53 protein-coding genes and 2 pseudogenes (1 of these 55 cut by a window edge) are annotated in these 54180 nt (G+C 72.8%); 31 read left to right on the forward strand and 24 right to left on the reverse strand.

All coding sequences use genetic code 11. The features are described 5' to 3' along the window. Positions 1 to 134: 134 nt before the first annotated feature. Positions 135 to 1847, reverse strand: coding sequence for an MFS transporter (locus ACZ7HQ_RS17560; RefSeq protein WP_470990329.1), 1713 nt, complete (start codon positions 1845 to 1847; stop codon positions 135 to 137). Between the two features lie 208 nt (positions 1848 to 2055). Here ACZ7HQ_RS17560 and ACZ7HQ_RS17565 point away from each other — a divergent pair, with 208 nt between their 5' ends. After that, positions 2056 to 2868: a TetR/AcrR family transcriptional regulator gene (locus tag ACZ7HQ_RS17565; RefSeq protein ID WP_470990331.1), complete on the forward strand. Its 813-nt coding sequence runs from the start codon at positions 2056 to 2058 to the stop codon at positions 2866 to 2868. Between the two features lie 61 nt (positions 2869 to 2929). Here the strand turns inward: ACZ7HQ_RS17565 and ACZ7HQ_RS17570 are convergent, their stop codons facing one another. From ACZ7HQ_RS17570 to ACZ7HQ_RS17595, 6 genes are all read right to left on the reverse strand, one after another. Then, positions 2930 to 5434, reverse strand: a complete 2505-nt coding sequence (locus ACZ7HQ_RS17570) for an acyl-CoA reductase (protein WP_470990333.1) — start codon at positions 5432 to 5434, stop codon at positions 2930 to 2932. Continuing rightward, entirely contained in the window at positions 5431 to 6597 is a 1167-nt protein-coding gene (locus tag ACZ7HQ_RS17575; RefSeq protein ID WP_470990336.1) for a LuxE/PaaK family acyltransferase, read from the reverse strand. Before ACZ7HQ_RS17575 ends, ACZ7HQ_RS17570 begins: the two co-directional genes overlap by 4 nt. Beyond that, positions 6594 to 7730, reverse strand: a complete 1137-nt coding sequence (locus tag ACZ7HQ_RS17580; RefSeq protein WP_470990338.1) for a GNAT family N-acetyltransferase — start codon at positions 7728 to 7730, stop codon at positions 6594 to 6596. Before ACZ7HQ_RS17580 ends, ACZ7HQ_RS17575 begins: the two co-directional genes overlap by 4 nt. Continuing rightward, positions 7727 to 9010 carry an MFS transporter gene (locus ACZ7HQ_RS17585; protein ID WP_470990340.1) on the reverse strand — a complete coding sequence of 428 codons (1284 nt, stop codon included), beginning with the start codon at positions 9008 to 9010 and terminating at the stop codon, positions 7727 to 7729. Before ACZ7HQ_RS17585 ends, ACZ7HQ_RS17580 begins: the two co-directional genes overlap by 4 nt. Continuing rightward, positions 9007 to 10269 (reverse strand): phenylacetate--CoA ligase family protein, encoded by a 1263-nt coding sequence (locus ACZ7HQ_RS17590; RefSeq protein WP_470990342.1) that lies wholly within the window; start codon positions 10267 to 10269, stop codon positions 9007 to 9009. Before ACZ7HQ_RS17590 ends, ACZ7HQ_RS17585 begins: the two co-directional genes overlap by 4 nt. 338 nt (positions 10270 to 10607) lie before the next feature. Next, positions 10608 to 12335: a carbohydrate binding domain-containing protein gene (locus ACZ7HQ_RS17595; protein ID WP_470990344.1), complete on the reverse strand. Its 1728-nt coding sequence runs from the start codon at positions 12333 to 12335 to the stop codon at positions 10608 to 10610. 261 nt (positions 12336 to 12596) lie between these two features. Here ACZ7HQ_RS17595 and msrA point away from each other — a divergent pair, with 261 nt between their 5' ends. Both msrA and ACZ7HQ_RS17605 read left to right on the forward strand, forming a co-directional pair. Then, entirely contained in the window at positions 12597 to 13118 is a 522-nt protein-coding gene (gene msrA, locus ACZ7HQ_RS17600; RefSeq protein ID WP_470990346.1) for a peptide-methionine (S)-S-oxide reductase MsrA, read from the forward strand. 53 nt (positions 13119 to 13171) lie between these two features. Beyond that, entirely contained in the window at positions 13172 to 13846 is a 675-nt protein-coding gene (locus ACZ7HQ_RS17605; RefSeq protein WP_470990348.1) for an ankyrin repeat domain-containing protein, read from the forward strand. An 84-nt stretch (positions 13847 to 13930) separates the two neighbouring features. On the opposite strand, the gene ACZ7HQ_RS17610 is transcribed toward ACZ7HQ_RS17605, so the two are convergent. Both ACZ7HQ_RS17610 and ACZ7HQ_RS17615 read right to left on the reverse strand, forming a co-directional pair. After that, positions 13931 to 14989 (reverse strand): NAD(+)/NADH kinase, encoded by a 1059-nt coding sequence (locus ACZ7HQ_RS17610; RefSeq protein ID WP_470990350.1) that lies wholly within the window; start codon positions 14987 to 14989, stop codon positions 13931 to 13933. A 154-nt stretch (positions 14990 to 15143) separates the two neighbouring features. Next, positions 15144 to 15338, reverse strand: coding sequence for a DUF2795 domain-containing protein (locus ACZ7HQ_RS17615; protein ID WP_470990352.1), 195 nt, complete (start codon positions 15336 to 15338; stop codon positions 15144 to 15146). Between the two features lie 202 nt (positions 15339 to 15540). Between ACZ7HQ_RS17615 and ACZ7HQ_RS17620 the strand changes: the two genes are divergently transcribed. The 7 genes from ACZ7HQ_RS17620 to pqqB all read left to right on the forward strand — a co-directional run bounded on the left by ACZ7HQ_RS17620 (position 15541) and on the right by pqqB (position 21540). After that, complete coding sequence (locus ACZ7HQ_RS17620; RefSeq protein WP_470990354.1) at positions 15541 to 15864, forward strand: DUF2795 domain-containing protein; 324 nt, start codon at positions 15541 to 15543, stop codon at positions 15862 to 15864. Positions 15865 to 15994: 130 nt separating this feature from the next. Continuing rightward, positions 15995 to 17509 (forward strand): purine-cytosine permease family protein, encoded by a 1515-nt coding sequence (locus ACZ7HQ_RS17625; RefSeq protein ID WP_470990356.1) that lies wholly within the window; start codon positions 15995 to 15997, stop codon positions 17507 to 17509. Next, positions 17506 to 18057 (forward strand): cysteine hydrolase family protein, encoded by a 552-nt coding sequence (locus tag ACZ7HQ_RS17630; RefSeq protein ID WP_470990358.1) that lies wholly within the window; start codon positions 17506 to 17508, stop codon positions 18055 to 18057. The genes ACZ7HQ_RS17625 and ACZ7HQ_RS17630 overlap by 4 nt, the downstream gene beginning before the upstream one ends. Then, on the forward strand, positions 18054 to 18761 hold the full coding sequence (locus ACZ7HQ_RS17635; RefSeq protein WP_470990360.1) for a GntR family transcriptional regulator: 708 nt from the start codon (positions 18054 to 18056) through the stop codon (positions 18759 to 18761). The genes ACZ7HQ_RS17630 and ACZ7HQ_RS17635 overlap by 4 nt, the downstream gene beginning before the upstream one ends. A gap of 236 nt (positions 18762 to 18997) precedes the next feature. Continuing rightward, positions 18998 to 19396 (forward strand): SseB family protein, encoded by a 399-nt coding sequence (locus tag ACZ7HQ_RS17640; RefSeq protein ID WP_470990362.1) that lies wholly within the window; start codon positions 18998 to 19000, stop codon positions 19394 to 19396. Positions 19397 to 19470: 74 nt separating this feature from the next. Continuing rightward, positions 19471 to 20583, forward strand: coding sequence for a hypothetical protein (locus ACZ7HQ_RS17645; protein WP_470990364.1), 1113 nt, complete (start codon positions 19471 to 19473; stop codon positions 20581 to 20583). A 60-nt stretch (positions 20584 to 20643) separates the two neighbouring features. Beyond that, entirely contained in the window at positions 20644 to 21540 is an 897-nt protein-coding gene (pqqB, locus tag ACZ7HQ_RS17650; protein WP_470990366.1) for a pyrroloquinoline quinone biosynthesis protein PqqB, read from the forward strand. Here the strand turns inward: pqqB and ACZ7HQ_RS17655 are convergent. The 3 genes and pseudogenes from ACZ7HQ_RS17655 to ACZ7HQ_RS17665 all read right to left on the reverse strand — a co-directional run. After that, complete coding sequence (locus ACZ7HQ_RS17655; protein ID WP_470990368.1) at positions 21537 to 21935, reverse strand: MarR family winged helix-turn-helix transcriptional regulator; 399 nt, start codon at positions 21933 to 21935, stop codon at positions 21537 to 21539. The genes pqqB and ACZ7HQ_RS17655 overlap by 4 nt on opposite strands. A gap of 73 nt (positions 21936 to 22008) precedes the next feature. After that, positions 22009 to 22359, reverse strand: a complete 351-nt coding sequence (locus ACZ7HQ_RS17660; RefSeq protein WP_470990370.1) for a VOC family protein — start codon at positions 22357 to 22359, stop codon at positions 22009 to 22011. 192 nt (positions 22360 to 22551) lie between these two features. After that, positions 22552 to 23211: pseudogene (locus ACZ7HQ_RS17665) on the reverse strand (LacI family DNA-binding transcriptional regulator); the annotation flags it as partial. Positions 23212 to 23555: 344 nt separating this feature from the next. Between ACZ7HQ_RS17665 and ACZ7HQ_RS17670 the strand changes: the two are divergent. The 13 genes from ACZ7HQ_RS17670 to ACZ7HQ_RS17730 all read left to right on the forward strand — a co-directional run bounded on the left by ACZ7HQ_RS17670 (position 23556) and on the right by ACZ7HQ_RS17730 (position 35865). After that, positions 23556 to 23843, forward strand: a complete 288-nt coding sequence (locus ACZ7HQ_RS17670) for a helix-turn-helix domain-containing protein (protein ID WP_470990372.1) — start codon at positions 23556 to 23558, stop codon at positions 23841 to 23843. A gap of 66 nt (positions 23844 to 23909) precedes the next feature. Next, positions 23910 to 24878, forward strand: a complete 969-nt coding sequence (locus ACZ7HQ_RS17675) for an SMP-30/gluconolactonase/LRE family protein (RefSeq protein ID WP_470990374.1) — start codon at positions 23910 to 23912, stop codon at positions 24876 to 24878. Between the two features lie 67 nt (positions 24879 to 24945). Then, the gene (crcB, locus tag ACZ7HQ_RS17680; RefSeq protein ID WP_470990376.1) at positions 24946 to 25407 is read left to right on the forward strand and encodes a fluoride efflux transporter CrcB; all 462 of its coding nucleotides are present in this window, start codon (positions 24946 to 24948) and stop codon (positions 25405 to 25407) included. After that, complete coding sequence (locus ACZ7HQ_RS17685) at positions 25404 to 25784, forward strand: DUF190 domain-containing protein (protein ID WP_470990378.1); 381 nt, start codon at positions 25404 to 25406, stop codon at positions 25782 to 25784. The genes crcB (ACZ7HQ_RS17680) and ACZ7HQ_RS17685 overlap by 4 nt, the downstream gene beginning before the upstream one ends. Beyond that, positions 25781 to 26155, forward strand: coding sequence for a fluoride efflux transporter CrcB (gene crcB / locus ACZ7HQ_RS17690; protein WP_470990380.1), 375 nt, complete (start codon positions 25781 to 25783; stop codon positions 26153 to 26155). Before ACZ7HQ_RS17685 ends, crcB (ACZ7HQ_RS17690) begins: the two co-directional genes overlap by 4 nt. A 75-nt stretch (positions 26156 to 26230) precedes the next feature. Next, positions 26231 to 27067 (forward strand): undecaprenyl-diphosphate phosphatase, encoded by an 837-nt coding sequence (locus ACZ7HQ_RS17695; RefSeq protein ID WP_470990382.1) that lies wholly within the window; start codon positions 26231 to 26233, stop codon positions 27065 to 27067. A gap of 171 nt (positions 27068 to 27238) precedes the next feature. Beyond that, positions 27239 to 27919, forward strand: coding sequence for a FadR/GntR family transcriptional regulator (locus ACZ7HQ_RS17700; RefSeq protein ID WP_470990707.1), 681 nt, complete (start codon positions 27239 to 27241; stop codon positions 27917 to 27919). Beyond that, on the forward strand, positions 27916 to 29355 hold the full coding sequence (locus ACZ7HQ_RS17705; RefSeq protein ID WP_470990385.1) for an amino acid permease: 1440 nt from the start codon (positions 27916 to 27918) through the stop codon (positions 29353 to 29355). The genes ACZ7HQ_RS17700 and ACZ7HQ_RS17705 overlap by 4 nt, the downstream gene beginning before the upstream one ends. Positions 29356 to 29396: 41 nt before the next feature. Continuing rightward, a complete protein-coding gene (locus ACZ7HQ_RS17710) occupies positions 29397 to 30413 on the forward strand; it encodes an asparaginase (protein ID WP_470990387.1) in 1017 nt (338 codons plus the stop codon). A 129-nt stretch (positions 30414 to 30542) separates the two neighbouring features. Beyond that, positions 30543 to 31955: an aspartate ammonia-lyase gene (gene aspA, locus ACZ7HQ_RS17715; protein WP_470990388.1), complete on the forward strand. Its 1413-nt coding sequence runs from the start codon at positions 30543 to 30545 to the stop codon at positions 31953 to 31955. A gap of 50 nt (positions 31956 to 32005) precedes the next feature. Then, entirely contained in the window at positions 32006 to 32944 is a 939-nt protein-coding gene (locus ACZ7HQ_RS17720) for a glutaminase (RefSeq protein ID WP_470990390.1), read from the forward strand. A gap of 141 nt (positions 32945 to 33085) precedes the next feature. Further along, positions 33086 to 34480, forward strand: a complete 1395-nt coding sequence (gene mptB / locus ACZ7HQ_RS17725; RefSeq protein ID WP_470990392.1) for a polyprenol phosphomannose-dependent alpha 1,6 mannosyltransferase MptB — start codon at positions 33086 to 33088, stop codon at positions 34478 to 34480. Continuing rightward, the gene (locus ACZ7HQ_RS17730) at positions 34477 to 35865 is read left to right on the forward strand and encodes a glycosyltransferase 87 family protein (RefSeq protein ID WP_470990394.1); all 1389 of its coding nucleotides are present in this window, start codon (positions 34477 to 34479) and stop codon (positions 35863 to 35865) included. Before mptB ends, ACZ7HQ_RS17730 begins: the two co-directional genes overlap by 4 nt. Before the next feature lie 59 nt (positions 35866 to 35924). Here the strand turns inward: ACZ7HQ_RS17730 and ACZ7HQ_RS17735 are convergent. Both ACZ7HQ_RS17735 and rho read right to left on the reverse strand, forming a co-directional pair. Further along, positions 35925 to 36758: pseudogene (locus ACZ7HQ_RS17735) on the reverse strand (D-alanyl-D-alanine carboxypeptidase family protein); the annotation flags it as partial. A 100-nt stretch (positions 36759 to 36858) separates the two neighbouring features. Next, positions 36859 to 38007 (reverse strand): transcription termination factor Rho, encoded by a 1149-nt coding sequence (gene rho / locus ACZ7HQ_RS17740; protein ID WP_470990396.1) that lies wholly within the window; start codon positions 38005 to 38007, stop codon positions 36859 to 36861. A 378-nt stretch (positions 38008 to 38385) separates the two neighbouring features. Between rho and ACZ7HQ_RS17745 the strand changes: the two genes are divergently transcribed. After that, positions 38386 to 39354: a hypothetical protein gene (locus ACZ7HQ_RS17745; RefSeq protein ID WP_470990398.1), complete on the forward strand. Its 969-nt coding sequence runs from the start codon at positions 38386 to 38388 to the stop codon at positions 39352 to 39354. Between the two features lie 17 nt (positions 39355 to 39371). On the opposite strand, the gene ACZ7HQ_RS17750 is transcribed toward ACZ7HQ_RS17745, so the two are convergent. Continuing rightward, on the reverse strand, positions 39372 to 39770 hold the full coding sequence (locus ACZ7HQ_RS17750) for a nuclear transport factor 2 family protein (protein ID WP_470990400.1): 399 nt from the start codon (positions 39768 to 39770) through the stop codon (positions 39372 to 39374). A 72-nt stretch (positions 39771 to 39842) separates the two neighbouring features. Between ACZ7HQ_RS17750 and ACZ7HQ_RS17755 the strand changes: the two genes are divergently transcribed. Further along, the gene (locus ACZ7HQ_RS17755; protein WP_470990402.1) at positions 39843 to 40406 is read left to right on the forward strand and encodes a PadR family transcriptional regulator; all 564 of its coding nucleotides are present in this window, start codon (positions 39843 to 39845) and stop codon (positions 40404 to 40406) included. A 4-nt stretch (positions 40407 to 40410) separates the two neighbouring features. After that, entirely contained in the window at positions 40411 to 41163 is a 753-nt protein-coding gene (locus ACZ7HQ_RS17760) for a class I SAM-dependent methyltransferase (protein ID WP_470990404.1), read from the forward strand. On the opposite strand, the gene ACZ7HQ_RS17765 is transcribed toward ACZ7HQ_RS17760, so the two are convergent. The 6 genes from ACZ7HQ_RS17765 to ACZ7HQ_RS17790 form a co-directional block, all read right to left on the reverse strand. Next, positions 41133 to 41876, reverse strand: a complete 744-nt coding sequence (locus ACZ7HQ_RS17765; RefSeq protein WP_470990406.1) for a GntR family transcriptional regulator — start codon at positions 41874 to 41876, stop codon at positions 41133 to 41135. The two genes, ACZ7HQ_RS17760 and ACZ7HQ_RS17765, sit on opposite strands and share 31 nt — an antisense overlap. A gap of 173 nt (positions 41877 to 42049) precedes the next feature. After that, entirely contained in the window at positions 42050 to 43216 is a 1167-nt protein-coding gene (locus tag ACZ7HQ_RS17770) for a serine hydrolase domain-containing protein (protein ID WP_470990408.1), read from the reverse strand. A 107-nt stretch (positions 43217 to 43323) separates the two neighbouring features. Continuing rightward, a complete protein-coding gene (locus tag ACZ7HQ_RS17775) occupies positions 43324 to 44292 on the reverse strand; it encodes an acetylxylan esterase (protein ID WP_470990410.1) in 969 nt (322 codons plus the stop codon). A gap of 102 nt (positions 44293 to 44394) precedes the next feature. Continuing rightward, complete coding sequence (locus ACZ7HQ_RS17780; protein WP_470990412.1) at positions 44395 to 44979, reverse strand: Rv1733c family protein; 585 nt, start codon at positions 44977 to 44979, stop codon at positions 44395 to 44397. 219 nt (positions 44980 to 45198) lie between these two features. After that, positions 45199 to 45918, reverse strand: coding sequence for a ferredoxin reductase (locus tag ACZ7HQ_RS17785; RefSeq protein ID WP_470990709.1), 720 nt, complete (start codon positions 45916 to 45918; stop codon positions 45199 to 45201). A 91-nt stretch (positions 45919 to 46009) separates the two neighbouring features. After that, on the reverse strand, positions 46010 to 46615 hold the full coding sequence (locus tag ACZ7HQ_RS17790; protein ID WP_470990414.1) for a sulfite oxidase-like oxidoreductase: 606 nt from the start codon (positions 46613 to 46615) through the stop codon (positions 46010 to 46012). 176 nt (positions 46616 to 46791) lie between these two features. On the opposite strand from ACZ7HQ_RS17790, the gene ACZ7HQ_RS17795 reads away from it, so the two are divergent. Together ACZ7HQ_RS17795 and ACZ7HQ_RS17800 are read left to right on the forward strand one after the other, a co-directional pair. Beyond that, positions 46792 to 47715 carry an NADP-dependent oxidoreductase gene (locus tag ACZ7HQ_RS17795; RefSeq protein ID WP_470990710.1) on the forward strand — a complete coding sequence of 308 codons (924 nt, stop codon included), beginning with the start codon at positions 46792 to 46794 and terminating at the stop codon, positions 47713 to 47715. Beyond that, on the forward strand, positions 47712 to 48473 hold the full coding sequence (locus tag ACZ7HQ_RS17800; RefSeq protein ID WP_470990416.1) for a GNAT family N-acetyltransferase: 762 nt from the start codon (positions 47712 to 47714) through the stop codon (positions 48471 to 48473). The genes ACZ7HQ_RS17795 and ACZ7HQ_RS17800 overlap by 4 nt, the downstream gene beginning before the upstream one ends. Positions 48474 to 48488: 15 nt before the next feature. On the opposite strand, the gene ACZ7HQ_RS17805 is transcribed toward ACZ7HQ_RS17800, so the two are convergent. Next, on the reverse strand, positions 48489 to 48887 hold the full coding sequence (locus ACZ7HQ_RS17805; protein ID WP_470990712.1) for a MarR family winged helix-turn-helix transcriptional regulator: 399 nt from the start codon (positions 48885 to 48887) through the stop codon (positions 48489 to 48491). Positions 48888 to 49012: 125 nt separating this feature from the next. Between ACZ7HQ_RS17805 and ACZ7HQ_RS17810 the strand changes: the two genes are divergently transcribed. Further along, positions 49013 to 50113: an ABC-2 transporter permease gene (locus ACZ7HQ_RS17810; protein ID WP_470990418.1), complete on the forward strand. Its 1101-nt coding sequence runs from the start codon at positions 49013 to 49015 to the stop codon at positions 50111 to 50113. Positions 50114 to 50255: 142 nt separating this feature from the next. Here the strand turns inward: ACZ7HQ_RS17810 and ACZ7HQ_RS17815 are convergent, their stop codons facing one another. After that, complete coding sequence (locus ACZ7HQ_RS17815) at positions 50256 to 50486, reverse strand: hypothetical protein (protein ID WP_470990420.1); 231 nt, start codon at positions 50484 to 50486, stop codon at positions 50256 to 50258. Positions 50487 to 50823: 337 nt separating this feature from the next. On the opposite strand from ACZ7HQ_RS17815, the gene ACZ7HQ_RS17820 reads away from it, so the two are divergent. Continuing rightward, entirely contained in the window at positions 50824 to 51603 is a 780-nt protein-coding gene (locus ACZ7HQ_RS17820; protein ID WP_470990422.1) for a putative protein N(5)-glutamine methyltransferase, read from the forward strand. A 19-nt stretch (positions 51604 to 51622) separates the two neighbouring features. Here the strand turns inward: ACZ7HQ_RS17820 and ACZ7HQ_RS17825 are convergent, their stop codons facing one another. Further along, entirely contained in the window at positions 51623 to 53701 is a 2079-nt protein-coding gene (locus ACZ7HQ_RS17825) for a SpoIIE family protein phosphatase (RefSeq protein ID WP_470990424.1), read from the reverse strand. Positions 53702 to 54018: 317 nt separating this feature from the next. On the opposite strand from ACZ7HQ_RS17825, the gene ACZ7HQ_RS17830 reads away from it, so the two are divergent. After that, positions 54019 to 54180, forward strand: the beginning of a protein-coding gene (locus ACZ7HQ_RS17830) for a hypothetical protein (RefSeq protein ID WP_470990426.1). It continues 720 nt past the right edge of the window; 162 of the gene's 882 nt are visible here — the first part of the coding sequence; it begins with the start codon at positions 54019 to 54021; its stop codon lies off the right edge, out of view.

The raw sequence follows: 54180 nt of genomic DNA on the forward strand, positions 1-54180 counted from the left end.
TGGGGGGGGGGTGGTTTCCTGTGGTTTTTTTCTTTTGTTTTTGGGGAGGACTGGGGGAGGAGGGAGGGGGGACCCCCGCCCCCCCCCCCCGGCCCCCCCCCCCCCCCCCGCCGGACGATGCCGTGCGGCCGGGCTCAGTGCCCGGAGGATCCCTCGGGGCGCGCGTGGCGCGGCAGGAGGAACGCCAGCAGGAAGGTCAGGGCGAGCATGCCGTCGACGATCCACAGGACCGTCTTCATGACGGAACCGAACCCGCTCCGGAAGGCCGACGACGCGGTGGTCCGCAGCGCGCCGGGTATCGTGGCGCCGCCCTGGGGCGAGGTCACGGCGGAGCGGGTGTCCTTCTCCAGGCGTGCGCAGGACGCCGGGGTCGCGGCGGGGTCCTTGGCGACGGCGCGGTCCGAGGCGCACGTACGCAGGTCCGCCACGAGGCGCTGCTGAGCGGCCGGGGCGACGTGCGCGGCGGCCAACTGCCTCCGCAGGCCGTCCGAGTGGTGGTCGACGGCGGTGGCGATCCCGCCGCCCAGCAGGCCGAAGAACACGGTGCCGAGGACGGCCACGCCGAAGGCGCCGCCGAGCTGCTGCATCGCGGTCATCGTGCCGGACGCCGAGCCGGTCTCGTGCTGCTCGACGCTGGCGAGCACGATGTCGAAGAACGGCGCCATGAGCAGCCCCATCCCGATGCCGGTGACGAGCAGCGACGGCAGGAGCTGCCAGGGGCCGACGCCGGAGCCCACCGTGTCGAGGGTCAGCCACACGCCGAACACACCGACCGCCATGACCAGGGTGCCCGCCTGCAGGACGGCCCGACCGAACCGGGCGACACCCTGGGCGATCCCGAAACCGACGATCATGCCGCCCGACCAGGGCACCATCACCAGTCCCGCCTTGAGCGGCGAGTAGCCGAGGCCGATCTGGGTGTAGAGGTTGAAGACCAGCATGAAGCCCTGCATGGTCGAGAAGAACACCAGCCCGAGGGTCATGCCGCCGCTGAATCCCCGTTTGCGGAACAGGCTGGGCACGACCAGCGGGTCCCGGCCGGCCTTGTTGCGGCGTGACTCGTACAGGGCGAAGGCGACGAAGACGACCAGCGAGGCGGCCATCATCACGAACGTCCACAGGGGCCAGTCGTACTCACGGCCTTGGACCAGCGGGAAGATGAGGAGCAGCGCGGCCAGCGACACCAGGAGCATGCCGGGGATGTCGAGGCGTGGCCTGGTGCTCGACCGGCCCCTCGGCAGGTAGCGCAGGGCACCCAGGAAGGCCGCGGCGCCCAGCGGCAGATTGATCAGGAAGATCATCCGCCAGCCGGTGCCGAAGTAGTCGGCGTCCACGAGCCAGCCCGCCAGGATCGGCCCGCACACGGCGGACAGACCCATGACCGGCCCGAACATCCCGAAGGCCTTCTGTGACTCCTGCGGCGGGAACATCTCCTTGATCATGCCGAGACCCTGCGGCAGCATCACCGCGCCGAACAGTCCCTGTACGACGCGCGCGGCGATCAGCATCTCGGGCGACACGGACAGCGCGCACAGCAGCGAACCCAGGGTGAAGCCGGCGGCTCCCACCAGGAACATCCTGCGGCGCCCGTGGATGTCCCCGAGCCGCCCGCCGGTGACGAGCCCGACGGCCATCGAGAGCGTGTACGCGGCGGCGAGCCACTGCAGTGTGGAGGCACCGCCGCCGAGGTCGGCCCGCATGGAGGGGCCGGCGATGTTCGTGACGACGGCGTCGAGGAGATCCATCACCTCGGCCGCGAGGATCACGAAGAGCGCAGCCCAGCGCCGCCGGTAGGGCGCTGGTGTGACGGTGGGCGTCTCGACGGACGCGACACCGGTGGTGGACATCGGAACTCCTCGTCAAAGGGGCGGATGGGTTTCACGACACGTTCGGCTGAACGGTGTTCACCATAACAGAACACCGTTCAGTCGGTGAACGCCGTTCATTAAGATATAGCGCAATGTCCGCGACCGGACAAGATATATCGCGTTTCATCGACCCCTTCGTGTCGCGCAGCGTGGGTGAACACTGTTCTCCGGCGCCTAGACTGGCCTCATGACCGACGAGGCCGCCGACACCCGTACGTCCCCTCCGCCCTCCCCCTGGGAGCGCGAGCGCCCCGCGCGCAGCCACGTGACACCCACGCGCGCACCGCTGTCGCGCGAACGGGTCGTGGAGGCCGCCTTCACGGTGCTGGACCGGCAGGGGCTCGACGGACTGTCGATGCGCCAGGTGGCGGCCGAACTGGGGGTCACGGTCTCCGCCCTCTACGCGTACGTCAGCTCCAAGGACGAGCTCCTGGAGCTGATGTACACACGGCTCTTCGACGGCTTCGAACTGCCCGCGCCCGATCCGCAGCGATGGCGGGAACAGGTTCGGGACTACGCCCGCTCGGGGCGGCAGCGCCTGCTGTCCCACCGGGACATGGCCAGGATCTCCATGGCCCACGTCCCCTTCACCGCCGAACTGCTGCCGCACGTCGAGGCGTTGCTCGCCATCTTCCGCACCGCGGGGCTGCCCGACCGTATCGCGGCGGAGGCCGGTGACCTCATCTCCACCTACATCGACGGGTTCGTCCTGGAGGAGGGCATGTGGCAGGACCGGGCCGCTCGGCACGGCGGTGACGGTGCCTCCCTGGCCCGTCCCGACTGGCGTGAGATGGCCGACGAGATGCGGGACTACTTCACGTCCCTGCCCGCAGCGGACTTCCCCCATCTGCGCGCCCTGGCCGGGCTCATCGTGTCGGACTCCTCCGACGAGAGGTTCGACACCGGTCTGGAGATCATCCTGCGCGGCCTGGCGAGCTACCTGCCGGACTCCCCGCCGGCGCCCACGAGTCCGGACGACGGCAGGAACCCCTCCGCCTGATCACCGCCCGGGCGGTCGCGCCCGCTCGGGGCCAGGGGGCCGAGCGGGCGCCGTACAGGACCTAGCGCAGGTCGATGACCGTGCGCAGCTTCCCGCTGGTCGGGGTGCGCTCGAAGTCCGCCCTGCCGAGGGTCCGCACGGTCAGCGCCACCAGCCCCTCCTCCACCGCCGAGGCCAGCTCCGGCACCTCCGCGACGACGGCTGCCCGTGCGACGTCGGCGGCGGGGGCGTACTGCTCGTCGAGCCTGACCGTCAGCCGTTCCCGGTCGGCGCCCGGTGCCACCACCAGCTGCACCTCCCCGTGATAGGCGATCCGCTCCTCCAACGCCCGCACCACACGGCGGTAGTTGACGAAGTACGTGCCCACCCGCAGCACATCGCCGTAGCGCCCGAGCAGTTCGAGGCGAGGCACGTGGCTGCCACACGCGCACGCGCCCTCCACCGCCCGGCCCAGGTCGCCGATCTCGTAGCGCTCCAGCCGCTGACCGGACCGCGCCCGCGACGTGAACACCAGCCGTCCCGGCTCGCCCGGCACCACCGCACGGTCCTCGCGCGGATCCAGTATCTCCAGCGTGTGCAGGTCGGTCAGCACATGGTGGACCGAGCCGTCCGAGGACGCGCACTGGTAGCCCAGCGGTCCCAGATCGGTGCTGCCGTAGGCCGCGGAGCGGATCACCTCCACACCGAACTCGTCGGTGAGCACCCTGCGTTGCTCGGCGGTGAAGTGCTCGCCGCCGTAGAACACCTTGCGGATGCCGCCGTAGGCGCGCAGCCGGCCGGCCTCGGCGTGCAGCAGCTGCCACAGGTAGGACGGCATGCCGAAGACGGTGTCCGCCCGGTGCGCGACCAGTGCCTCGGCGACCATGGCGTGGTCGGCGCCCGCGGCGATCGGGAGCTGGGTGGCGTTCAGCCGCTCCAGGATGGAGAAGAAGCTGATGAAACTGCCGTACATCCCGCCGCAGTAGAACAGGTTGGCCGCCCGGTCGCGAGCCGGGTCGAACCCGGCGGCGAGCAGACCGTCCGCCGCGGCGCGCATCTGGTTGTCGTAGTCGTCGCAGGTGAACACCGACAGCGCGGGTGCGCCCGAGGAGCCTCCGCTGCGGAAGTACAGCTGCGCGTGGCGCGGGTCCAGAGCGTCGAGGGCACGCTGCACGCCCTCCTTGCCCAGCAGCGGCCCGTTCGGCGCAGGGGGCAGTACGGGGGGAGCCGTCAGGTCGTCCAGGCAGGCCACCGTGCGGAAGTCCGTGTCCGCCGCGCGCACGCTCACCCTGCGGCTGTAGCGCTGCAACGCGTAGACGCCGTCGTGCGGTTCGCCCTCGTAGCCGTCCAGCATGGACCCGACGGGGGTGACACGGGTGACACCCGCGGCGAACATCGCCCGGGACAGCGCGGCCACGTCCGCACGGCCGCCCCCGATCGCCGCGGTCTGCAGATAGCGGCGCATGGGCCGCAGCGTCGCGGTGACCTCCTGCCGGGGCAGCGGCTTCACCCAGACGCTGCGGTGCAGCGGGGAGGCGTCGAGCGCGGAACGGGTGTCGGCCAGCACCCGCCAGGAACCGTCGTCGGCGGCGAACACGCGGGTCAGGCCCAGGTGCTGTTCGAGGCGCGCGAGCCGCTCGACGGTGGTGATCTCCGCCTGCTCCGCCGGGTCGGGCACGGCCGCGGGGTGCGCGGCGGACACCTTCGCCAGCCGCCCGGCGAACCGTCCGGCGAACGCGAACAGTTCCCCGCTGTCCTCGGTGTCGAGGTAGACCACCTGCGGGCTGGAGCACGCCTGCTGGTCGAGGCGGCAGACGTCCTCGGCGAGCGCGTCCAGCACGCCGTCCTCAAAGGCGGCAGGCAGGGTCAGATAGGCGAAGGAGATCCGGTGGCCCCACTCGACCACCCGGCAGCCGGGCGGTGCGAGTTCGCCCGCCGTGCGCACCGCGTCCTCGCCGCCCCACACCGCGATCGCGTCGGCCTGCCCGCACAGCGTCTCCAGCCATTCGCGGCGCGAGGACGGGAAGCGCAGCGCGATCACCCGCTCGGCGATCATCCCGGACGGGTCGGCCGCGCCGATCGCGGCGAGCAGGTCGAGGGCGAGGGCCGGGTCGGAACTGCTGGCCTTCAGCACGTTGAGGTTGCCGGCCAGCAGGCCCTCGACCACGCTCAGGGGCGCCACGGCCGCGGCGTTGCCGGGCGCGATGTGCACCAGCACGCCGACCGGCGCCCAGGCCTCGTACACCGTCTCGCGGGCGTCCGGCCGGGTCAGCCGTTCCGGGCGCAGCCCGCCCAGCTCCCGCCGCAGCTTGCGCTCCAGCGCCTCCCGGGTGAGCGCGCCGGCCAGCTCGGCGAGGACGGGCGCGGCCTCGCCAGCGGGCAGGTGCGCGGCCAGCCGGCCGTACCCGGCCGAGGCGGGGTCGGCCAGGTCACGGCCGACCGTCGCGCAGGCGCCGAGCACCACGTCCGTGGGCAGGGGGCGCGCCAGGACCCGCTCGGCCTGCTGCTGCAGCCCGGCGAGCCGACGGCCGGCCTCGGCGTCGTCGATGAACTCGCCCTGCCAGAGGTGGAGCGCGGAGGTGGTCACGACATTCCCTTCATCAGTTCGGCGGCGGCGACCGCGCAGCTGCGGTTGCGGCTCACCCCGGCACGGCCGTGCACGGTGAACCAGTCGGTGGACAGCGGGCAGGGGCATTCCCCGCCCGGGTGCAGCGACGCGAGGTCGCCCATCACGACGCTGTGCGCGGGCACCGAGGTGATGTACGGGCTCACCAGGTGCAGGAAGCCGCGCTCGCCGTACGGCAGGGGGCGCAGCGTCCCCGGGTCACGGACGGCCGCGCGGGACCACACCGGCACGTGCAGCCGGTGCTGGGCGCACTCGACGTAGGGCACGCAGTGCTCGACGGAGCCGAAGGTGTCACGGATGCGGTCGCCCGGAACGCCGAGACGGTCGGTGACCTCGGTGTAGAAGGCGTCCTTGCCGATCTGCCGGTCGGCGTGGCCCTTCCAGCCGCCGCCGAGCACCACCAGGGATCCCTCGGGCAGCCGGAGCGGCGGCAACCCCATCGCGCGCATCCGCTCGAGGGTGAAGTACAGGAACGCGGGGAAGCCCAGGATGCGGACCGGCACGTCGTCCTCGGCGTAGCGGTGCAGCGCCGCGATGCAGCCGTGCACGTCGAACTCGTGGCCGCTGCCGGTGTGCCGCAGCGCGTGTGTGGTGTGCCGGGCCGGGGCGAAGTCGCACAGGTAGTTGTCGGTGAACGACGTGCCCAGCTTCAGCGTCGGCGCCGGTTCGTAGCTGTACAGCAGGTAGTTCACCGGCTGCTCGGGGGTGATCCAGCCGTAGTGGTCGAAGATCCTCGCCACCATGCGCTGGGCCGAGCGGATGGTCCACTCGTCGAAGAACATCTGTGACTTCTGGCCCGTGGTGCCCGAGGAGGTCAGGTGCAGGAACACCTCGTCGCGCGGGACGGAGAGCACCTCGTGGCGCTTGAAGAACGCGGCCGGCACCAGGGGGGTGCGCACCCCGTCGCCGACGGTGGGCGCGGGGAGCTCGGGCGGGTCCTGCAGCAGGGCGGCGAAGAAGGGGGAGCGCCGGGCGTGCCAGGCGTTGGTCTCCGCCATGGCGGCGGTGAACAGCTCGTCGGCGGCGGGGCCCGCGGCGTACGGCTCCGCCAGGTCGCACAGCCGCTGCACATGGGCGAGCGCCGCCGGGTCGGGAACCTCGACGGCGGCGAGATGGGGTTTCATCGGGACACCTCGTGTAGGGGCAGATAAGTGGTGGTCCAGGCACTCAGGTAGGCACTGACGTACGGCTGGAGCAGCGGTCCTGCGGCGATCCTGCGGAAGTCGATCTGACGGCTGGTGCGCGACAGCACCACGTAGTCGTGCAGCCGCTCGCCGATGCGGCGCATCGCCGGGTAGACCGCGCTCGGTACGAACCCCGAGCCGAGGAACACCTCCAGCGCCCCGGTGTCGGCGAGCGGCAGCAGCACCTCGGCGTAGTCCGCTCCGGCCCGGGTGACCCTGGCCATCAGCGGCTCCAGCGCACCGGCCACCTCGGCCGGACGCGGATGGACGGCGACGAGCGTGCAGCTTCCCGCCACCGGGTCGAGGTCCGCGTACGCCTCGAACCGGCCGTCGGCGGCCACCAGGACCGCGTTGGGGGTGTGCAGCGGGAAGAAGCGGTCGCCGGCCTTCGGGAACAGCTCCAGGAAGCGGCGCCGTACGAAGGCCGGGGCCGCGATCAGCTCGATCGGCTCGGCGCCGGCGGCCGTGTGCGCCATGTCCCGGCAGGGGACGGCCCGGGTGCGGGCGTAGTCGATGCCGACGCCTGCGGAGGCGGCGGTCAGCAGCGCCGACAGCCCCTCGGGCACGCCGGTCACGGGTGCGCGGTGCTCCAGGGCACCGTCGGCGTAGCGGGCGAACAGTGCGAGGGTCTCGCAGCCGTCGACCTCGACGGCGTTCGGCAGCAGGCCGAGCGGCCGGAACCCGTTGCGTGCCACGACCTGTTGCGGACCTTCGGTGACCAGGCGGACGGTGGCGTACACCGAGTCGAGGCGGCCCGTGGCGAAGGCCTCGTCGCAGACCGCCCCGGTCAGCCGGGAGGCCAGCCCGCCGCCCCGGTGCCCGGGGTGCACCGCGAGGCCGACCAGCTTGCCGATGCGGCTGCCCGGTTCGGTCTGGACGACGGCGGAGCCGACCAGGGCACCGTCGCGGGAACGGGCGGTGAGCCAGTGCGCGGTGCCGTCGGTCATCAGCCGGCGCATCACCACCGGGTCGCTGCCGAGTGGCACCGGGTAGCCGTGCCCGTACACCTCGAAGTACAACTGGCGTAGTTCGGCGATGTCCTGGACGGACGCGGGGCGTAGCCCGGCGCTCATGACGGCTCTCCGGCCGGTACCCGCGCCGGTGCGGCGGGCGCCTGCCGCTCGGCGCCGTCCGCGTGGCGGCCGAGCCACCACAGCGCCGCCGCGACCGGCACCAGACCCGAGGCCTGGGCCAGGCACAGCGTCCGGGCCGTGAGCTGGTCGCCCAGCGCGCCGAACACGAGCGACGACACGGGGAAGGTGGCTCCCAGCACCGCCTGCATGACCGCGAAGAAGCCCGGTTTGTCGTCGGCGGGCACCAGTCGCTGGAACAGCGCCACGAACCGCACGCCGATCACGCCGACGCACCAGCCTGCGAGGGCCATCGCGGCGACCGCCACCGCGTGCCCGGCGAAGAGGCCCGGCAGACCGAGCGCCCCTGCCATCACCGCCAGACACAGACTTCCGACGGTGATCGGACGGCCCGGCAGCCGCCCGCCGGTGAACGATCCGACCAGGGTGCCCGCGCCGAGGGCTGCCTCCAGCGAGGCGACGGTCGAGCCGTTCGCGTGCAGCACCTCCCGGGTGTACAGCGGCATCACGACGTACACGGCGGTGGTGAAGACGTTGGCGGCGGCGAAGCAGAGCAGCACACGGCGGATGAACGGCAGGTCCGCCAGCACCTGGCGCAGCGTGCGCCGTTCGGGGGCAGGCCCGTCCCCCGGTGCGTGCCCGGCCGGGGCGTGCGGGAAGCGGGCGGAGGCGACCAGCACAGCGGCGAGCAGGTATGCGGCACCACAGACGGCGACCACGCCGGCCAGCGCGCCCGCGTCGACCACGAGGGGACCCAGCAGCCCGCCGCAGAGCCCGGCGACCGACTGCGTGGACAGCTCGAACCCGGTGGCCGACTCGATGTCGGCGTCCTCGACGAGTTCCGGCACCGAGGTGGTCAGACACGGGTCGAACACCGCCTGACAGCCGGCCAGCGCCAGCCCCACCGGGTAGGCGGCGGCCAGCGGCAGGCTTCCGGCGTACGCCAGGACGGCCGCGGCGACCGCCACCGACCCCGCCACGGCGGCGGCGCCGGCGAGGACCGTGCGGTGCGCATGGCGGGCGACGATACGGGCGACCACCGGGGCCAGTGCCACCGCGGGCAGGGTGCTCACCATGAGGAACAGGCCCGAGGCGAGACCACGGTGCGCGCCGCCCGCCGAGCCGACGAGCCACCAGACCGCGCCGACCTGGAACATCCTGCTCGCCGCCTGGGTGAGGAGCTGACCGGCCCAGACCCTGCCGAAGGACGCGTTGCGCAGGACGAGGGGCATGCGCGGGGCGCGCGCCGGTGCCCCGCTCACGAGTGCGGCCGTTCGTCGACGACTCGGACGAGCTTGCCGGAGCGGGAGTTGACCGCGAGGTCCCGGTGGCGCACCCACTCGACGGTGAGCGGGTTCACGTGGCCGGCTTCGGTCGCGCTCGCGTAGAACGGGCGCTGGGCGAGGACCGCCGCCACGACGGACTCACCCAGGCCGGCATGGTCCGCGCCCGGATCGGCGACCGCGAGCCGCAGCACCAGACCGTCGCGCCCGTCCCGGCGCCGCACCACGAGCTGCAGGCCGGTCACCTCGCCGGCCCCGTCGGCGGCCGTGACGACGTCGTGGACGTCCTCGGTGTGCAGGGAGACCGGTCCGACCCGCACGCCCTCCTCGGCACGGCCGAGAATACGGAAGACGCCCGCGTCCCGGTCCACCCATTCGGCCCGGTCGCCGGCCGGGTAGCGGAGCACCGGCATGAGCCGCCTGCGCAGGTCGGTGACGACGAGCCGCCCCGGTACGCCGTTGCCGTCGACGGGTTCGCCGGTGTCGTCGCCGAGGATCTCGACCACCGTGTGCGGGGTGAACGCCCGGTGCACGCGCGTGTCCTTACCGGGCACGGCCTCGCCGAGGAGCCCGGCGTCCACGCTCGCGTACCCCAGGGAGCGCGGCTCGGCGTTCGGGAACGCGGCTCGGAGCAGCGGGAGCTGGTCGCCGAAGAGGCATTCCCCGCCGAAGAACAGCAGCTCCACGTCCGGCAGCGTCCGGCCGGCGGCGGTGAGGCGCTCGGCGAGCGAGCACAGGGTGGTGGGTGTGCCGGCGACGACCTGGACCCGGAACTCCTCCAGGGTCGCCGCGGTGGACTCCCAGGGCGTCGCGCCGCCGATGGGCAGGCGGACGTTGGCCACGGGGGAGCGGTGCAGCGAGTCGAGGACGAAGCTGAAGCTCGCGTACAGGTCACCCGCGTAGAAGAGATCCGCAACCCGGTGCCCGGGCAGCAGCCCGGCAGTGACGAGACCGGCACCGAACGCGGTGGTGAACTCCCGCCATTCCGTGCGGGTGTAGCAGGAGAACTTCGGGGACCCCGTGGTGCCGCCGCTGCGGAACACGACGGCTTCGTCCAGCGGAGCGGTCAGCAGCCGGTTGTTGCGCGGTGAATTGGCTCGCCAGAATGCCGCCTGGGGCACCACCGGCAGATCCGTGAGCCGGGTCACGTGCTCGGGAAGGTGAGCGTAGAGCTCACGGTAGAAAGGCGAGTTGTGTCGCACGAAACGTATGAGTTCCGCAAATGATTGAACGGGCATCAATTCCTGCTCGAAAGCGTGCGCCGTCGGCACGGGAAAGGGCCGGCGGGGTGCGACGGAACCGGTCCGCTGACGTGGACCGGGTCGCTGAGGGTGTGAAGTGCGGCGCGCCCGTGAAGAGCGGGGCGGCCGAAGGCAAGGCTATCTCACCATTCGGAACGGACTTGCATCAACTGGCCACACCCTGAAGGCCATTCGATGCCTCGCGGACGCGTTGCGGGAGTCCCGGGTTCCTTGACCGGCGGAGACGGTGGTCACATTCAACCGGGTATCCATAACCGCTGGTTGAGGGAGATTCAAGGAAGCCTTATGGAAAAGCCTCGCCAAGGCATTCCGCACTATGACCGGAACCCGACCGGCGCCCCCGGTCGCGGAACTAGGTGAGGGTGAAGTCGTCGGCGTGGACGTTGCCTTGGCCGTACCACCCGTGGGCGTAGACGGTGACGGTTCCGCTGCTGCCGGTGGTGAAGGTGGCCGTCAGCTGGTTCCAGCTCGTGCCGTTCGACCACGAGCCGGCGGTGGCGTCGCCGCTGACTCCGATGTAGGCGTAGGGGCCCTGGACCCAGCCGGTGAGTGTGTGGCTGTGGTGGGGGGGACAGGGTGACGGCCTGGTCGCACTCACCGGTGCCGCTGGAACTAGGCGTCACCTGGAGGGAGTGGGCGCCGGTGTGGACGGGGCCGGCGATCACCGCGCTGCCGCCGGTGCAGGTCCAGGGGCTCAGGTCGCCCGTCTCGAAGCCCGGATTGGTCAGCGGGCCGCCCCCGCCCCCACCGGCGGTGACGGTGAGCGTGTACGTCGCGCTGTGGCTGCCGCTCGCGGCGGTGCCCGTGACGGTGATCGGGTAGCTGCCCGCGGCCACGGACGGCCCGACCGCGGCCGTCAGTGTCGCGTTGCCGCCGGACGTGACGGAGGCCGGGCTGAAGGAGAGGCTGACGCCGGCCGGGGCGCCGGAGGCGGAGAGGCTCACGGACTCGGCGGCGCCGGAGGTGACAGCCGTGGAGACGGTCGCCGTCGCGGACCCGCCCTGGGCGACCGAAGCGGAGCCCGGCGCGAGCGACAGGGAGAAGTCGCCGCTCGTGCCTCCGCCCCCGCCCTCGTACGGCACGAACGCGTCCGTGAACGCGAGGCTGTTCTGGCTGATCTCGCTGCAGGTGGGCAGTGAGTTGGCGCTTCCGCTGCACGGCTGGTCCCGGTTGACCGACCAGAACGCCAGCAGTCCGAGCCCGTTCTGCGCGGCGAAGTTCTCCACCGTCCGGGCGTCCGCCAGGGTGAAGGTGGAGCCGTCGTCGTTCTTGCCGATCATCGGGGTGATCCCGAGGTTGGCATGGCTGTAGCCGGAATCCACGGACCGCATCTGGGCCAGCGTCGCCTCGGCGGCGGAGACCGCGGCCCGGCCCATCTCGGTGCCGGTGCCGGCGTAGTAGTCCATGGCCATGACGTTGACCACGTCGATCTTGATGCCCGCGTTCTTGGCGGCCTTGAGGATGTTGACGCCGTCGCCGGTCAGACCGCTCGGCAGCACCGGCAGCGTCATGGAGAACTGCAGGCCCGGGTCGGACGCCTTGAGGTCCTTCATCGCCTGCATCTGGCGGGCCGCGGCCGCCGTGTCGGCGACGGCGGCGCCCTCGACGTCGAAGTCGAGCCGGGTGACGCCGTAGTCGTCGACGAGGGCCCGGTATCCGGCGTCGACACTGCTCTGGGTGGAGCACGTCCAGGCGAGCGGCTCGCCGCTCGCCCCGCCGGAGGAGATGATGACGGCTGCGCCCTCGGACCTCGCCCTGGCGATCTCGGGGTCGGTGTAGGAGTCGTTGCCGATGGGGAGGGTGTCGCCCCAGATCTGGTTGCAGCCCTCACCGAGTACGAAGGCCGCGGTGTACGCCTTGAGGTGGTGTCCGGTGACGGCGGTGTCGAGCAGCCCTTCCTGGCCGTTCGACATGTCGACGTACGGGGCCACGGAGTAGACGCTGCTCGCCGCCGCGTTGCCGGCGGGCGCCAGGGCGACGGTCGCGCCGGTGGCCGTGAGCGCGAGCGCGCATGCGGAGGTCGCAAATCTTGCCAGGTGCATGACAGTTCCCCTTTCGGGGGCGGGGTGTGGTGGGGTGTGGCGGCCGAACGTTGGTACATACCAAACCGCCGACGCCCCACTCCGTCAAGAGGACTAGACCAACTGAATCCCCGGTGTTCCGGGCGAGTTGGCCGGCGCCACCGCGACCCGGACCGGGTCCCAGGGGACCGTTGGCCGGCTTCTCGCGGGCGGTATTAGGCTGGGTCACCGTGTAAACCGCACGTCGACAGCCGTGCCGGGTTCGAGCGTCAGGAGTGACCGATGAGCGTGGAGACCGAGCGGGCCGTACTCGCGGGCGGTTGTTTCTGGGGCATGCAGGATCTCATCCGCAAGCAGCCGGGTGTGGTGGCCACGCGCGTCGGCTACAGCGGCGGTGACACGCCGAACGCGACCTACCGCGACCACGGCGACCACGCCGAGGCCATCGAGATCCTCTTCGATCCCACGGCCACGAGCTACCGCGACATCCTGGAGTTCTTCTTCCAGATCCACGACCCGACCACCAGGGACCGCCAGGGCAACGACATCGGGCGCAGCTACCGGTCCGCCATCTTCTATGGCGACGAGGAGCAGCACCGCGTCGCCGTGGACACGATCGCGGACGTGGAGGCGAGCGGGCTGTGGCCGGGGAAGGTGGTCACCGAGGTGGAGCCCGTGGGTGACTTCTGGGAGGCGGAGCCCGAGCACCAGGACTACCTGGAGCGCTACCCCAACGGCTACACGTGCCACTTCCCGCGACCGAACTGGAAGCTGCCGCGACGAGGGTCGTCCGCGACGAAGTAGCCGAACGGACACGGAAGTTCGGGGCGACTCACCGGCCTTGTAGACTCCGCCGCGTGGTGGAGCAACGCGTGGCGGAGTGGGACGGCGTCACCCGGCGGTCGAGTCCCAAGGAGAGGTTCGCGGCCCTGCGTGACCGGCTCGCCGACGCGGCCCGGGACGGGGACTGGCGGACCGTCTTCGAGGTGCTGGACGAGGAGCCGGCCTGGGTCAACTCCGCACGCCTGGAAGGCCGCAGCGGCTACACGCCGCTGCACCAGGCCGCGTGGCACGGTGCCTCCGCGGAGACCGTGCGGCGGCTGTTGCGGTACGGCGGCTGGCGGACGCTGAGGACCGGCGACGGGACCCGCGCCGTGGACATCGCCGCCCGGCGCCGGCACCACCACCTCACCGACCTGCTCCGTCCGGACCTCGCACACCCCCTGCACCCCGACGTGATCGCCCGTCTCCAGGGCCACCTGCACCGCCTGATCCGGCACCGGGCGGGCCTGGAGGACGGCTCGGACCTCGCCACGGGCCAGGGGATGCGCCTGCCGGAGGTGGAGGTGCTGACCGAACTGCCACACCGGATGTGCTGGTTCCCCGTCCCAGGGATGTACGGCGGCTTCAAGATCGAGCTGTGCGGCCGCGAGCTGACCGTGGACAGCTGGATCCGCGTCGTCGGCGGCTCGGAGCGGACCGACCGGATCACCGTCGACGGGGTGTGGCTCCAGGAGGGCAGGGAGCTGTGATCCCTCGGCGGGCGTGACACGTGGGCAACGCGACCCGCGGGAAACGGTCAGGGGACGCCACCGCCCTGCCGGCCCCGCGTCCCGTCACCGCTCGGGAGCCGGAGGCAGCGCGAGGTGGGCGAGGTCACCCGGCCTGGGCGTCGTCACCGGCCACAGGGGGGCGGCCTCCCCGTCGGCGAGCGCGGCCGGCGCGTCGGTGAGGTTCATGCGCTCGCGCAGACGGCCGTAGAAGTCCATCGGGCCCAGCCGGGCGGCCTTCAGCCGGCGCGGGGCGGCGTACACGCCGATCCAGTCCCCGGGGCTGAGCACGCCGCGCAGCTGGCCGTCGATGCTCACGGCGGCCTGGCCCGACCGTTCGAGGATCCGCAGGGCGATGGGCTCGTCGGGGGCGGCGACCACCGAGCGGTTGAACACCATGTGCGGGGCGACCGGCGTGAACACCAGGCCCTCCGCGCGTGGCGAGACCACGGGACCGCCGGCGGCGAAGCTGTAGGCGGTCGAGCCCGTGGGCGTGGCGACGAGCAGCGCGTCGGCGGAGTAGGAGGCCAGCAGCCGGCCGGCCAGATAGACACCGACCGAGACCTGCCGGTCCCTGGCGAGCTTCTCCACGACGACGTCGTTCAGCGCCGTGACGTTCAGCGCGACGCCCCACTCGTCACCCTTGTCGCACTCCGCCCGCACCTGGGGCGGCGGCAGCATCGGCCCCCGGCCGTACCGCAGCAGCGCCTCCATCTGCGCGGGCACCTCCAGCCGGCACGACGCCCGCAGGGTGAGGAGCATCCGGCTCTCCACGGTGATCCGCCCGGCCAGGACCGCGTCCAGCGCCGCGCGCACCGCGGTGGCCGGGACCTCGGTGAGGAAGCCGACCCGGCCCAGGTCGACGCCGAGGACCAGGGCGTCGTTCTCGGCCGCCAGACGGGCACCGCGCAGGAACGTGCCGTCGCCGCCGAGGGTGACGATCAGATCCGGATCGCCCGCCGCCTCGACCTCCTCCCGGGCGCTGTGCCGCGCACCCTCCTGCCACACGTCGATGTCGGTACACCCCACGGCGTGCTCCGCGCACCACTCGCGCACCGCCCGCGCGGCGGCCACGGCCTCGGCGCGGCCGCCGTGCACCACCAGGCCGACCCGGTTCACCGTCATACCCGCCTCCCAGCCCGCTGTCCTGCTTGGCCCTCCCTCGCCAGCGAACCGCTTCGGCACGCCACGCGCACGCGGGCGGCGCCCGGGCACCTGAGGAAGCAAGGACGGTGCGGCGGCCCGAGCGGGAGGCCCGGCCGCCGCACGTCGTGTCCGGTCACTCGTTCCGGAAGACGGCCTTGCTCACCTCGGCGGGGTTCTGGAACTCCTTCTTGCCGAGATGCGCGATGCGCTCGGTGACCTCCTTGGACGCGTGGTTCTTCTCGGCGACTTTCCGGAGCTGTTCCGAGTCGGCCGGGTACTCCGCGCCGGACAGTGCTTTCTGCAGATCAGGGGGCTTGATACCCGCCATGGCTCCTCCAGGCGGTGAGATGGTGCTCGGTCGGTGACCCGGCGCCGCACGCGGCGCCGGACCGGTCAGGTACCCATCCCGGGGCCGCGGATTCACGGATCCCCGCCGGTCATGGGACCTACGCCGGGCGGGTACCCGGGGGCTTCGGAACAGGCACGGACGCCCGACTCCGCCGAGCAGGGCGACGAATGAAGGAGGCGCCATGAGCACGGCACACACCAGCGTCCCCGAGGTGCTGGCCGCGCTGAAGGACGTGTCGTACCCCACCGACAAGGAACACCTGGTCACGGCCGCGCGTGAGGCGGGTGCGTCGGACGAGGTCGTCAAGGCCCTGCGCGGCATCCCCGCCGAGCGGTACACGGGCCGTGAGGACGTGGCGAGGTCGGTACGGGTGGACCCGGACTCGGACCTCGGCCACACCGCCGCACAGCGCGCGGAGCAGGCGCGCCAGGGAGGCAGGCCCGGCCTCTCCCAGCATCTGCGGGAAGAGCCGAAGACCCCGATCCAGGAGGAGTTCGACCGCTGAGCCGGCGCCGGCGTCCCCGGCGCCGTCCCGTCTCCCCGGGCGCCACCCGGTGTCCCTTGACGCCCTTGGCGCCCCGGCCTAGCGTGCGTGATCAGACACGTCTGGACAGGTAGGAGCAGGTGGCTCGGCGATGACGCATCCGCAGGACCCGCTGGGAACCACCGACGGCAGATCCTCCGGCCGGCCCGTACAGCTGGAGATGCACGGGCTCGACGTGATCGGGGACGCGGACCGCAAGGGCACCCCGCGCACCCTGTTCTGGCCCTGGTTCGGGGCCAACGTCTCCGTTCTCGGACTGAGCTACGGCGCCTTCGCGTTCGGCTTCGGCATCTCCTTCTGGCAGGCCCTCGCCGCCGGGGTGCTCGGCATCGTCGTCTCGTTCCTGCTGTGCGGGTTCGTCGCGGTCGCAGGGAAGCGCGGGTCGGCGCCCACGATGGTGCTCAGCCGGGCGGCGTACGGGGTGCGCGGCAACCGGCTGCCGTCCGTGATCTCCTGGATTCTCACCGTCGGCTGGGAGACCGTCCTCACCGCGCTCGCCACGCTGGCCACCGCGACCGTCTTCAGCCGCCTCGGCTGGGGCGGCGGCACCGAGACCAAGGTCGTGGCCCTCCTGGTCGTGGCCGCGCTGACCGTCGTCGGCGGGGTCATGGGCTTCGACCTGATCATGCGGCTGCAGACGGCCATCACCGTGATCACGGGCGTCCTCACGATCGTCTACGTCGCCCTCGTCGCCGACCACGTCGACTGGCGCACGGTCAGCGCCGTCCCGGCCGGTTCCGCGCAGGAGTTCGTCGGGGCGCTGGTGTTCATGATGACCGGCTTCGGCCTCGGCTGGGTCAACGCCGCCGCCGACTACTCCCGTTACCTGCCCCGGAGTTCCTCCAGCCGGGGAGTGATCGGCTGGACCGCGTTCGGCGCCTCCGCGGCCCCGCTGCTCCTGCTGGTCTTCGGGCTGCTGCTGGCCGGCTCCTCCCCGGCCCTGAGCAAGGCCATCGCCGCCGACCCGATCGGCGCGCTCACCACGATCCTGCCCACGTGGTTCCTGGTGCCCTTCGCGGTGGTCGCCGTGCTCGGCCTGGTCGGTGGCGCCGTCCTCGACATCTACTCCTCGGGCCTGGCCCTGCTCTCGGCCGGACTGCGCGTGCCCCGCTACCTGGCCGCGTTCCTCGACGGCGTCCTGATGATCGCCGGCGCGGTCTACATCGTCTTCTTCGCCGGGAACTTCCTCGGCCAGTTCATGGGCTTCCTCACCACGCTCGGCGTTCCCATCGCCGCCTGGTGCGGCATCATGCTCGCCGACCTCGCACTGCGCCGCCGCGACTACGACGACGGCGACCTGTACCGCCCGCACGGCCGCTACGGCGACATCGCCCTGTCACCCCTGCTGCTCACCCTCGGCGCCACGGCCGTCGGCTGGGGCCTGGTCACCAACACCGCCGCGAGCTGGCTCACCTGGCAGGGCTACCTGCTCGGCCCGTCCGGTCTCGGCGGCAGGACCGGTGCCTGGGCGTACGCCAACCTCGGCGTCCTCGTCGCGCTGGCTCTCGCCTTCGCCGGCACCCTGCTGCTCGGCCGGCGCCGGGTGCGCGCCCAGGAGGCGCAGGCGCCGAGCCCCGTGACCGACGAGGGGGTGCTGAACCCATGACCGCCGGACACCTCGCCGTCATCGACATGCAGCGTGTCTTCGCCGACCCGGCGAGTCCCTGGGCCACTCCCCGGTACGCCGACGCGGCGGCGGGCGTCCGCAGCCTGCTGCCCGCCTTCGCCGGCCGCGTCACCTTCACCCGCTTCCTGGCCCCCGCCGAACCGGCCGGAGCCTGGCGCGCCTACTACGACCGGTGGCCCTTCGCCCTGCAGCCCCCGGACGCCGGACTCTGGCAGCTGTCCGACGAGTTCGCCGACCTGGCCGGCCCTGTCGTGGAGGCCACCACCTTCGGCAAGTGGACCCCGGAACTCGCCGCCCGCGTCGGCCCGGACGACCGTCTCGTCCTGGCCGGTGTGAGCACCGACTGCTGTGTGCTGTCCACCGCCCTGGCCGCCGCCGACGCCGGCACCGAGGTGCTGGTGGTCGCCGACGCCTGTGCGGGCGTGGACGACGACTCCCACCTCAAGACCCTGCAGATCATGGAGCTGTACCGGCCGCTGGTCCGGGTCACCACCGTCGACGACCTGCTGGCGGAGGACGGGCCATGACCGGCGTCCCGCTCAAGCACCAGCGGATCACCCGGATCCTCGCCCAGGAGATCCGCGACGGCAGCCGCGCCGCCGGCGAGCGGCTGCCCGGCGAACACGCCCTCGCCCAGCGGTTCGGCGTCAGCCGCACGACCCTCCGCGCGGCCCTCGCCGAACTGTCCGAGGAGGGCCTGATCGCCACCCGCACCGGCAAGGGCTCCTACGTCCTCTTCGACGGCCGCCCGCCGGCCGACCGGCCCGGCTGGGCCCACGCCCTGGCCCTGCGGGCCCTCGACACCACCGTGCGGACCCTCGCCGTACGCGAGACGCACGACGCCGCACTCGCCGCCGAACTCGGCCTGGAGAAGGAGGTGTTCGTGTGCGTGGAGCGCACCTGTGAGCTGGTGGCCGACGGCACCGCGGTGTCGTACGAGCGCAGTTTCCTGCCACCGGTGCCCGTCATCCGCGAGCTGCCCGCACGCGGCCTCGGCCAGGAGTCGCTCACCGAACTGCTGCAGCGGGCCGGGCTGCGGCCCGACAACGGGGAGCAGCGGGTCTCCGGGCGGCCGGTCGACGCCCAGGAGGCGGAGCTGCTGCGGCGCACGCCGGGGGACTGGTTCCTGCAGACGCGGCGGACCAGCCGGGCGGCCGACGGCTCCTTCGTCGAGCACGCCGTCGGCCTCCTCGACCCCGGCCACTTCCAGCTGGTCCTCACCTTCGGCTGACCTGCCGCCGAAAGCGCCCACGACCTCCCGGTACGACCGCGCCCGTGGTCCTGCGCGGCCTCACACCCGCCCGGGTTTCACCTTCTTTCGACACCGCGGGGCACGGGCCACCACCGGACCTCCCGCCGATCCTCACGCATGCCGCGCCCTTCCCCCGGGTACGTGAGGCGGGAGCACGCCCGGGCGCGCATGTGCCCCGGGTGGCCCGTACGACCGCCGCTACCTGGGGATCTGCCATGGAGACACCCGCACACAACGACCTGCCGACGCCTGCCCAGCAGGCGCTGGACGCGCTGACCGTGAACGCCGAGGACCAGGCCGCGCTGGACGTCCTCGCCCACAGTGACGTGCTCGTCCCGGTCCCGGACGACGCGGTCGACGGGGAGGGCGCCGACGCCACGAGCGTGGCCCTGCCCGTTCTCGAACAGCCCGGGGGCGAACCGGTCGTCCCCGTGTTCACCACGGAGGGCGAGATGGCCGAGCTGCTGCCGTTCGTCTCCCGCTACCGGCTCATACCGCTCGGCGCGCTGGCCTCCCAATGGCCCGAAGAGGACCTCTCCCTGGCCATCGACGGCAACTCCACCCACGCACTGACGCTCACGTCACAGGGGGTGCGCACGCTGCTGGCCCGCTGAGCGCGGCCCCCTGAAAGGGACCCCGCTCGCGTACCGAACTGATCATCCACGCCCTCGGGCGCGAAAATGGGCCCATGGAATACGTAGCCGGCGTGGCCGGGGCACTGGTCCTGGTGCTGGTCATGAGCAGCATCCTGCGCACACTCGTGGTACCGAGGGGCCTCTACTCCGTGCTGGTGTTCCGCCTGTGGTGGACCCTGCGCAGAATCCTGCGCCTCACGGCCGTCCGCGGCGGCTACTACGCGATCGACCGCGCCCAGACCTGGCTCGCCCCGCTCATGCTCATCGGCATGCTCGCCAGCTGGCTGGCCGGTGCGCTGCTGGGCTTCGGCCTCATGCTGTACTCGCTGTCCCCGCTGTCCTGGACCACTGCGTTCCGGGAGGCGGGGTCCAGCCTGTTCACGCTCGGTTTCGCCAGCGGAGCCCGGCTGAGACTGTCGGTGCTCGACTTCCTCGCCGCGGCCACCGGACCGGTCCTGATCGCCCTGCAGATCGCCTATCTGCCCACCCTGTACGCCGCCTACAACCGCCGCGAACTCGAGGTCACGCTGCTCCAGGCGCGGGCCGGCGAGCCCGCCTGGGGCCCGGAGATCCTCGCCCGGCAGTGGCTGGTCGACACCGAGACCGCGCTGCCGGCGCTGTACCACGCCTGGGAACGCCTCGCCTCGGACATGGGCGAGAGTCACTCCACCTATCCCGTCCTGCTGACGTTCCGTTCGCCGCGCCCGCACCGCAGCTGGCTGGTCGGACTCGTCGCCGTGATGGACGCGGCGGCGATGCAGCTGTCCCTGGACCCGCGCCTCGCCCCGCCGGAGGCCCGGCTGGTGCTGCGGGCGGGCTTCACCGCCCTGCGCGACATCGCCCGCGCGCTGCGCATCCCCTTCGACGCCGACCCCTCACCGGACGCCCCCATCCGGCTCACCTTCGCCGAGTTCGACGCGGCCGTGGCCATGCTGGAGTCGGCCGGGTTCCATGCCGAGCGCCCGCCGAAGGACGCCTGGCCGCACTTCCAGGGCTGGCGGGTCAACTACGAGGCGATCGCCTACGAGCTGTGCCGCCGCTGCGACGCCGTACCGGGGCTGTGGACCGGTCCCCGCGACTTCCCCGGCGGCCCGATCCCGCCCGAGCGCCCGGCGGACCGCCGGCCCGGCCAAGGACGGCCGGAAGTGCCCCCTGCCACCGGATAGCCCCCGGCCCGAGGCGGGAAGATCCAGCGGAGACGGATACGGACGCGCGCGAAGGAGCCGATGGTCGTGAAGGTCGTCCTGCTGGGCACCGCCGCCGGGGGCGGCTTCCCGCAGTGGAACTGCGCCTGCTCGCTGTGCGTGGCAGCCCGTGACGGCAAGCTGCCCTCCCGTACTCAGGAGTGCGCGGCCGTCACCGGCAACGGCCGCGACTGGTGGCTGCTGAACGCCTCACCCGATCTGCGCACCCAGCTCACCGCCACGCCCGCGCTGTGGCCCGGGCCCGGTCCGCGGGACACCCCGCTGCGCGGTGTCCTGCTCACCGACGCCGAGGCCGACCATGTCACCGGCCTCGGCGTGCTGCGCGGAGCGGCAGGCCTCAAGGTCTACGCCGCTCCGCCGGTCCGCGCCGTCCTGGCCCCGGCCCGCGCCGCCCTGGACCGCTACGGCCCCTGGGAATGGGTGGACAGCGTGGCCGACGGAGGATTCGTGCTGGCCGGCGGGCTGGTGGTCACGGCCCATCCGGTGGGTGTGAAGATCCCGAAGTACGTACCGGTGCAGGCGCCCCGGTCGGCCGGCCCCTGGGTCACGGCGTACCGCGTCGAGGACCTGGCCAGCGGGGGAGTGCTCGTGTACGCGCCGTGTGTGGCGGCCTGGAGCCCGGCGCTGGAGGAACTGTGCGCGCAGGCCGACTGCGTCCTGCTGGACGGCACCTTCTTCGCCGCCGACGAGATGGGCACGGCGGTGCGGTCCCCTGCGGGGCAGGCCGCCATGGGCCACCTGCCGGTCACGGGCCCGGACGGCTCGCTCGCGGCCCTGGCCCGTCATCCCGGCGCACGCCGGATCTACACCCACCTCAACAACACGAACCCGCTGCTCGACCCGGCCTCACCCGCACACGCGCGTGTCGCCGGGGCGGGCCTGGAGGTCCTGCCCGACGGGGCCGAGCTGGTGCTCTAACGCTCCTGCTCGCTCAGCATGCGCCCCAGCACGGCGCGCTGCAGCGGCAGCACCTCGGTGTGCAGCGCGCGGCCCTTGGACGTGAGCGCCACCCACACCCCGCGCCGGTCCTCCGCGCACACCGAGCGCTCCACCAGTCCGTCCTTCTCCAGCCGGCCGATCAGCCGGGACAGCGCGCTCTGGCTGAGGTGGACCCGGCCCACCAGGTTCTGCACCCGGCACTGGTCGCCCTCCGCGGGCGACTCGGAGGCCAGGATGTCCAGCACCTCGAAGTCGCTGGCGCCCAGCCCGTGCGGATGCAGCACCCGGTCGATCTCGCACATGGTGCGCGCGTGCACGGCGAGGATGTCCCGCCACCGTTCCTCGAGCCGGGCGTCGGCCGTCTTGACTGCCATGTCCGCACCGTAGCACCGATCCAGCCAATTATTGAGTGTGCAACTAGTTCGGATGTGCGGCGAGGAACGGGGCTCAGGCGGCCGGGTCCTGGAGGAGGCCGACCAGGTTGCCGTCGGGGTCCTTCACCGAGGCGATCAGCCGGCCGTTGCCGACGTCCCGCACGTCCTGGACCACCTCGGCGCCCGCCTCCAGCAGGCCCGCGAGCCGCTCCCGCAGATCGGTGACGTGCCAGAACGGCACGGGTCCGGTCAGGCCCTGAGCGTGCCCGTTCGGGTCGAGGCCGACGTCCTGGCCCTCGGCCTTGAAACCCACGTAGTACGGCTCGTTGACATAGGGCTCCACCCCCAGCAGTACGGTGAACAGGGCCTTGGCGCGGTCCTTGTCCTTGACGGGGTAGATGATCGTCTGCAGGCCGGCGGTCATGGGGCTCTCCCTCTGAGGTGCGTGGCCCGGCGGGGGCTTTCCGCCGGTGCACCTCACGCTAGGGCCGGGGAGCCCGCCACGGCTTCTTCGATCCTGACCGCTTGCGGGATCCCCACCGCTCCTCGTCGTGGTGCGGTACCCGCCCGGCTCACGCGGAAGCGCGCCGCACCACCTCCGTGGGCAGGATCACCGCTGCCGGATGGTGGTCAGTTCCCAAGTGGCCGCCGTGGCCGCCGGTGAATCGTCGAGACCGCCGACAGCGATGTCGTCCGGCACCCGCTTCCCGGCCCGGTGCAGCGCCGCCGGCACGCCCTGCGCCATCGGGCCGGAGGCGACACCGCGTCGACGTCCGGTGCCCGCGCCAGCAGCCGCGCCGCGCCCGCCTCACCGCTGGCCCGGCTGTAGTCCCCGGGGAGGATCAGGCTCTCGTCCACCCCGATCCCCGCCTCGGCCAGCACCTCCTTGTACCCGGCGAGCCGCTCCACACCACCGGGGTGTCCAGCGGACCGGTGACCACGCCGATCCGGCGCCGGCCAGCGACAGCAAGTGCCGGACCATGCCCCGGGCGACGTCCCGGTCGTCGGCGGCCACGTAACTCACCTTCGAGCCGAGCCCGACCGGCTTGCCGCAGGCGACGAGCGGTACGCCCGCCTCCCGCAGCTCCTCCGCGACCGGACCGCCGAAGTGGCCGGAGGCCGGCAGCACCCCGTCGGCGTGCCCGGCGGTGATGTACCGCGTTATCCGGCGTCATTCGTCCTCCGTCCCCGCCGGCATCAGCAGCAGCGGGATGTGGTGCGCGGCCGGCGCCTGGGTGCAACCGCGCAGCAGCACGTCGAAGTTGGGACCCTGCCACTCGCCCGCCCCGCCTGGGAGGCCACCTGGACCGCCGTCACCGGCAACGGCTGGGACCCCTCCGGCGCCGGCTCAGGCAACGGCTGGGAGAACCGGGCCCTGTTCGGCTACGACGACAAGGCGCTGTCCTCCATGACGTGGTTCAGCCATCGCCGAACCACCCCCGCGGGGCCCGGCCTTAAGGGGCGGCCGGGCCCCGCCCTGTTTTCCGGGCCCGCCCGGCGCTTCGCGGCCGCACGGCCGTTCGGTACCGGACAACGACCGACGATGCCCGGACGTGCCGGAGTCGCCCGGGCGACAGTGGGAAGACTGCGTACGAGGAGGCCGGGGACGGAGGCGGACGGATGATGGGAACTCCCTCGGGCCGGATGCGGCAGACCATCCTGGAGTGGCTCAAGGGCCCGGCGGCCCACTTCCCGGCGTACCATCGCGGCGGCCTCGGCGAGCGGGGCGTCACCGCCCGCGCGGTGGCCGCCAAACTGGGCGTGCCCCGCCGGACCGCCCGCGCCCACCTGGACTTCCTCACCCGCCTCGGCCTCCTGCGCACCCGGCGCGTCTGCTGCCGCACCTACTACCGGCGTGACGAGATCCGCATCGCCGAGGTGGCCCGGTTCTTCGAGAAGGGGTGGTGAGAGGAGCCCGGGCAGGACACAGTGGCCGGGCAGAAGGCGGCGACCGACGGCGAAAGGGCACCGCGCATGAACCGATCCACGGCACTCGTCCCGCTCCACTACGTCTCCCTGGGCGCCCGCGGCCCCGAGGACGTGGTGGCCGACGGGCACGGACGCGTGCTGACCGGGATGGAGGACGGCCGGATCCTGCGCGTCCACCACCTCGGGGACCCGCGCACGGCCCGCGTGGAGGTGCTGGCCGAGACCGGCGGCCGTCCGCTCGGGCTCGAACCGCTCCCGGACGGCGGCGTGTTGGTCTGCGACGCGGAACGCGGCCTGCTGCGCGTCGACCCCGGCGAAGGCGCCGCCGGCACCGTCCGCCTCCTCGCGGACTCGGTGGCGGGGGAGCGGCTCCGCTTCTGCAGCAACGTGGTCGCCCTGCCGGACGGCACCGTGTACTTCACCGTCTCCAGTCGCCGCTACCCGCTGGAGCAGTGGATCGGCGACATCGTCGAACACACCGGCACCGGACGGCTGCTGCGTCTCGCACCCGGGAGCGCTGAGCCGGAAGTCCTGCTGGAGGGGCTGCAGTTCGCCAACGGTCTGGCGGCCGGCGGCGACGGCTCCTTCCTGGTGCTCGCCGAGACCGGTGCCTGCCGGCTCACCCGCTACCACCTCACCGGTACGCGTGCCGGCCACAGCGATCTCTTCGCCGCGCTGCCCGGGATGCCGGACAACCTCTGGCGCGAGGGCCCCGACGGCCCGCTCTGGGTCGCGCTCGCCGGCCCCCGGGTCGCGCCGCTGGACCTGCTGCACCGCACCCCGCCCGCCGTGCGCGGCGCCGCCGCCCGTGCCGCCGTCCACGCGCCCTACCGCCCCAGCGGAACGATCGGGGTGATGGCCCTCGACGACGCCGGACGGACCGTCCACCACCTCACCCGCCGCCACTCCGGCTTCCGCATGGTCACCAGTGTCTGCGCGGCCGGCGACCACCTCGTGCTCGGCAGCCTCCGGGAACCCGGCGTCGCGGTCTGCGCACGGCCTGCCGCCCCCTGACACGGCGGTACGCTGGTGCCCGGCCGTGATCACCCGTCGGGGCAGGCCGAACAGGAGACGTAACCGCATGACAGCCCCGGAAGCCGAGAGCCTCCGTGTCCGCCCCACGCCACGGCGGCGGTCCGAGTGGCGTACCCAGATACCCGTCGTCGCGGTCGTCGCCGTCGGGGGCGCCCTCGGCGCGTGCGCCCGCTACGGCCTCACCCTCGCCTGGCCCACACCGCCCGGCGGATTCCCCTGGGCGACCTTCTGGACCAACGTCACCGGGTGTGCGGTGATCGGTGTCTTCATGGTGCTCATCACCGACGTATGGGCCGCCCACCGCCTCGTCCGCCCCTTCTTCGGCACCGGCGTGCTCGGCGGCTTCACGACCTTCTCCACCTACGCGGTCGACATCCGCAGGCTGGCCGACGCCGGCCGCCCGGGACTCGCGGTCGCCTATCTCGCCGCGACGCTGTGCGCGGCCCTCCCCGCGGTGTGGCTCGCCTCGGCGGCCGCCCGCCGGGTGCTGATCAGGAGGCAGCGATGACATCACTCACCGGCCGCGCCCTCAGGCTGACCGTCTACATCGGCGAGGACGACACCTGGCACCACAAGCCCCTCTACACGGAGATCGTGCACCGCGCGCACGCGGCCGGGCTCGCCGGGGCGAGCGTCTTCCGGGGCATCGAGGGCTTCGGCGCCTCCTCCCGCATCCACACCTCCCGGCTGCTGTCGCTGAGCGAGGACCTGCCCGTGGCGGTCGTCGTCGTGGACAGCGAGGAGCGTGTACGGGCCTTCCTGCCGCAACTCGACGAACTCGTCGGCGAGGGGCTCGTGACCCTGGAGGAGTGCGAGGTCGTGAGGTACGTGGGGCGCTCCGGCGGCCCGCGGGACACGGATCCGAAGGGTAAGAAGTCGTTGTGAACTGGCTGCTCGTCATCGCGGGGGCCGTGGTCGGGGCTCCGTTGCGCTATCTCACCGACCGTGCCGTGCAGGCCCGCCACGACTCCGTCTTCCCCTGGGGCACCTTCGTGGTGAACGTCACCGGCTCACTGGTCCTCGGACTGCTCACCGGCGCCGTTTCCGCCGGGGCCGCCGGACCACACCTGCAGCTCCTCATCGGTACGGGGCTGTGCGGCGCGCTGACGACGTACTCGACCTTCTCCTACGAGACCCTGCGGCTGACCGAGGCCGGCTCCGGCCTCTACGCTGCGGTCAACGTCGTCGCGAGCGTGATGGCGGGGCTCACCGCGGCCTTCGCCGGCGTCTCGCTCGCCGGCGCCCTGTGGGCCTAGGCGCTTGCCATACGGCGGGGCGCAGCAAGTACTGTCTACAACACTGTCGACCAACTCTCCTCAGAACTGGATCCCATGAGCGCCATCTCCGTCGGTCAGGCCGTCGTCCTCGGAGTAGTCGAGGGGGTGACCGAGTTCCTCCCGGTGTCCTCCACGGGTCACCTGAAGATCGCCGAGGGGCTCATGAGCATTCCCGTCGACGACAAGTCCGTCGTCGGGTTCTCGGCCGTCATCCAGGTCGGCGCCATCGCCGCCGTGCTCGTGTACTTCTTCAAGGACATCAAGCGGATCGTCTCCGCCTGGTTCCGCGGTCTGACCAACCGCGAGGAGCGCTACCACCACGACTACAAGTTCGCCTGGTGGGTGATCGCCGCCACCATCCCGATCGTCGTCGTCGGCCTTGCCGCCAAGCCGCTGATCGACGGCCCGCTCGGTTCCCTGTGGGTGGTCGCCGGCTCGCTGATCGTCGGCTCCGGTGTGATGTGGGCGGCCGACCAGATGGGCCGGCACAAGCGCGGGGAGGATGACACCTCCTTCAAGGACGCGATGTGGGTCGGCTGCTCCCAGATCCTCGCCCTGCTCTTCCCCGGCTTCTCCCGCTCCGGCGCCACCATGTCCACCGCGCTCATCCGGGACCTCGACCGTGTCGCCGCCACCCGCCTGTCGTTCTTCCTCGGCATCCCGGCCCTCACCGGCGCCGGCATCTACGAGCTGAAGGACGCCCTGGGCGCGGGCGTGGGCGCCGCTCCGCTGGCCGTCGGCACCGTCATCTCCTTCGTGGTCGCCTACGCCTCCATCGCCTGGCTGCTGAAGTTCGTCGCCAAGCACTCCTTCAACGCCTTCGTGATCTACCGCATCGTCATCGGCGTGGGCCTGATCGGCCTCCTCGCCACGGGTGTCCTCAGCGCCTGACCGAGCTCTCCTGATCACCCACGGGGTGCGGATGCCTGCATTCAGGCGCCGCGCCCCGTAAATGTTTCCTTACGGGACGCCTTGACAGCCCTGGCGCGCAACCCGCAGGATCGCTCCGTGAACCTGTCAGACAGCCAGACAGGTGGTCCGGTACCGCGGCGCGTCAGCGCCATGGAAGCGGTGCTCGCCCACCTCCGCGGCGCCATCGAGCGCGGCGAGTACGCCATGGGCGACAAGCTCCCCTCCGAGGCCGAGCTGTGCCGCACCCTCGAGGTGTCACGGCCGGTGCTCCGCGAGGCGCTGCGCGCGCTGCAGACGATGGGCCTGACGGTCTCCCGGACCGGCAAGGGCACCTTCGTCGTCGCGAACGCCGTGGAGGACCCCACCTTCGGCGACTACGCGGCCAGCGACCTGCTGGAAGTGCGCCGGCACATCGAGATCCCGGTCGCCGGGTACGCGGCAGCCCGCCGCACCCCGGAGAACCTGGACCACCTGGCCCACCTGCTCGACCGCATGGAGCGGGAGACGGACACCACCGCCTGGGTCGCGATGGACACCCTCTTCCACCTCGCCGTGGCCGAGGCCGCCCAGAACCCGGTCTTCCGCCGGGTCATCGAGGAGATCCGTGACGCACTGGCGCGTCAGTCGGCCTTCCTCAACGAACTGGGCGGGCGCCGCGAGCAGTCCAACCGCGAGCACCGGGCGATCGTCGAGGCGCTGATCGACGGTTCCGAACACGACGCGGTTCAGGCCATGAGCCATCACCTGGACCGCGTCGAGACGACCCTCACCGACATCGTGCGTCCCCAGCGGACGGACGACCCACCCACGGAAGGCGGACCCGAGGCGTGAGCGAGCAGCACCTCAAAGACGAGACGCGCCCCTCGTCCGGCCATGTCGACGCCGGAGACGCCGGCTACAGCAAAGGCCTGAAGCACCGGCACGTCAACATGATCGCCATCGGCGGTGCCATCGGCACCGGCCTCTTCCTCGGCGCGGGCGGCCGGCTCGCCGACGCCGGGCCCTCCCTCTTCATCGCCTACGCCGTCTGCGGCGTCTTCGCCTTCCTGGTCGTCCGGGCTCTCGGCGAACTCGTCCTGTACCGCCCGTCCTCCGGCGCCTTCGTGTCGTACGCGCGTGAGTTCCTCGGCGAGAAGGGCGCCTACACCGCGGGCTGGATGTACTTCCTGAACTGGGCCACCACCGGCATCGCCGACATCACCGCGGTCGCCACCTACACCCACTACTGGGGCATGTTCTCCGACATCCCGCAGTGGGTGATCGCGCTCATAGCCCTGGCCGTCGTCCTGACCGTGAACCTGATCTCGGTGAAGATCTTCGGCGAACTGGAGTTCTGGTTCGCGATCGTCAAGGTCGGCGCGCTCGTGGTCTTCATGTGCATCGGCATCTTCCTGCTGGTCACCCAGCACCCGGTCGCCGGCCACCACCCCGGCCCGTCCCTGATCACCGACAACGGCGGCGTCTTCCCGAACGGCCTGCTGCCCATGCTGCTGATCATCCAGGGAGTCGTCTTCGCCTACGCCTCCGTCGAGCTGGTCGGCGTCGCCGCCGGTGAGACCGAGAACCCCGAGAAGATCATGCCGAAGGCGATCAACTCGATCATGTGGCGGGTGGGTCTGTTCTACGTCGGCTCCGTCGTCCTGCTCTCGATGCTGCTGCCCTGGAACGCCTACAGCGCCGGCGAGAGCCCCTTCGTGACCGTCCTGTCGCACATCGGCATCCCGGCGGCCGGCGGCGTGATGAACCTGGTCGTGCTCACCGCCGCCATGTCCTCGCTGAACTCCGGCCTGTACTCCACCGGCCGCATCCTGCGCTCCATGGCCATGAGCGGCTCGGCCCCGAAGTTCACCGCGCGGATGAGCCGCAGCCAGGTCCCGTACGGCGGGATCCTGCTCACCAGCGGTATCTGTGTCCTCGGTGTGGCTCTCAACTACGTCGTCCCCGCGGACGCGTTCGAGATCGTCCTCAACTTCGCGGCGATCGGCATCCTCGCGACCTGGGGCATGATCATGCTCTGTCACCTGCTCTTCTGGCGGAAGACCCAGCGGAGCGAGCTGACCCGGCCGGCCTACCGGCTGCCGGGCTCTCCCTGGACCGAACTCGTGACGCTGGCGTTCCTCGCCTCCGTCCTGGTCCTCATGTACGCCGACGGCGGCGCCGGACGCACCACCGTGCTCTGTCTGCCGCTGATCGTCGCAGCGCTGGTCGCGGGCTGGTACGGCATCCGCGGCCGCACAGCGCGCCAGTCCACCGGCGCCGACGCGTGACCCGCGGTCCGGACCGCCCCGACCCCCCGATACAGGCAGTGATGTACAGCAGTTCCCCCGCCGACGCACCCGTCATACGCGAACCCCTCCACGCCCCCGTCGCCCACCTCGTCCGCGGCGGGGTCGTCGAGGGCATCCACCACGGCTCCGTCGTCGTCCTCGGCGCCGACGGCCGGGTGGAGTTCCAACTCGGCGACATCGAGGCCGCGTTCTACCCGCGCTCGGCCGTCAAACCCCTCCAGGCCGTGGCCATGCTGCGGGCCGGGCTGCCGCTCGACGGGGCACTCCTGTCGCTGGCCGCCGCGAGCCACTCCGGCGAGGAACGCCACCTCGCCGGCACCCGGCGCATCCTCGAACTCGCCGGGCTCACCGAGGACGACCTGCGCAACGTCCCCGACATGCCGTTCGACCCGGTCGTCCGGGACGCCTGGGTGCGTGCGGGCCGTACGCCCTCCCGGCTCGCCCAGAACTGCTCCGGCAAGCACGCGGCCATGCTGTGGACCGCCAAGCTCAACCGGTGGTCCCTGCACGACTACCTGGACCCGCGGCACCCGCTGCAGCAGGCGATCGAGGAGATCGTCGAGGACCTGACCGGCCAGCGGGTCGCCCGGGTCACCGTGGACGGCTGCGGAGCGCCGCTGTTCTCCATCTCCCTGCACGGGCTTGCCCGCGCCCTGTCCCGCATCACCTCGGCCGCCCCCGGCACGCCCGAGGCGCGGGTCGCCGACGCGATGCGCACGCACGCCGAGATGGCTTCCGGTACGGGACGCGACGTCGCCGCGCTGATGCGGGCCGTGCCGGGGTTGCTCGCCAAGGACGGGTTCGAGGGCGTGCAGGTCGCCGCGCTGCCCGATGGCCGGGCCGTCGCCGTGAAGATCGCCGACGGGGCGAACCGGGCGCGCGTTCCGGTGGCCGCGGCCGCGCTCGCCCGCGCGGGCGTGGATCCCGCGCTGCTGACCGAGTTCGCGGGGGAGCCGTTGCTGGGCGGTGGGGAGCCGGTGGGTTGTGTGCGTGCGGTGCGTGCGCTCGATCCGGTTCCGTTCACTGCGTGCGCGTAGTTCGCCGAACTGGAATGGGGACTGCGGGTCGTCGGCGGCCCGCCGGCCGTTTGCGGCTGGCCGCGCAGTTCCCCGCGTCCCCTTCGGGGCGCCTTCACCTCCGTACCTCAGAAAGAGGACCGTTTCCTCATGACCGCCGCCACCACCCGCAGCGAACACGACCTGCTCGGCGACCGTGACGTACCCGCCGACGCGTACTGGGGTGTCCACACCCTGCGTGCGACGGAGAACTTCCCCATCACCGGCACCCCGATCTCCGCCTACCCGCACCTGATCGACGCCCTGGCCGCCGTCAAGGAGGCCGCCGCCCTCGCCAACGAGGAACTCGGCCTGCTGGAGCCGGAGAAGGCCGCCGCCATCGTGGCGGCCTGCCGCGAGATCCGCGACGGCAAGCTGCACGACCAGTTCGTCGTCGACGTCATCCAGGGCGGCGCCGGCACGTCCACGAACATGAACGCCAACGAGGTCGTGGCGAACCGCGCGCTGGAACTGCTCGGCCACGCCAGGGGCGAGTACACGCACCTGCACCCCAACGAGCACGTCAACCTCGGCCAGTCGACCAACGACGTCTACCCGACCGCCGTCAAGGTGGCGACGGTGTTCGCGGTCCGTGGACTGCTCAAGGCCATGGCCGTCCTGCAGGACTCGTTCGCCCGCAAGGCCGTCGAGTTCCGTGACGTGCTCAAGATGGGCCGTACGCAGTTGCAGGACGCGGTGCCGATGACGCTCGGCCAGGAGTTCTCCGCCTTCGCCGTCATGATCGAGGAGGACCGCAGCCGTCTCGCCGAGGCCGTCGAGCTGATCCAGGAGATCAACCTGGGCGCCACCGCGATCGGCACCGGCCTCAACGCCCCTGCCGGCTACGCCGAGGCCGCCCGCCGGCACCTGTCCGCCATCACCGGGCTGCCGCTGGTCACCGCCGCCAACCTGGTCGAGGCCACCCAGGACTGCGGTGCCTTCGTGCAGATGTCCGGCGTGCTCAAGCGGATCGCGGTCAAGCTCTCCAAGAGCTGCAACGACCTGCGGCTGCTGTCCTCCGGTCCGCGCGCGGGCCTCGGTGAGATCAACTTGCCGCCGGTGCAGGCCGGTTCGTCCATCATGCCCGGCAAGGTCAACCCGGTGATCCCCGAAGTGGTCAACCAGGTCGCCTTCGAGGTGATCGGCAACGACGTCGCCATCACCATGGCCGCCGAGGCCGGACAGCTCCAGCTCAACGCCTTCGAACCGATCATCCTGCACTCGCTGTCGGAGTCGATCACCCACCTGCGCAGCGCCTGTCTGACACTGGCCGAGCGGTGCGTCAACGGCATCTCCGCCAACACCGAGCGGCTGCGCGCCACCGTCGAGAACTCCATCGGCCTGGTCACCGCGCTCAACCCGCACATCGGGTACACCGCCGCGACCGACATCGCCAAGGAGGCCCTCGTCACGGGCCGCGGAGTGGCGGAGCTGGTGCTGGAGAAGGGCCTGTTGCCGGCCGAGCGGCTCGCCGAGCTGCTGCGCCCCGAGATCGTCGCCGGCAGCGGGGCACCGGCCGCCTGACCTGCGGCGACGCGAGGCCGATTGCGCTCCGGGAGCGAGTGGGAGGCACAATGGTGATCATGACAACGACGTCGTCCCTCACCTTCCTGCCGGTCCTGGAGCGCATCGCCGAGGAGATGGAACGCACGCCCGGCCGCGGCCGGGCGGCCGACTACATACCGGCCCTCGCCGCGCTCGATCCCCGCCGGTTCGGCATGGCCGTCGCCGAGCTGGACGGCACGGTGTACGGGGTGGGGGAGTGGCGCGAGCCGTTCTCGACGCAGTCCATCACGAAGGTCTTCACGCTCGCCCTGGACCTCGCCCGCGAGGGCGACGAACTGTGGGAGCACGTCGGCCGCGAGCCCTCGGGCAACCCCTTCAACTCCCTGGTCCAGCTGGAGTACGAGAACGGCATCCCGCGGAACCCCTTCATCAACGCGGGCGCCCTCGTCGTCACCGACCGCCTCCAGACCCGTACCGGAGACGCGGCCGGGGAGCTGCTGGCCTTTCTGCGCGCCGAGAGCGGCAACGCCTCCCTGGACTTCGACCAGGAGGTCGCCGTCTCCGAGAGCGCCCACGGCGACCGCAACGCCGCCCTGGCCCATTTCATGGCGTCCTACGGCAACATCGACAACGACGTGCCGACCCTGCTCGACCAGTACTTCCGGCAGTGTTCGATCGCCGCCTCCTGCGCCGACCTGGCCCTCGCCACCGGCTTCCTGGCCCGGCACGGCATCCGCGCCGACGGCGGCCGTCTGCTCACCCGCAGCCAGGCCAAGCAGGTCAACGCGGTGATGCTGACCTGCGGGACGTACGACGCGGCCGGGAACTTCGCCTACCGCGTGGGGCTGCCCGGCAAGAGCGGGGTCGGAGGCGGGATCATCGCGGTCGTACCCGGCCGGTGCACGCTGTGCGTGTGGAGCCCGGGGCTGGACGAACGCGGCAACTCGGTGGCCGGGGTGGCGGCCCTCGACCGGTTCACGACCCTCACCGGGCTCTCGGTGTTCTGACGGGACGTGCCGACGACAGGCCACGACGAACCCGCAGCCGGCCACACGCCCCCACTCACCGGTTACATCGCCGCCCCCGCCCGGCAGGACTGTCGTCGCCTTCCGGCCACCCGGCGTTGACACGCTGCCCCAGTGTTGGCCATGGCATTCCCCGTCGATCTCCGCCGCTGCCGGCTGCTCGGGCTGGCCGGTACCGCCTTCCTCGCGCTGGGCGGTGAGACAGCCGGTGCTCTGCCCGTCCAGGACCTCCTGGCACCGGCCTCGGCGCAGGCCGCGCTGGGCCTGGTCGGCGTCTACTTCGGTGTCGTGCTGCTCGTCGCGGCCTGGGTGCTCCTCGGCCGTCTGGTGCGCGGCCCCCAGCCACCCACCCCGCGCGCCCTGCTGGTGGTGCTCGCCGTGTGGGCCGCTCCGCTGCTGCTCGCACCGCCGCTGTTCAGCCGCGACGTCTACAGCTACCTCGCGCAGGGCGCCATGGCCGACGCCCACATGGACGTCTACGCCCACGGGCCCGCTGTGCTCGGCGGCCCGCTCGCCGACGAGGTCGCCCCGATGTGGCAGCACACCGGCGCCCCGTACGGGCCCGCCTTCCTGGCGGTGGCCTCCGCCCTGTCGGGCCTCACCCGCGGCCAGCTCCCGGCCGGCCTGCTGGGCATGCGCCTGGTCGCCCTGCTGGGCGTGGCCCTGATGGCGGCGGCGCTGCCCCGCCTGGCCCGGCACAGCGGTGCCGACCCGGCCGCCGCGCTGTGGCTCGGCGCCCTCAATCCGCTCGTCCTGCTGCACCTGGTGGCCGGCGCCCACAACGACGCCATCATGCTCGGGCTGCTGGGTCTGGGTCTGGTCGCCGCGCGCGGTCGCTGGCCCGCGCTCGGCGCCGTCCTCGTCACCCTCGCCGCGCTGGTCAAGGCGCCCGCCGCCCTCGGCCTCCTGGCCGTCCTGGCCCTCCAGGTCCGCTCCGGCCGCCGCCCGCTGCCGGCCGTCCTGACCACGGCGGCCGCCTCCGCCCTGACCACGGTCACCGCCACCGCCGTCGCCGGTACCGGCTACGGCTGGATCGGCGCCCTGGACACCCCGGTCTCACCGCAGAACTGGGCCCTGACCAGCCTGGCCGGACGCGCCACCGGCGCCCTGCTGCAACACCTCGGCAGCAGCCTGGCCCCGCTGGCCGTCCCGGCCTGGCACCTGCTCGGTATCGCGCTCACCGCCGTCGCCGTCGGGCTGATATGGCTCCGGCTGCGCCTCAGACCGGTGTACGCCCTCGGGCTCAGCCTGCTGACGGTCGCCGTGTTCGGCCCGGCGATCCGGCCCTGGTACGTGCTGTGGGGCCTGTTCCTCATCGCCGCCGGCGCCCCCAACACCTCGGTACGGCACCGGGTCGCGGCCCTGGCAGGCGTCCTCGCCCTCGCCGTCCTGCCGAGCGGCGGCCCGGCGGACCCCGGCCAGCTGGTGCTCGCCGTCTCCGGCGGAGTGCTCGGCGTGATCGTCCTGTGGCAGGCCCACCAGGCGGCCCAGGCCCCGGTGCCGGGACGTACGGCGTGAGCGGGCCACTGCGACCCCGTACGGACCGCGGCCGCGCCCTGCTGGTCCTCGCGCTTGTCGCGGCCGTCACGGTCTTCACCGCCACCGTGCCGCTGCTGCGCGGCTTCTTCGACCTGCGCGTCTACTACGGCACCGTGCACACCTGGGCGCACCACGGCGGCCGGATCTACGACTACCAGGTGCCGGGCACCTCGTACGGCTTCACCTATCCGCCGTTCGCGGCGGTCGCCATGCTGCCGCTGGCCCTGCTCGACCGTACCTCGGCGATCCTGGCGTCCCTGCTGGTCAACCTGGCCGCGCTGGCGGTGGTCCTGCGGATCCTGGCCGGGCCGGACCGGCGGCAGGGCTGGTACCGGTGGTCGCTCTGCCTGTGCCTGCTCGCCCTGTTCGAGCCGCTGCGGGACACCTTCAGCTTCGGCCAGGTCAACCTGGTCCTGCTGGCCCTCGTCCTCGGGGACTGCCTGCTGCTGACCACCGGCCGGGAGCGCTGGGCGGGCGCCGGGATCGGGCTCGCCGCCGCCGTGAAGCTGACTCCCGCCCTGTTCATCGGCCTGCTGCTGCTCGCCGGGCGGCGCCGGGCGGCCGGCCTCGCCACGGCCGTCGCCGCCGCGGCGACCGCGCTGGCGGCCTGGGCGGACCCCGGGGCGTCCCGTGTCTACTGGACCGAGGCGCTGTGGGACACCGGCCGGGTGGGCCGGCTCGCCTACGTGTCCAACCAGTCGCTGCAGGGCGTGCTGGCCCGCCTCGGCGAGCCGGGCCGCCCGCTGTGGGCGACGGCGGTCCTGCTGACCCTGTGCGTCTGGGCGTGGCGGACCCGCAGGGCGGTGACGGCCGGCGACTGGACGGCGGCCTTCGCGCTCACCGGGGCGGCGGCCTGCCTGGTCAGCCCCATCACCTGGGTGCACCACCTGGTGTGGCTGCTGCCGTCCTTCGCGGTACTGGTGCGCGCCGGGCACCTGCGGATCGCGGGCGCCCTGTACGCGGTGCTGTGCACGAGCGTGGTCTGGCTGTGGGTCGACGGCGCCTTCGGCATCGGCGGGTTCCTCGGCAGCAACACCTACACGTGGATCACGCTGGGACTGCTGCTCGGACTGCCGACGGGTCAGCCGCGGGCGGCCCGGCTGCCCTTCGCCCGCAACGCCAGCGCCACGGCTCCCGCGCCGAGCCCGGAGAGCCCCACGACGACGGCGGTGGCCGACCAGTCCGAGTCGCCGTCCTGCGCCCGTGACGTGGCAGCGGCCACCGGTGCGGCCGCGGACGCCGTGGACGACTTGGCGCGCAGCGCGTCCAGCGAGCCGACCGGATCCACCCGCCCGGCCGCCGCGAAGCCCCAGTCGAGCAGTTGGCGTGCCTCCTCGTACACGGCCAGCCCGCCGCCCTCCTGAGGGTTCATCACGGTCACCACGAGCGTGCGCCCACCTCTGCGGGCCGCGGCCACCAGGGTGTTGCCCGCGTTGGTGGTGTAGCCGTTCTTGACGCCGATCAGCCCCGGATACGGCGCCACCCCGTCCTCGCCGGTCAGCAGCCGGTTGGTGTTCTCGATGCCGTACGACGAGCCCTCACCTGGGAACTGCGCCTGGGCGGTGGAGCAGTAGCGGGCGAAGTCGGGGTTGCGCAGCCCGTCCCGGCCGAAGACGGCCAGGTCGTAGGCGGAGGACACCTGGCCGGGGGCGTCGTAGCCGTCGGGGGACACGACATGCGTGTCCAGGGCGCCGAGCGTGCGTGCCTTGCGCTGCATCCGGGCGACCGTGGTCTGCCAGCCGCCGTTCAGCGAGGCGAGCACGTGCACGGCGTCGTTGCCGGAGCTGAGGAAGACCCCGCGCCACAGGTCGGCCACCTGGTAGGAGTGCCCCTCCTCGACGCCGACCAGGCTGCTGCCCGGGCCGATGTCCGCCAGCTCCTCGTCGCGCACGGTGTGCTGCATCCCGGCGGGCAGCGTCGGCAGCACGGTCAGGGCGAACAGCGTCTTCAGGGTGCTCGCCGGCGGCAGCTTGCGGTGCGCTTCGTTCGCGGCCAGCACCTCCCCGCTGTCCGCGTCGGCCACCGCCCAGGACAGCGCCGACAGCTCCGGCACCACGGGCGCGCCCCGGTGTGGCCTGACCTGGGTGCCTGAGCGGTAGAGCAGGGACGGCCCGGGCATCGCCGCCCGGGGTCCGGGCGGGGCGGGCTCGCCGGCACGGGGACCGGCGGAGGCGGCGGCCGGTGCGAGTGCCAGCACGCCCGCCACGCACACGGAACAAGCCGACACGGCCGTCCGATGAGAAAGGGCTGTGAACATATGATCAACGTACGAACGGGGGCGCCGTCCTTCGCGCTGTGGGGGCCGTTCGGCCCACCGGAGCAACCCGGATGCCGCACCCCGCCCGTCCGCGGACAGGTCAGCCGGACGGCAGGGTGGGCCGGATCTGCCGCAGGAACGCGGCGTTGTCCGGGGTGGAGCGCAGCCGCTCCAGCAGGGTCTCCAGGCCGGACGGCCCGCTGTCGCGGGAGCGCAGGACCCGGCGCAGGCCGTGGACGGCCGTCAACTCGGCCGGGGGGAGCAGGAGTTCCTCGCGTCGGGTGCCGGTGCCCTCGAGGTCCACAGCGGGGAAGAGGCGGCGGGCGGCGGCTTCGCGGTCGAGCCGCAGCTCCATGTTGCCCGTGCTCTTCAGCTCCTCGAAGTAGTAGCCGTCGGCGCGGGAGCCGGTGTCGACCAGGACGGTGGCGAGGATGGTCAGTGAGCCGCCCTCCTCGGCCTGGCGGGCGGCGCCGAAGAACCGCTTGGGGCCGAGCAGTGCGCCCGCGTCGACACCGCCGCTCAGGGTGCGGCCGCCGGCGGCGGAGGCGTTGTTGTGGGCCCGGCACAGCCGGGTCAGCGAGTCCAGCAGGACGACGACGTCCTCACCGGCCTCCACCAGGCGCTTGGCCCGCTCGACGACCAGCTCGGCGAGGGCGATGTGGTCCTTGGGCGTCCGGTCGAAGGTGGACGCGTACACCTCGCCGCGCACCGAGCGGCGCATCTCGGTGACCTCCTCGGGGCGCTCGTCCAGCAGCAGGACCATCAGCCGGCACTCGGGATGGTTGCCGGCCACGGCGGCGGCCAGCTGCTGGAGGAGCACCGTCTTGCCGCTCTTGGGTGGGGCCACGATGAGTCCGCGCTGGCCCTTGCCGACCGGTGCGAAGAGATCCGTGACGCGCCCGGCCGGGCCGGATGCGGGATGTTCGAGGCGGATGCGGTCGTGCGGATGGAGCGGGGTGAGGTCGCGGAAGTGGCGCCGGCCACGCAGGTCCGCCGGGTCGTGTCCGTCGACGCGGGTGACCTCGGCCAGGGCGCGCCGGTCACCCCGGAGGCCCTCGACGAGGTCGCCCTTGCGCAGCCCGTGGCGCCGGATCAGGGCCGGCGCGACCTGGGGGTCGGCGGGGGAGGGGAGGAGGCTCGCGGCCCGCAGATGCCCCTTCCCGTGCGCGTCGATGTCGAGGACACCGGTGACGAGCCGGGGAGCAGGGGCCTGCTGGACCACGGGAGGGTGTTCGAGTGCGGTGGTCATCGTGGGAGGTCCTTTCACGGACGGAAGAAGACAGGGGGGAAGGGAGGGAGGGGCCGCGAGAGGGAGGCGTCGGAAGCTGCCTCCGGGCGGCGGGAACGGCACCTCGGGTACGGCGCGGACGCCCAGGTCACGAGGTGGTGCCAGGAAGAAGCCCGGGCCGGTCGGAAACCTCGGCCAAGGGGCTGATGGAGAAAGAACGGCACCGGTGTCCGTACGACGGGACACGCACATGCACTGATCGCACTATACCCGTGCGCTCGGTCGGGTCAACATCGGGGCGCCCACCACTGTTCCCCGGGAACGCCGCCCGGCCGCCCAGACCGTAACGATCCCGGACGTCAGGGGACTTCACCGGCAACCGTCGACTATGTTCTGGACATGTCCACGCCCCCGCAGCCCCCGCAGCCGGCCGACCAGCCGCCCCCACAGCCCCAGCAGCCCGCGCAGCAACCGGCTGTGCCGCCGCAGCCGACGGCCTATCCCTATCCGAACCCTCAGTCCCCGCCGCCGGGCGCCTTCTACGCGCAGCCCACGCTGGTCGGCCCGCCCGCTGCCCAGCCGGTGCCCGGACAGCCGGGAGTGCCGGGCCAGTTCGGCCAGCCGGGCCAGTTGGGCCAGGCAGGGCAGTTCGGTCAGCCGGGTCAGCCACAGCCGGCGAACCCGTACGCCCAGGCTGCTCCGTTCGGGCCCGCGGTGCCCGTCCAGCCGTCCGGTGGCGGCGGGGCCGGCAGGGCGGTGCTGTGGGCCGCGGTCGGCGCGGTCGTCGCCTCCGCCGCCTGGGCGGCCGGTGTCTTCCTCCTCGGCGGCAGGGGCGACGGCGCGGACCTGCGCGGCTACGCGGCGCCCTCCGACCTGTGCTCCAGAGCCGACTACTCCTCCTTCAAGGACGAGTACCCCGCCGGCGACTCCTCGCCGGCCAGGAACGCGCTCAAGAACCCGGCGCTGGACGAGAGTTACTGCAGCCTGGGCCTGAAGAAGACCGGTTCGTCGTACGCCGACGCCTATCTGTCCCTGCAGGTGGACCTGCACAGGAAGACCGATCCGGGACCCGAGTTCACCGCCACGTGGAAGAACTACGGTGACAGCCACACCGGTTACGACGTCTCCCCGGTCAGCGGCATCGGCGACGAGGCCTACCTCGTCAGCCAGGACACCGCCGGCGGCTCCACCAGCAGCGGCTCCCGCTACGCCACGCTCGCCGTCCGCGACGGCTGGGTGACGTACACGATGAGCTACAGCGTCTACTTCACCTCCTACGACCAGGACAAGAACCCGCCCGCGCTCAGCGACGTGGACGAGTGGCTGAAGAAGGACGCCAAGGCCACCCTGGGCCGGCTGAAGGGCTGACCGTCAGCGCCCCTCGCTCACGCCGACCGTGCCTCCGCCTCCTTGGCGATCTGGTCGAACCGCGCGCCCATGGCCTCGGCGAGGGCACGGGCGCCGGACAGCGGGCGGACCATGACCATGAAGTCGTCGATCAGGCCTTCCTCGTTCACGTGCAGGAAGTCGCAGCCGGTCAGCTCACGGTCCCCGACGCGGGCCGTGAAGACCAGCGCGTGGTCGGCGCCGGCGGGGTCGTCGATCTCGCGGACGTAGCGGAAGTCCTGGAACACCTGGGAGACCGCGCGCAGGATCGCCGCGGTGATCGCCTTGCCCGGGTACGGCTTGTGGACGACCGGGCTGGTGAAGACGACGTCCTTGGCCAGCAGCGCCTCGACGGCGTCCATGTCCCCGGCCTCCACCGCCTCGCGGAACGCACGCATCGGCTCACCTCGCATAGTCAATTAATTGAATAGGTGCGGATGAGACTAATCAACGGCTGCTAGCCTGTCCACATGTCGCTCAAGTACGCCGTGCTGGCCGCCCTGCTGGAGGGCGAGGCCTCGGGCTACGAGCTGTCGAAGGCGTTCGACGTCTCGCTCGCGAACTTCTGGCCCGCCACCCCGCAGCAGCTCTACCGGGAGCTGGAGCGCCTGGCGCAGGACGGGCTGGTCCAGGCCCGCACGGTGCAGCAGGAACGGCGGCCGAACAAGCGGATGTTCACGCTCACCGAGACCGGCCGGGCCGAGCTGGGTGCCTTCGCCGCCGAGCCGCCGAAGCGGCCCACCGCCATCCGTGACGAACTCCTCATCAAGATCCAGGCGGTGGACGGCTGCGACCCCGAGGTCACCCGGGCGCTGATCGAGGAGCGCATGGGGTGGGCGCGCGGAAAGCTCGACCGCTACCGGCGGGTGCGCAGTCGCCTCCTCGACGGCCGCACGGAGGACGAGTACCTCCGCGAGTCCGACCGCGTCGGCCCCTACCTCACCCTGATGGCCGGGATCGGCTTCGAGGAGGAGAACCTGCGCTGGTGCGAGCGGGCCCTCGCGATCCTGGCCGAGCGGGTGGCCCTAGGCTGAGGAGATGTTCGGTCCCGAAGGCCCCCGGCTCAGAGAACTGGCCGTACAGGCGCTGTCGTCCGTCGAGCACGGCTACGACCTGCTCGCCCCGAAGTTCGACCACACACCCTTCCGGACACCCGACGAGGTGCTGCGGTCCGTGGCGAAGGCGCTGGCCCCGCTCGGTCCGTTCGAGGACGGACTCGACCTGTGCTGTGGCACGGGCGCCGGTGCGCAGGCGCTGACCGGGCTGTGCCGCCGGAGCGTCACCGGGGTCGACTTCAGCGCCGGCATGCTCGACGTCGCCCGGCGCCTGGTGCGGCCCGACGGCGGGCCCGAGGTCGCCTGGGTACGCGGCGACGCCCGTGCCCTGCCGTTCGCGGCCGGCTTCGATCTCGTGGTCTCCTTCGGGGCGTTCGGTCACTTCCTGCCGCGCGAACTGCCCGGACTGTTCGCCCAGGTCCACTCCGTCCTGCGGCCGGGCGGCCGGTTCGCCTTCCCGGTGCTCGCCCCGCCCCGTCCGACGCAGCCCGGCTTCTGGACGCTGCTCGGCTTCGACGCGGTGATGCGGGTGCGCAACGCGCTGTGGCGGCCGCCGTTCGTCATGTACTACCGGGCCTTCCGGCTGGGCGCCGTGCTCGGGGAACTGGCGCGTGCCGGATTCTGCGTCGACCTGCACGCCCTGCCCGAGTTCGGGCGGCGCGGCGACGGCAGCCCCCGGGCCCGGCTGCTGGTCGCCCGGCGCGCTCAGCCGGCCGCGGGCAGCGTGAACTCGTAGACCAGCGTGTCCCGTTCGGCGTTCACCACCAAGTCGGTGATCTCCAGTGGCCGGGCGTACTGGTCGTGCACCCGCCGGGTCACCCGCACCGAGGAGTCGCCGTCGACCTGGGTGATGGAGTCGCGGTGGTGCAGGCACAGGCCGGCCTTGCGCATCCAGTCGTAGGCCCGCCGCAGATGGGCGGGGGTGGCGCCGTCGGCCCGGTCCCGGTAGCGGGCCAGCTCGGCGACCTCCGCCAGGGCCACCGCCGAGAACGACGTCACCGCCTGGCGCAGCGACCGGCCGTCGGGCGTGGCCGACCGGTAGCGGTGCACGAGCGTCGGCCGGTGCGGGGCCAGGCCCAGCCCCCGTGCGTGCTCCGGCGGCGGGGTCTCCCAGGTCACCGTGGCCCGGTCGACCGCGGACGGGTCCGCCGAGCGGACGCCGAGCGGGAAGGCCGGGGTCCCCCGGGCCTCGATCGGCTGGGCGGGCAGCGCCGCATGGCTGCCCCGCCGGTCGGTGGCCACCAGGCCGCCGCGCCGCAGCACCTCCAGCGCCTGCCGGACGGTCTCCCGGCTGACGTGGAAGTGCGCGGCCAGGTGCCGTTCGCCCGGCAGTCGTTCGCCCGGCGGAATGGTGCCGTCGCGCAGTTCGTCGAGCAGCAGCGCCGCGATCCGCCCGTACAGGGGCCGGTCGTCGCTCGGTGCGGGTTCGTGCGGGGTGGTGCGGGCCATGCCGCGCCCTCCTGTTGGTGACAAGACGTAGCCGTGCGGGCTCATTGCGCGACCACAATTAGCACTGGTCTAAACCACGAGGGAAGAGCGGTCTGCCGCTTCGGCCGAAACCCAACCGCACCACCGAGCACCCCGGATCGCCGCCGCCCGGGCGCCCGGCGCCGATCCCGCCGTCACAGAGCGCTGTACAGGGCGTCGATCAGCGCCGTCTTGCGAGGGTCGTTGGCGATGCGCGGCCCCATCCGGTTCATCACGTACCCCAGCGAGACACCGGCCTCCGGGTCGGCGAGCCCGCACGAACCGCCGAACCCGTCATGACCGAAAGCCCGCGGGTTCGGGCCGTACGACCCCTGCGGGCCGCTCAGCCACAGACCGAGCCCGGCCTCCGTCTCGCCCTCGAAGCCCGCGCCCAGCACCAGATCACGGCAGCTCCCCTGGCCCTCGCGCACCCGTTCCGCCGCCTTGCGCGACAGCAGGGGCCGCCCGCCCGTGGACCCGCGCCCGGCGAGGAGGCCGTACAGGTCCGCGACCGCGCGTGCGGTGCCGTGCCCGTTCGCCGCGGGGATCTCCGCCGCCCGCCACTCGGGCGTGTTCGCCTGGGCCGCGCCCACCACGGGATTCGTCAGCGCCGCCAGCGCGGCGGGCGGCAACTGGCTGAAGTCGGCCACCCGTTCACTGCCGGCCGCGATCGGTGAACGGACCAGCTCGGCCACCCGTCCCGTCTCCTTCACCGGCAGCCCGACCGTGAAGTCGATCCCGAGCGGTCCGGTCACCTCCCGCTCCAGGAAGGCTCCCGGCCGCGACCCGCTGACCCGCCGGACGACCTCGCCGACCAGGAAGCCGTACGTCAGCGCGTGATACCCGGACCGGGTTCCCGGCTCCCACCACGGCTCGGTCGCCGCCAGCCGGGCGGTCGTCAGCTCCCAGTCGTACAGCTCCGCCAGGGAGTGCGGCTCCCGCAGCCCGGGCAGTCCGGCGCGGTGCGACAGCAGATGCCGTACGAGCACCTTCTCCTTGCCCGCCGCCGCGAACTCGGGCCAGTACGCGGTCACCGGCGCGTCGAGGTCGAGCAGTCCACGGTCGGCGAGCAGATGCGCGCACAGCGCCACCGGGCCCTTGGTGGTCGACCACACGTTGACCAGCGTGTCCCGCTGCCACGGTCGGGTGCCGGCCGCGTCCGCCCAGCCGCCCCACAGATCCACCACCGTGGTGCCCTCCACGGTCACCGCCACGGCGGCGCCCAGCTCACCCCGCTCCCGGAAGTTCTCCTCGAACGCCTCCCGCACCGCGGTGAACCGCGCGTCGCAGTGGCCGTGGACCTGTGTCTCGTGCGCGGGCATGGGCCCTCCGTCGTCGCCGGGTACCCGGACCGCGACGCCGCGACCCGGGTACCCCGAACATACCGACTGGTCGGACTGGAGGAAAGGGTCCGCGCTCCGCCGTGGCCTCAGGCGTACGACCGCAGCCAGCGCACCTTCTCCGCCTCGTGAAAGGGGCCGCCGCCCTCGTGGTCGTTGAAGTCGTAGACCTCTATCGCCTTGTCCCCGTGCGCCCAGGCGTTGAACGCGGCGAACACGGTCGAGGGCGGGCAGGTCTGGTCCTCCAGCGCCGCCGAGAACAGGGCCGGCGCCCGGCCCCGGGCCGCGAAGTGCACGCCGTCGAAGTAGGCCAGCGTGCGCTGCACCTCGGCCGAGCGGCCGCGGTGCGTCTTGAGGAACAGGCCGATCTCACGGTACGGGTGACGGTCCGTCAGTACCGTCGCGCGCGGGAAGTCGCACAGGAACGGCACGTCCGGCGCGACCGCGGCCAGGTCGGGGACCAGACCGCCGACGGCCAGGGAGATGCCGCCGCCCTGGCTCGCGCCGAGCACCACGGTGCGCGCCGCGTCGGCCAGCGGGTGCGAGCGGGCCGCCTCGACGGCGCGTACGGCGTCCGTGTACACCCGGCGGTAGTAGTAGTTCTCGGGCGCGTCGATGCCCCGCGTCATGAACCCGGGATACGCCGGTGCCGCGCCCACCGGGTCCGCCGTGCCGCCACCGGCGCCCCAGACGCTGCCCTGGCCGCGGGTGTCCATCACGAAGTGCGCCCGGCCCGTCGACGCCCACAGCAGGTGCTCGTGGGGCAGGCCGCGCCCGCCGCCGTAGCCGATGAACTCCACGACCAGCGGCAGGGGTTCGGTCGCGCCGGCCGGCAGCCGCAGCCAGCCCTTGACCGGGTGCCCGCCGAACCCGGCGAACGTCACGTCGTACACCTGGACCGTGGACAGCCCGGTGTCCACCGGCTCGAAGCGGGCGTCCAGCCTGTGCTCGCGTGCCTCCTCGAGGGTCTTCTCCCAGAACGCGTCGAAGTCCTCGGGCTCGGTGGAGTCGCTGCGGTGCGTGCGGAGTTCGTCGAGGGGAAGGTCGAACAGAGCCATCAGCAGCCGCCTTTGCGGAGGGAACAGCGTCAGCTCACCGTACGTGCGTGGTCACAGGACTGACCAGTGAGCGATTGGTCCCCGCGGTGGCCGGCCCGTGTGTCACGCCCGTGGCTGGGTCCACCTCGGTCCGGTGCGCGCCCACTCCCGTTCCCACTCCGCGAGCCGGTGGCGCAGCGCGATGCGGCGCTCGAGGGCGTGTCCGAGCAGGATGACGGCCGCCGCACCGCCCGCCGCGCACACTCCGACGGTCACCGCGTGCTGCCAGACCGCCGCATCGCTCGCCGGCGGCGCGACAGCGCGGCCCCGGGCGTCGAGCCACACGGGGACCGTGTCCCCGGCCCGGGTCCCGGCCGGTACCCGGGCCCACGCCGTGCGGGTCCCCTTGCCGGGCTCGGCCCAGCGGACCTCGGCACGATAGGGGTGTTGGCGGTCGTCCGCCACGGCGGACACCCGCTCGGGCGGCCCTCCGGTCACGTGCGCGCGCACCTGGTGGCGCTCGGCCCGCTGCCGGGCCGCGAGGGACCCGGCCTCGTCATGCGCGCGCAAGCCCGCGGCCACCCCGGCCAAGGGCGCGACGACGAACAGCAGGACGGCGACGACCAGCACCGTCCACGCCTCCACCACATCCGAGCGGCGCCGCAGCGGATTGCGCCGCCAGCGCCAGCTCCGCACCCGGGTACGCATGTCCACCTCCTCGCACCGTCGGAGCCGGAGAGCCGACGAGCCGCTCCCCGGGGGCCCGTCACCCCCACCGCTCACGCACACGAGCGTCCACACCCGTCTCGTACCCCGTACGGAGCACCTCGTTCACGCTGCGAACCGCGAGTTCAAGCTCGTCCGGAGCACGGAACGCGCCATGCGCCCCCGCGATCGCGCGACCGACCCGGCGCGCGCCCGGGGAGGTCAGCCGAAGCGCTCGATGCGGATGCGGTGCACCGGCTGGCCCGCCGCGACCAGCAGCCGCGACGCGTGCTCGGCGAACCCGTTGGACCCGCACACATAGGCCTCCCAACCACCTGGGGGCTGCTCGGCCAGGAGTGGCGCCACGTGTGCGGCTGTCATACGTCCCACGGGCACACCTTCCGGGGCGCTGCGGGTGAACACGGCCGTCGTCTCCGTGCCCAACTCCGAGGCGTAGATCAGCTCCTCGGGGCTCCGCGCGGACGCCAGCATGCGCAGCGGCACGGTGAGGCCGCGCCGGCGGTGGTGCCGCACCATCGACATCAGCGGGACGATCCCGGAGCCGGCGCCGATCAGCAGCGCGGGCCGGTCGCCCGGCCAGGCGAAGAACCCGCTCAGCGGCCCGCGCACCTCGACCGTGTCCCCGGGTCGGGCGACCGTGTGGAACCAGCCGGAGACCTCGCCGTCCGGCACGTGGTCCAGGGTCAGCTCGATGTGCCCGGAGTCGTCCGGCGGCGAGGCGATCGAGTAATGGCGCTGCGCCACATACCCGTCCGGCGCGGTCAGCCGCAGCATCAGGTGCTGGCCGGGCAGATGCCCGGCCCAGTCCGGCACCGCCAGCCGGAAGGTGGCCGCGTGCGGCGTCTCGCGCCGGATCTCCGTCAGCGTGGCGGTCTGCCACACCGCCGCCACCTGACCGCTCACGGCGATGCGCCCGGGCACCGCGAACCGCCTCGCGGGAGCGCCCGGGCCGGGGGCGGGGGAGACCGGGTCCGCGACGCCCGCCGGGGCGCCCGTGTTCGTCGTCGCCGTCTCAGTCACCGGAGTACCGCTGCTCCTCCCAGGGGTTGCCGCGCTCGTGGTAGCCGTTGCGCTCCCAGAAGCCGGGCTCGTCGTGGTCGAGGAGCGTGAGGCCCGCGATCCACTTGGCGCTCTTCCAGAAATAGAGGTGGGGCACCAGCAGCCGCGCGGGGCCCCCGTGTTCCGGCGGCAGCGGCTCGCCGCCGTACTCCCAGGCGATCCAGGCCCGCCCGCCGGTGAGATCGGCGAGCGGCAGGTCGGTGGTGTAGCCCGTATGGGAGTGGGCGAGCACATGGGTCGCGGACACATGGGGTCGCACCACATGGAAGAACGCGTCGAGGGAGACACCGCCGAAACGCACGCCGAACTTCGACCAGCCGGTCACACAGTGGATGTCGCCGTCGTACGTGGACGCCGGCAGCGCGTGCGCGGCGTCCCAGTCCCAGGTGTGCGGCCGTTCAACGAGTCCGTCGATGCGGAAGGACCAGTCGGCCGGTGCCAGGTCGGGGGTGACCTCGGCGGACAGGACGGGCCAGTCCTCGCCCGCGTCGTACTGCCCGGGCGGCAGTCCCGGGTGGTGGGCGCGCGGGCGGCCCGTGAAGCCTCGCGTGACGTTCATCCTTCAACCGTACGCGGTCGTTCCGGGCGCTCCGTCCCTGGTCACCCTCCGGATCATTGCGCCGGTATGAACTCTTCCGGGCCGGGGAATAGCTCCGCGACGCTTCGCCTTTGCGCTCGATGCCGGCACCGCTACACCGGTACACCGGTGACAGCGCGAGAGAAGCGAGGATGAGCATGTCCAAGGCGTATGTCTACCTGCGGCACGGCGGACCGGAGACCGAGGCGCTGACCGACCTGGAACGGCCGCGCCCCGGCCCCGGCCAGATCCTGGTCGCCGTCCGCGCGGCAGGCGTCAACCCCGTCGACTGGAAGCTGCGCGGGGGCCTTCGCCGTCCCGGTGAGCCTGAGCCGGTCTTTCCGGTCGTCTTCGGCAACGAGGCCGCCGGCGTGGTGGAGGAGGTCGGCGCGGAGGTCACCGGCTTCGCCGTCGGCGACGAGGTGTTCGGCAACACCGCCGGCGGCGGGTACGCCGAGTACGCCCTGCTGACCGCGGGCGTGACCGCCAAGAAGCCCGCCGCGCTGTCCTTCCGCGACGCCGCGGCGCTCCCGGTCGCCGCGGCGACCGCCTACGACGGCGTCCGCCAGCTCGGTCTCCCGCGCGGGGCGACGCTGTTGGTGACGGGCGCGGGCGGCGGGGTCGGCAGCGCGGCCGTGCAGATCGCCGGCGCCTTCGGCCTGCGGGTCGTGGGAGTGGCGAGCGAGGGCAAGAAGGACTTCGTGGAGTCGCTGGGCGCCGTGCATGTGTCCTCCGGGCCCGACCTGGCCGGGCGGGTGCGGGCCGCCGCGCCCGACGGGATCGACGGCGTGTACGACCTGGTGGGCGGCGAGGTGCTCACCGAGGCCGCCGAGCTGCTGAAGGACCGCGGCAAGCTGATCACCGCGGGCGCCTCGCCCGAGGCCGTCGCCGCGCTGGGCGGAGCCCGGGTCGAGCGGGCCCGCACCGCGGCGGTCCTGGAGGCGGTGGCCGACCTCGCCGTGCGCGGTGCCCTGAAGCCGCACGTCACCCGGGTCTTCCCGCTGGAGGAGGCCGGCGCGGCGCTGCGCACCGTCGAGGACGGGCACGCGCTGGGCAAGACCGTGATCGAGGTGGCCGCGTGAGCCTCACCTCAGGGGCGGGCGTCGGCGACCGGAGCGCCGCCGGCACCCCGCACGTCCTCGACAACCCGGCCCTCGCCTCGCTGACCGGCCCGCACGCCCGCTTCGCCGAGCGGCGCGGCCGGGTGCTGCGCTACCCGGTCGACGTCTCCCCGTGGCTGGCGCTGCCCGACGAGCCGGAGGCGCGTGACTGGGCGGACCTGGCGGCGCTGGCCGGTCCCGGCGCGGAGATTCCGCTGGCGGGCTACTGTGGCGAGCTGCCGGACGGCTGGGAGATCACCTTCCGGGTCGACGGCGTGCAGTTCGTGGACGACGGCCTCGACGCCGCACCCGAAACGGAGGCTGTCCGCCTCGGCCCGGCGGACGTGCCGGAGATGCTCGACCTGGTGGCCCGTACCCAGCCCGGACCGTTCCTGCCGCGCACCGTCGAACTCGGCACCTATCTCGGCATCCGCCGCGGCGGAGAGCTGATCGCCATGGCGGGGGAGCGGCTGCACCCGCCGGGCTGGACCGAGATCAGCGCGGTGTGCACGGACCCCGCCTTCCGCGGCGAGGGCCTCGCCACCCGGCTGATCCGCGCGGTCGCACACGGCATACGGCAGCGGGGAGAGACCCCCTTCCTGCACACCAGCGCCCGGAACACCGACGCCATCCGGCTCTACGAGTCCCTCGGCTTCCGCCTGCGCCGCAGAACCGCGTTCCTCGCGGCCCGGGCGCCGGAGCGGCTGGCGGACGGCCGGGCAGCGGTGCCGGTGCCGTAGGGCGAGCGCCGGCGCTCAGGCGGGCCCCGTTTCGCCCGGGCCCGCGTTGTACCGCTCCAAACAGGCCGCGAAGCGCACCAGGTCCTCCTCCGGCCAGCCCGCGAGCCGCTCGCGGAACGCGGCCCGGCGGCTGCGGGTGACCTGGGCGAGGATCTCCTGCCCGGCCTCCGTCAGGTGCAGCACCTGGACCCGGTGGTCCTCCGGGTCCAGGCGGCGCTCGATCAGCCCGGCCCGCTCCAGTGCGGCGACCTGGCGGCTGACCGTGGACTTGTCCAGCGCGTAGTGCGCCGCCAGGTCGGTCGCCCGGCAGCCCGCCTGCTCCTCCAGATGGCCGAGCAGGGTGTACGACACCAGCGACAGCTCGGGGTGCATCCGGCCCGCCGAGGCGCGGGCCCGGCGGGCGAAGATGGTCATCTCGCGCTGGATCGTCTCGACGGCCGACTCGGCTGCGCTCACGGGAATACCTCCTCCGGCGTTCTAGTTGTATAGTACAACTTGAACTGAAAGTTGTATAAGCCAACCTTTGGAGGTCGCCCGCGATGAGGTCACCGGCACTGCGCCACGTGCTGACGCACCTGATCACCCCGCTGCTGATGTGCGTGGGCATGGGGCTCGCGTACATGGGGGCCTTCGTCACCCCCGAGCCGCACCACCTGCCGGTCGCCGTCGTCGGCACTGCCCCAAAGGCCAAGGTCTTCGCCCAGACGGTCAAGGACACCGCCGGGGACAAGCTCGACGTCCGCACGGTCGCCACCCGCGCCGACGCCGTCGGCCTGCTGAAGTCCCGCGAGGTCACCGGCGCCTATGTGCCGAACGCCAAGGCGCCCGAACTGCTGGTGGCGAGCGCCGCGTCCGACATGGGCGCGACGGCCGTCGAGAAGGTCTTCACGCCGGTCGCCGCCGAGGAGGGAGTGCCGCTGAAGGTCACCGACGTGGCCGAGCCGGTCGCCGACGACCCCACGGGCCAGGGCCTCTTCTTCCTGCTGATCGCCCTCAGCATCGGCTCCTACGCCTCGGTCGCCGCCCTCGGCGCCGCGGGCGCGGCCCTGTCGATGCGGGTGCGGGCGCTGCTCGCGCTCGGTGTCTCCGCCGTGGTCAGCGGTATCGGCGCGCTGCTGGCCGGACCGGTGTTCCACCTCGCGCACCACGGTCTCGCGGGCGTGTGGGGCATGGCCTGGCTGTACTCGGCCGGCATCCTCTTCATCGGCGTCGGCCTGCACACCTTCCTGAAGCGGTGGACCACGCTCACCATGATGGTGCTGTTCGTGATGCTCAACTTCACCAGCTCCGGCGGGTTGTTCCGGCCCGAGCTGCAGAACGGCTTCTTCGGCACTCTGCACGCCTTCTGGAACGGCGCGGGCTTCGTCGAGGGCGTCCGCAGCCTGCTGTACTTCGGCGACGACGGTCTGTCCCGCGCCGTGTGGACCCTCGTGGCCTGGCTGTTGGTGGGCCTGGTGGTGACCGGCCTCGCGGCCCTGTACGAGCGGCCCCGCAAGGCCCGGCACGCGGCCGGCCACCCCGGTGCCGAGTCCGAGAGCGCCTCCGCGACCGTGCCGGTCCCGGCGTCCGCCGAGCGGCGCGCCGTGTCGGTGGCCGAGGAGGAGGCCGAGGAAGAGGTCGAGGAGACGGTCGGCGTCTGACCCGGTGCCGGCCAGGACAGGGAGCCCACCGCCCGACGCCGGGCGGAGCTCCCTGCCCGCGTGTCACAGGCCGGTGGCGTACGGGCCACGAGGTGCGGCGCGCCGGCCCGGCCGGGCCGCTCGCACCGGGCCAGGATGAGGGTCAGCCCCGGGCGCAGCAGCCCGTCGGTGCGATCCTCGGCATGGGCCGGCGCAGCAGGCCGGGGGCGGGTCGGCGGAGGCCGGCGCGGAGCCGGGCCGCGATCCGGCGGCCGTGCGCCCGGGCGATGGAACGCGGCCCGAGGTAGACGTCGATCCGGGCGGCGGCGCAGGCCCCGGCCCAGTCACCGGCCGCGCGGCGGCCGGTGGCGATTTCGATCAGGCAAGGTGGCACGGCGTACTCGCGTGCCGTGCAGCCACGACGAAGGCCGGGAATCCCCGGACGCGGTGGAAGGGAGCATCGGCGCTCACCTCGCGCGAACGGAACCCCCGGTCTCCGAGAGGCGTGAGCCGCCACCGCACCACCCGTTTTCCGCCCGAACCGACGCGCGCCCGTTGGGGTATGGTGGCCGTCCGGTCGCGGACGGTCGCGGCCCCGAGCGCCGAGGAGGTGGGACCCATCACCGCTGTGTCAGCCGGGGTGCTCTCTCCTCAGTGCGGCGCGGTACACCGGCCACGGTGACCGCGGGAGCGCCCTCAGTTCTCGCGCTCCGAAAGGCTCCCTCGCCTCCATGCCCTCCTCTTGCTCTCCTTCCGCCCTCGTCTCCGCGCTGCGTGCCGCCGGGTGCGTCTTCGCCGAGGACGAGGCGGAGTTGATCCTCGCCACCGCCCGCACCGCCGAGGAGCTGTCCTCGATGGTGGACCGGCGGGTCGCCGGCTTCCCGCTGGAACAGGTCCTCGGCTGGGCCGACTTCCAGGGGCTGCGCATCGCCGTGGAACCGGGTGTGTTCGTCCCCCGCCGCCGTACCGGGTTCCTGGTCGAACAGGCGCTGGCCCAGGCACCGTACGCGCGCGTGGTCGTGGACCTGTGCTGCGGTTCGGGGGCGCTCGGCGCGGCCCTCGCCGCCGGCCTGGACGGTCCCGAGGTGCACGCCGCCGACATCGACCCCGCCGCCGTACGGTGCGCCCGGCGCAACCTCGCCGCCTTCGGCGGCCGGGCTCACACGGGCGATCTCTACGCCGCCCTGCCCGCCGCGCTGCGCGGCCGCGTCGGCATCCTCGCCGCCAACGTGCCCTACGTCCCCACCGCCGAACTGCCCCTGTTGCCGGCGGAGGCCCGTGACCATGAGCCGCGCGTCGCCCTGGACGGCGGCGCGGACGGCCTGGACGTGCTGCGCCGGGTGGCCGCCGGCGCGCCCGGGTGGCTCGCGCCGGGCGGCTGTCTGCTGACCGAGACCAGCGAACGCCAGGCACCGGCCGCCGTACGGGCCTTCACCGGTGCGGGCCTGACGACCCGGCTCGCGGTGTCGGAGGAACTGTCCGCGCACGTGGTGATCGGCGTGCGGCCGTGACAGCCGCCCCTGACAGGGCCTAGGGCAGTTCCTGCGCCCGGGCGATCAGCAGGGCGACGTCGTCGTGGTTGTCGGGGTGGTGCAGGGTCCGCAGGAGGAGGTCGCAGGTCTCCTCCAGCGGACGGGCGGGGTCGTCCAGCAGGGACAGCAGGAAGTCCAGGCGCTCGTCCAGGGAGTGGCATCGGGTCTCCACCAGCCCGTCGGTGTAGAACACCAGCTCCTCGCCGGGCTCGAAGTCGACCGTCACGGTGGAGAACTCGACCCCGCCCACGCCCAGCGGCACCCCGGTCGGCAGCTCGAGCAGTTCCGGTGGCCGGCCCGGGCGGACCCGGGCCGGCGGCAGATGGCCGGCGTTGGCGATCCGGCACTGCCGCAGATGCGGATCGTGGACGGCGTACACACAGGTCGCGATGGAGTGGTCCAGGGCCGACGTCGTCTTGTCCAGGTGTTCCAGCAGCAGCGCCGGGTCGAGGTCAAGGGCGGCCAGTGTGGTGGTCGCCGTGCGCAGCCGGCCCATGGTCGCGGCCGCGCTGATCCCACTGCCCATCACATCGCCCACCACCAGAGCGGTCTTGCCGCCCTCCAGCGGGATCACGTCGAACCAGTCGCCGCCGACCTCGCTGGTGGCACCGGCGGGCTGGTAGCGGGAGGCCACCTCCAGGCCGGTCATGACCGGCGGATGGCCGGGCAGCAGGCTCCGCTGCAGGGTGAGGGCGGTGTTGCGGGCGTTCTGGTACCAGCGCGCGTTGTCGATCTGGACGGCCGCGCGGGCGGCCAGCTCCCGGGCGAGGAGCACGTCGTCCTCGGCGAACGGCGCGGGGTTGCGGGTGCGTTTGAGGTCCAGCGCGCCGAGCACCTCGCCCCGCGCGATCAGCGGCACCGCGAGATACGAGTGCAGTCCCGCGCGGCCGAGCAGTTCGGCCGCCTCGGCGGAGCGGGCGATCAGCGGCAGGTCCTCGTCCTTCACGTGCGGCACCAGCACCGCCTCGCCCGAGCGCACGCACTCGGTGACCAGCCGGTCGGGCCCGTACCGGGCGATCTGGCCGGGCGGATCGGCCGCCAGCACCGCTTCGGAGCCCTCCGCCGGCCGCACCGCGAGCGCCCGGATCACCGCCGCCTCGGACGGGCCGAGGGTGCTGCGCCGGCCCTCCACCACCGCCTCCAACAGGTCCACGGCGGCCACGTCGGCCAGCTCCGGCACGGCGACCTCGGCCAGCTCGCAGGCGGTGCGCTCCAGTTCGAGTGTGGTGCCGATCCGGGCGGAGGCGTCGGCGATGATGGCGAGCCGGCGCCGGGCGGCCTCCGCCTCCAGCGAGGCCCGGTGCTGCTCGGTGATGTCGACCACCGAGACCGCGACACCGAGCACGTTGCCCATGGCGTCCTCGAGCCGGTACAGCGAGTGCGCCCAGGTGTGGTCCTCGTCGGGGTCGGCGGGGGTACGGCCGCCCAGGGTGTGGTCGATCACCGGCACGCCGGTGTTCAGCACGCGCAGGGCGTCGGCCTCGAAGGACTCGATCTCCAGCATGGGGAGCACGTCGCCCAGCGTCCGGCCCACGTGCTCGCCGGCAGGCAACCCGTTGATCCTCTCCAGGGCCGGGTTGACCGAGACGAACCGCAGCTGGGTGTCCAGGACGGCGTAGCCGATCGGTGACTGCTTCACCATCCGCTCGGACAGCGCCACGTCCTGCTCCAGCCGCCGTACGGTCGACTGGTCGGCGGCGAGTCCGAGCGCGTACACGTCACCGCGGTCGTCCAGCAGCCGCATGTTGCGGAACTCCACCAGGCGGGTGCTGCCGTCCTTGTGCCGGATCGGGAAGCCGCCGGCCCAGCTCTGCCCGGTGCGCATCACATCGGCGAACAGCTTGCCGACCAGTTCGAGGTGCCGTTCGTGGACCATGAGCCGGGCGGCGTACTGGCCGAGGGCCTCACCGGCGCTGTATCCGAACAGCTCCTCGGCCTGGGGGCTCCACAGCACGATCCGCCCGGCGGTGTCCAGCACCACCGAGGCCACGCCCAGCACGTCGAGCAGACCGCCGGGCCGCACCGGCCCGCGGAACGGCTCGCCGCCCTCCGTCGCCGGAGCCTCGGCTGCACTCATGCCATGCACCGCCTTCGCCCGTGGGCACGGCACGTCGTCCGCCGTGCCGACCGTGCCGACTCCCCTTGTTCCACCGTGCTCACACCCGACCCTCCGGCACCTTCGCCGGTTACCTCCACCATCTCTCACCACAGCGGTGCACGTCCGCCGAAGCCGCCACGCCGGGGCGGGACCTCCTCTCCCGGACATCGTGCACGCCGGTGCGGCGGGCCGGGAGAGTTCACGCTCATGTTGCTCTGTTGGTCTGTACATGACCACTGCGCCACGCCAGACTGTCCGCCGACCGAGTGCCCCCACCCCCGTCCGAGGAGTCGGCCATGCCCGCGCCCGCCCGGCAACGTTGTCACGCAGTTCTCGCCGGTCTCGTCACCCTCACCACCGCCGCCGTCGTGTCGCTCGCCGCACCGGGGCCCGCCGCCGCGGCCGACACCTGGACGGAGACCGGTTCCGACCGCGCCCGCCCGCTGGACGAGAGCCAG

The sequence above is a fragment of the Streptomyces sp. NPDC037290 genome (assembly GCF_055603245.1).

What these genes read in the sequence shown, in the direction of transcription:
- ACZ7HQ_RS17560 (WP_470990329.1), bottom strand. Translation starts at nt 1,847, where the DNA reads ATGTCCACCACCGGTGTCGCGTCCGTCGAGACGCCCACCGTCACACCA.
- ACZ7HQ_RS17565 (WP_470990331.1), top strand. Translation starts at nt 2,056, where the DNA reads ATGACCGACGAGGCCGCCGACACCCGTACGTCCCCTCCGCCCTCCCCC.
- ACZ7HQ_RS17575 (WP_470990336.1), bottom strand. Translation starts at nt 6,597, where the DNA reads ATGAAACCCCATCTCGCCGCCGTCGAGGTTCCCGACCCGGCGGCGCTC.
- ACZ7HQ_RS17580 (WP_470990338.1), bottom strand. Translation starts at nt 7,730, where the DNA reads ATGAGCGCCGGGCTACGCCCCGCGTCCGTCCAGGACATCGCCGAACTA.
- ACZ7HQ_RS17590 (WP_470990342.1), bottom strand. Translation starts at nt 10,269, where the DNA reads ATGCCCGTTCAATCATTTGCGGAACTCATACGTTTCGTGCGACACAAC.
- ACZ7HQ_RS17595 (WP_470990344.1), bottom strand. Translation starts at nt 12,335, where the DNA reads ATGCACCTGGCAAGATTTGCGACCTCCGCATGCGCGCTCGCGCTCACG.
- msrA (WP_470990346.1), top strand. Translation starts at nt 12,597, where the DNA reads ATGAGCGTGGAGACCGAGCGGGCCGTACTCGCGGGCGGTTGTTTCTGG.
- ACZ7HQ_RS17610 (WP_470990350.1), bottom strand. Translation starts at nt 14,989, where the DNA reads ATGACGGTGAACCGGGTCGGCCTGGTGGTGCACGGCGGCCGCGCCGAG.
- ACZ7HQ_RS17615 (WP_470990352.1), bottom strand. Translation starts at nt 15,338, where the DNA reads ATGGCGGGTATCAAGCCCCCTGATCTGCAGAAAGCACTGTCCGGCGCG.
- ACZ7HQ_RS17620 (WP_470990354.1), top strand. Translation starts at nt 15,541, where the DNA reads ATGAGCACGGCACACACCAGCGTCCCCGAGGTGCTGGCCGCGCTGAAG.
- ACZ7HQ_RS17625 (WP_470990356.1), top strand. Translation starts at nt 15,995, where the DNA reads ATGACGCATCCGCAGGACCCGCTGGGAACCACCGACGGCAGATCCTCC.
- ACZ7HQ_RS17630 (WP_470990358.1), top strand. Translation starts at nt 17,506, where the DNA reads ATGACCGCCGGACACCTCGCCGTCATCGACATGCAGCGTGTCTTCGCC.
- ACZ7HQ_RS17635 (WP_470990360.1), top strand. Translation starts at nt 18,054, where the DNA reads ATGACCGGCGTCCCGCTCAAGCACCAGCGGATCACCCGGATCCTCGCC.
- ACZ7HQ_RS17640 (WP_470990362.1), top strand. Translation starts at nt 18,998, where the DNA reads ATGGAGACACCCGCACACAACGACCTGCCGACGCCTGCCCAGCAGGCG.
- ACZ7HQ_RS17645 (WP_470990364.1), top strand. Translation starts at nt 19,471, where the DNA reads ATGGAATACGTAGCCGGCGTGGCCGGGGCACTGGTCCTGGTGCTGGTC.
- pqqB (WP_470990366.1), top strand. Translation starts at nt 20,644, where the DNA reads ATGGTCGTGAAGGTCGTCCTGCTGGGCACCGCCGCCGGGGGCGGCTTC.
- ACZ7HQ_RS17655 (WP_470990368.1), bottom strand. Translation starts at nt 21,935, where the DNA reads ATGGCAGTCAAGACGGCCGACGCCCGGCTCGAGGAACGGTGGCGGGAC.
- ACZ7HQ_RS17660 (WP_470990370.1), bottom strand. Translation starts at nt 22,359, where the DNA reads ATGACCGCCGGCCTGCAGACGATCATCTACCCCGTCAAGGACAAGGAC.
- ACZ7HQ_RS17670 (WP_470990372.1), top strand. Translation starts at nt 23,556, where the DNA reads ATGATGGGAACTCCCTCGGGCCGGATGCGGCAGACCATCCTGGAGTGG.
- ACZ7HQ_RS17675 (WP_470990374.1), top strand. Translation starts at nt 23,910, where the DNA reads ATGAACCGATCCACGGCACTCGTCCCGCTCCACTACGTCTCCCTGGGC.
- crcB (WP_470990376.1), top strand. Translation starts at nt 24,946, where the DNA reads ATGACAGCCCCGGAAGCCGAGAGCCTCCGTGTCCGCCCCACGCCACGG.
- ACZ7HQ_RS17685 (WP_470990378.1), top strand. Translation starts at nt 25,404, where the DNA reads ATGACATCACTCACCGGCCGCGCCCTCAGGCTGACCGTCTACATCGGC.
- ACZ7HQ_RS17695 (WP_470990382.1), top strand. Translation starts at nt 26,231, where the DNA reads ATGAGCGCCATCTCCGTCGGTCAGGCCGTCGTCCTCGGAGTAGTCGAG.
- ACZ7HQ_RS17700 (WP_470990707.1), top strand. Translation starts at nt 27,239, where the DNA reads ATGGAAGCGGTGCTCGCCCACCTCCGCGGCGCCATCGAGCGCGGCGAG.
- ACZ7HQ_RS17710 (WP_470990387.1), top strand. Translation starts at nt 29,397, where the DNA reads ATGTACAGCAGTTCCCCCGCCGACGCACCCGTCATACGCGAACCCCTC.
- aspA (WP_470990388.1), top strand. Translation starts at nt 30,543, where the DNA reads ATGACCGCCGCCACCACCCGCAGCGAACACGACCTGCTCGGCGACCGT.
- ACZ7HQ_RS17720 (WP_470990390.1), top strand. Translation starts at nt 32,006, where the DNA reads ATGGTGATCATGACAACGACGTCGTCCCTCACCTTCCTGCCGGTCCTG.
- mptB (WP_470990392.1), top strand. Translation starts at nt 33,086, where the DNA reads ATGGCATTCCCCGTCGATCTCCGCCGCTGCCGGCTGCTCGGGCTGGCC.
- rho (WP_470990396.1), bottom strand. Translation starts at nt 38,007, where the DNA reads ATGACCACCGCACTCGAACACCCTCCCGTGGTCCAGCAGGCCCCTGCT.
- ACZ7HQ_RS17745 (WP_470990398.1), top strand. Translation starts at nt 38,386, where the DNA reads ATGTCCACGCCCCCGCAGCCCCCGCAGCCGGCCGACCAGCCGCCCCCA.
- ACZ7HQ_RS17750 (WP_470990400.1), bottom strand. Translation starts at nt 39,770, where the DNA reads ATGCGTGCGTTCCGCGAGGCGGTGGAGGCCGGGGACATGGACGCCGTC.
- ACZ7HQ_RS17755 (WP_470990402.1), top strand. Translation starts at nt 39,843, where the DNA reads ATGTCGCTCAAGTACGCCGTGCTGGCCGCCCTGCTGGAGGGCGAGGCC.
- ACZ7HQ_RS17760 (WP_470990404.1), top strand. Translation starts at nt 40,411, where the DNA reads ATGTTCGGTCCCGAAGGCCCCCGGCTCAGAGAACTGGCCGTACAGGCG.
- ACZ7HQ_RS17765 (WP_470990406.1), bottom strand. Translation starts at nt 41,876, where the DNA reads ATGGCCCGCACCACCCCGCACGAACCCGCACCGAGCGACGACCGGCCC.
- ACZ7HQ_RS17770 (WP_470990408.1), bottom strand. Translation starts at nt 43,216, where the DNA reads ATGCCCGCGCACGAGACACAGGTCCACGGCCACTGCGACGCGCGGTTC.
- ACZ7HQ_RS17775 (WP_470990410.1), bottom strand. Translation starts at nt 44,292, where the DNA reads ATGGCTCTGTTCGACCTTCCCCTCGACGAACTCCGCACGCACCGCAGC.
- ACZ7HQ_RS17780 (WP_470990412.1), bottom strand. Translation starts at nt 44,979, where the DNA reads ATGCGTACCCGGGTGCGGAGCTGGCGCTGGCGGCGCAATCCGCTGCGG.
- ACZ7HQ_RS17790 (WP_470990414.1), bottom strand. Translation starts at nt 46,615, where the DNA reads ATGAACGTCACGCGAGGCTTCACGGGCCGCCCGCGCGCCCACCACCCG.
- ACZ7HQ_RS17795 (WP_470990710.1), top strand. Translation starts at nt 46,792, where the DNA reads ATGTCCAAGGCGTATGTCTACCTGCGGCACGGCGGACCGGAGACCGAG.
- ACZ7HQ_RS17805 (WP_470990712.1), bottom strand. Translation starts at nt 48,887, where the DNA reads ATGACCATCTTCGCCCGCCGGGCCCGCGCCTCGGCGGGCCGGATGCAC.
- ACZ7HQ_RS17810 (WP_470990418.1), top strand. Translation starts at nt 49,013, where the DNA reads ATGAGGTCACCGGCACTGCGCCACGTGCTGACGCACCTGATCACCCCG.
- ACZ7HQ_RS17820 (WP_470990422.1), top strand. Translation starts at nt 50,824, where the DNA reads ATGCCCTCCTCTTGCTCTCCTTCCGCCCTCGTCTCCGCGCTGCGTGCC.
- ACZ7HQ_RS17825 (WP_470990424.1), bottom strand. Translation starts at nt 53,701, where the DNA reads ATGAGTGCAGCCGAGGCTCCGGCGACGGAGGGCGGCGAGCCGTTCCGC.